Annotated in this window: 48 protein-coding genes (2 of these 48 cut by a window edge); 10 read left to right on the top strand and 38 right to left on the bottom strand. The window is 50.0% G+C overall.

Going from position 1 to position 57,671, the window contains the following annotated elements; translation table 11 throughout:
* The 9 genes from ftsH to pth form a co-directional block, all read right to left on the bottom strand.
* Positions 1–710 carry the start of an ATP-dependent zinc metalloprotease FtsH gene (gene ftsH / locus JUF22_RS12750; protein WP_203646868.1) on the bottom strand. It extends 1,396 nt beyond the left edge of the window, so only the first 710 of its 2,106 coding nucleotides appear in the window; its start codon is at positions 708–710; the stop codon falls past the left edge of the window.
* A gap of 107 nt (positions 711–817) precedes the next feature.
* Positions 818–1,360: a hypoxanthine phosphoribosyltransferase gene (gene hpt, locus JUF22_RS12745; protein WP_125765517.1), complete on the bottom strand. Its 543-nt coding sequence runs from the start codon at positions 1,358–1,360 to the stop codon at positions 818–820.
* 16 nt (positions 1,361–1,376) lie between these two features.
* Positions 1,377–2,744, bottom strand: a complete 1,368-nt coding sequence (gene tilS, locus JUF22_RS12740; RefSeq protein WP_203646862.1) for a tRNA lysidine(34) synthetase TilS — start codon at positions 2,742–2,744, stop codon at positions 1,377–1,379.
* A 72-nt stretch (positions 2,745–2,816) separates the two neighbouring features.
* A complete protein-coding gene (locus JUF22_RS12735; protein ID WP_203646856.1) occupies positions 2,817–3,383 on the bottom strand; it encodes a S1 domain-containing RNA-binding protein in 567 nt (188 codons plus the stop codon).
* 225 nt (positions 3,384–3,608) lie between these two features.
* Positions 3,609–4,016, bottom strand: a complete 408-nt coding sequence (locus tag JUF22_RS12730; protein WP_203646855.1) for an FtsB family cell division protein — start codon at positions 4,014–4,016, stop codon at positions 3,609–3,611.
* Positions 4,017–4,253: 237 nt separating this feature from the next.
* A complete protein-coding gene (locus JUF22_RS12725; RefSeq protein ID WP_125584007.1) occupies positions 4,254–4,526 on the bottom strand; it encodes an RNA-binding S4 domain-containing protein in 273 nt (90 codons plus the stop codon).
* 1 nt (position 4,527) lies between these two features.
* Complete coding sequence (locus JUF22_RS12720; protein ID WP_203646853.1) at positions 4,528–6,108, bottom strand: polysaccharide biosynthesis protein; 1,581 nt, start codon at positions 6,106–6,108, stop codon at positions 4,528–4,530.
* 30 nt (positions 6,109–6,138) lie between these two features.
* A complete protein-coding gene (mfd, locus tag JUF22_RS12715) occupies positions 6,139–9,690 on the bottom strand; it encodes a transcription-repair coupling factor (RefSeq protein ID WP_203646851.1) in 3,552 nt (1,183 codons plus the stop codon).
* 16 nt (positions 9,691–9,706) lie between these two features.
* On the bottom strand, positions 9,707–10,264 hold the full coding sequence (gene pth, locus JUF22_RS12710; protein ID WP_125765511.1) for an aminoacyl-tRNA hydrolase: 558 nt from the start codon (positions 10,262–10,264) through the stop codon (positions 9,707–9,709).
* 828 nt (positions 10,265–11,092) lie between these two features.
* On the opposite strand from pth, the gene JUF22_RS12705 reads away from it, so the two are divergent.
* The 3 genes from JUF22_RS12705 (at position 11,093) to cbpA (ending at position 14,962) form a co-directional block, all read left to right on the top strand.
* Complete coding sequence (locus JUF22_RS12705) at positions 11,093–12,058, top strand: L-lactate dehydrogenase (protein ID WP_125765510.1); 966 nt, start codon at positions 11,093–11,095, stop codon at positions 12,056–12,058.
* A 562-nt stretch (positions 12,059–12,620) separates the two neighbouring features.
* The gene (locus JUF22_RS12700) at positions 12,621–14,009 is read left to right on the top strand and encodes a L,D-transpeptidase family protein (RefSeq protein ID WP_203646849.1); all 1,389 of its coding nucleotides are present in this window, start codon (positions 12,621–12,623) and stop codon (positions 14,007–14,009) included.
* 311 nt (positions 14,010–14,320) lie between these two features.
* Positions 14,321–14,962, top strand: a complete 642-nt coding sequence (cbpA, locus tag JUF22_RS12695) for a cyclic di-AMP binding protein CbpA (protein WP_048732552.1) — start codon at positions 14,321–14,323, stop codon at positions 14,960–14,962.
* 110 nt (positions 14,963–15,072) lie between these two features.
* Here the strand turns inward: cbpA and JUF22_RS12690 are convergent, their stop codons facing one another.
* The 10 genes from JUF22_RS12690 to JUF22_RS12645 all read right to left on the bottom strand — a co-directional run bounded on the left by JUF22_RS12690 (position 15,073) and on the right by JUF22_RS12645 (position 24,902).
* The gene (locus tag JUF22_RS12690) at positions 15,073–15,465 is read right to left on the bottom strand and encodes a type II toxin-antitoxin system PemK/MazF family toxin (protein WP_203646847.1); all 393 of its coding nucleotides are present in this window, start codon (positions 15,463–15,465) and stop codon (positions 15,073–15,075) included.
* 35 nt (positions 15,466–15,500) lie between these two features.
* A complete protein-coding gene (locus tag JUF22_RS12685; protein WP_125765507.1) occupies positions 15,501–15,734 on the bottom strand; it encodes a hypothetical protein in 234 nt (77 codons plus the stop codon).
* Positions 15,735–15,816: 82 nt separating this feature from the next.
* Positions 15,817–16,938: an alanine racemase gene (gene alr, locus JUF22_RS12680; RefSeq protein ID WP_203646845.1), complete on the bottom strand. Its 1,122-nt coding sequence runs from the start codon at positions 16,936–16,938 to the stop codon at positions 15,817–15,819.
* 2 nt (positions 16,939–16,940) lie between these two features.
* On the bottom strand, positions 16,941–17,300 hold the full coding sequence (acpS, locus tag JUF22_RS12675) for a holo-ACP synthase (RefSeq protein WP_203646843.1): 360 nt from the start codon (positions 17,298–17,300) through the stop codon (positions 16,941–16,943).
* Between the two features lie 183 nt (positions 17,301–17,483).
* Positions 17,484–18,626, bottom strand: a complete 1,143-nt coding sequence (locus tag JUF22_RS12670) for a baeRF6 domain-containing protein (protein WP_203646841.1) — start codon at positions 18,624–18,626, stop codon at positions 17,484–17,486.
* A gap of 557 nt (positions 18,627–19,183) precedes the next feature.
* The gene (cshA, locus tag JUF22_RS12665) at positions 19,184–20,773 is read right to left on the bottom strand and encodes a degradosome RNA helicase CshA (RefSeq protein ID WP_203646839.1); all 1,590 of its coding nucleotides are present in this window, start codon (positions 20,771–20,773) and stop codon (positions 19,184–19,186) included.
* Between the two features lie 192 nt (positions 20,774–20,965).
* A complete protein-coding gene (locus tag JUF22_RS12660; protein ID WP_203646837.1) occupies positions 20,966–22,351 on the bottom strand; it encodes a UDP-N-acetylmuramoyl-tripeptide--D-alanyl-D-alanine ligase in 1,386 nt (461 codons plus the stop codon).
* 216 nt (positions 22,352–22,567) lie between these two features.
* Positions 22,568–23,353, bottom strand: coding sequence for a hypothetical protein (locus JUF22_RS12655; RefSeq protein ID WP_203646835.1), 786 nt, complete (start codon positions 23,351–23,353; stop codon positions 22,568–22,570).
* A gap of 74 nt (positions 23,354–23,427) precedes the next feature.
* The gene (gene htpX, locus JUF22_RS12650; protein WP_203646833.1) at positions 23,428–24,318 is read right to left on the bottom strand and encodes a zinc metalloprotease HtpX; all 891 of its coding nucleotides are present in this window, start codon (positions 24,316–24,318) and stop codon (positions 23,428–23,430) included.
* An 8-nt stretch (positions 24,319–24,326) separates the two neighbouring features.
* Positions 24,327–24,902, bottom strand: a complete 576-nt coding sequence (locus tag JUF22_RS12645; protein ID WP_203646831.1) for a LemA family protein — start codon at positions 24,900–24,902, stop codon at positions 24,327–24,329.
* Positions 24,903–25,005: 103 nt separating this feature from the next.
* Between JUF22_RS12645 and JUF22_RS12640 the strand changes: the two genes are divergently transcribed.
* Positions 25,006–25,467 (top strand): low molecular weight protein-tyrosine-phosphatase, encoded by a 462-nt coding sequence (locus tag JUF22_RS12640; protein WP_203646829.1) that lies wholly within the window; start codon positions 25,006–25,008, stop codon positions 25,465–25,467.
* Between the two features lie 63 nt (positions 25,468–25,530).
* On the opposite strand, the gene JUF22_RS12635 is transcribed toward JUF22_RS12640, so the two are convergent.
* From JUF22_RS12635 to JUF22_RS12575, 13 genes are all read right to left on the bottom strand, one after another.
* Positions 25,531–27,804 carry an L-type lectin family protein gene (locus tag JUF22_RS12635; protein ID WP_203646828.1) on the bottom strand — a complete coding sequence of 758 codons (2,274 nt, stop codon included), beginning with the start codon at positions 27,802–27,804 and terminating at the stop codon, positions 25,531–25,533.
* A 379-nt stretch (positions 27,805–28,183) separates the two neighbouring features.
* Positions 28,184–30,400 carry an L-type lectin family protein gene (locus tag JUF22_RS12630; protein WP_203646826.1) on the bottom strand — a complete coding sequence of 739 codons (2,217 nt, stop codon included), beginning with the start codon at positions 30,398–30,400 and terminating at the stop codon, positions 28,184–28,186.
* Positions 30,401–30,808: 408 nt separating this feature from the next.
* Positions 30,809–33,115, bottom strand: a complete 2,307-nt coding sequence (locus tag JUF22_RS12625; RefSeq protein ID WP_203646824.1) for a lectin-like domain-containing protein — start codon at positions 33,113–33,115, stop codon at positions 30,809–30,811.
* A gap of 523 nt (positions 33,116–33,638) precedes the next feature.
* On the bottom strand, positions 33,639–35,858 hold the full coding sequence (locus JUF22_RS12620; RefSeq protein ID WP_203646822.1) for a hypothetical protein: 2,220 nt from the start codon (positions 35,856–35,858) through the stop codon (positions 33,639–33,641).
* Positions 35,859–36,210: 352 nt separating this feature from the next.
* Entirely contained in the window at positions 36,211–37,272 is a 1,062-nt protein-coding gene (locus tag JUF22_RS12615; protein ID WP_236000781.1) for a WxLIP family cell surface protein, read from the bottom strand.
* A gap of 93 nt (positions 37,273–37,365) precedes the next feature.
* Positions 37,366–38,085 carry a WxL domain-containing protein gene (locus JUF22_RS12610; RefSeq protein ID WP_203646819.1) on the bottom strand — a complete coding sequence of 240 codons (720 nt, stop codon included), beginning with the start codon at positions 38,083–38,085 and terminating at the stop codon, positions 37,366–37,368.
* A gap of 37 nt (positions 38,086–38,122) precedes the next feature.
* On the bottom strand, positions 38,123–38,824 hold the full coding sequence (locus tag JUF22_RS12605; protein WP_203646817.1) for a WxL domain-containing protein: 702 nt from the start codon (positions 38,822–38,824) through the stop codon (positions 38,123–38,125).
* An 18-nt stretch (positions 38,825–38,842) separates the two neighbouring features.
* Positions 38,843–39,289 (bottom strand): LPXTG cell wall anchor domain-containing protein, encoded by a 447-nt coding sequence (locus JUF22_RS12600; RefSeq protein WP_203646815.1) that lies wholly within the window; start codon positions 39,287–39,289, stop codon positions 38,843–38,845.
* Positions 39,290–39,868: 579 nt separating this feature from the next.
* On the bottom strand, positions 39,869–40,534 hold the full coding sequence (locus JUF22_RS12595) for a WxL domain-containing protein (RefSeq protein WP_203646813.1): 666 nt from the start codon (positions 40,532–40,534) through the stop codon (positions 39,869–39,871).
* A gap of 557 nt (positions 40,535–41,091) precedes the next feature.
* Positions 41,092–41,802, bottom strand: a complete 711-nt coding sequence (locus tag JUF22_RS12590; RefSeq protein WP_203646806.1) for a class A sortase — start codon at positions 41,800–41,802, stop codon at positions 41,092–41,094.
* A gap of 885 nt (positions 41,803–42,687) precedes the next feature.
* Positions 42,688–42,939, bottom strand: a complete 252-nt coding sequence (locus tag JUF22_RS12585; RefSeq protein WP_125765486.1) for a type B 50S ribosomal protein L31 — start codon at positions 42,937–42,939, stop codon at positions 42,688–42,690.
* 101 nt (positions 42,940–43,040) lie between these two features.
* On the bottom strand, positions 43,041–44,327 hold the full coding sequence (murA, locus tag JUF22_RS12580) for a UDP-N-acetylglucosamine 1-carboxyvinyltransferase (protein WP_203639484.1): 1,287 nt from the start codon (positions 44,325–44,327) through the stop codon (positions 43,041–43,043).
* Positions 44,328–44,453: 126 nt separating this feature from the next.
* Positions 44,454–44,990, bottom strand: coding sequence for a TetR/AcrR family transcriptional regulator (locus tag JUF22_RS12575; RefSeq protein ID WP_203646804.1), 537 nt, complete (start codon positions 44,988–44,990; stop codon positions 44,454–44,456).
* A gap of 320 nt (positions 44,991–45,310) precedes the next feature.
* On the opposite strand from JUF22_RS12575, the gene JUF22_RS12570 reads away from it, so the two are divergent.
* Positions 45,311–47,641 carry an ABC transporter ATP-binding protein/permease gene (locus JUF22_RS12570; RefSeq protein WP_203646802.1) on the top strand — a complete coding sequence of 777 codons (2,331 nt, stop codon included), beginning with the start codon at positions 45,311–45,313 and terminating at the stop codon, positions 47,639–47,641.
* Positions 47,642–48,153: 512 nt separating this feature from the next.
* Here the strand turns inward: JUF22_RS12570 and pyrG are convergent.
* The 3 genes from pyrG to JUF22_RS12555 all read right to left on the bottom strand — a co-directional run bounded on the left by pyrG (position 48,154) and on the right by JUF22_RS12555 (position 51,062).
* Positions 48,154–49,761 carry a CTP synthase gene (gene pyrG, locus JUF22_RS12565; RefSeq protein ID WP_203646800.1) on the bottom strand — a complete coding sequence of 536 codons (1,608 nt, stop codon included), beginning with the start codon at positions 49,759–49,761 and terminating at the stop codon, positions 48,154–48,156.
* Between the two features lie 165 nt (positions 49,762–49,926).
* Positions 49,927–50,577 (bottom strand): DNA-directed RNA polymerase subunit delta, encoded by a 651-nt coding sequence (gene rpoE, locus JUF22_RS12560; protein WP_203646798.1) that lies wholly within the window; start codon positions 50,575–50,577, stop codon positions 49,927–49,929.
* Between the two features lie 44 nt (positions 50,578–50,621).
* Entirely contained in the window at positions 50,622–51,062 is a 441-nt protein-coding gene (locus JUF22_RS12555; protein ID WP_203646796.1) for a YwiB family protein, read from the bottom strand.
* A gap of 212 nt (positions 51,063–51,274) precedes the next feature.
* On the opposite strand from JUF22_RS12555, the gene JUF22_RS12550 reads away from it, so the two are divergent.
* From JUF22_RS12550 to JUF22_RS12530, 5 genes are all read left to right on the top strand, one after another.
* Positions 51,275–52,108 (top strand): lipoate--protein ligase family protein, encoded by an 834-nt coding sequence (locus tag JUF22_RS12550; protein WP_203646794.1) that lies wholly within the window; start codon positions 51,275–51,277, stop codon positions 52,106–52,108.
* Positions 52,109–52,123: 15 nt separating this feature from the next.
* A complete protein-coding gene (locus JUF22_RS12545; RefSeq protein WP_308439820.1) occupies positions 52,124–53,488 on the top strand; it encodes an HD domain-containing protein in 1,365 nt (454 codons plus the stop codon).
* A gap of 2 nt (positions 53,489–53,490) precedes the next feature.
* A complete protein-coding gene (locus JUF22_RS12540) occupies positions 53,491–54,303 on the top strand; it encodes a Cof-type HAD-IIB family hydrolase (RefSeq protein WP_203646792.1) in 813 nt (270 codons plus the stop codon).
* A 21-nt stretch (positions 54,304–54,324) separates the two neighbouring features.
* Positions 54,325–55,134, top strand: coding sequence for a sugar-phosphatase (yidA, locus tag JUF22_RS12535; protein ID WP_203646790.1), 810 nt, complete (start codon positions 54,325–54,327; stop codon positions 55,132–55,134).
* 160 nt (positions 55,135–55,294) lie between these two features.
* Complete coding sequence (locus tag JUF22_RS12530) at positions 55,295–55,711, top strand: MerR family transcriptional regulator (protein ID WP_203646788.1); 417 nt, start codon at positions 55,295–55,297, stop codon at positions 55,709–55,711.
* 101 nt (positions 55,712–55,812) lie between these two features.
* On the opposite strand, the gene JUF22_RS12525 is transcribed toward JUF22_RS12530, so the two are convergent.
* The 3 genes from JUF22_RS12525 to vprA form a co-directional block, all read right to left on the bottom strand.
* Complete coding sequence (locus tag JUF22_RS12525; RefSeq protein WP_203646786.1) at positions 55,813–56,097, bottom strand: helix-turn-helix transcriptional regulator; 285 nt, start codon at positions 56,095–56,097, stop codon at positions 55,813–55,815.
* 200 nt (positions 56,098–56,297) lie between these two features.
* A complete protein-coding gene (locus tag JUF22_RS12520) occupies positions 56,298–56,855 on the bottom strand; it encodes an NADPH-dependent FMN reductase (RefSeq protein WP_203646784.1) in 558 nt (185 codons plus the stop codon).
* Positions 56,855–57,671 carry the 3' portion of a vinyl phenol reductase gene (gene vprA, locus JUF22_RS12515; protein WP_203646782.1) on the bottom strand. 662 nt of this gene lie beyond the right edge of the window, so 817 of the gene's 1,479 nt are visible here — the last part of the coding sequence; its start codon lies off the right edge, out of view; the stop codon is at positions 56,855–56,857. Before vprA ends, JUF22_RS12520 begins: the two co-directional genes overlap by 1 nt.

Raw genomic sequence — 57,671 nt, 5'->3', positions numbered from 1 at the left:
AGCAACGTCTTACCAGTACCAGGAGGACCCTCCAGCAAGACACCAGATGGTATCCGGGCACCTAATGAAACAAACTTACGTGGATTCTTCAAGAACTCAACAACTTCGACAAGTTCTTGCTTTTCCTCCTCCTCACCAGCAACGTCAGCGAAGCGAACCTTGTTCTCTTTGCTATCGGCTGGTTTGGCCTTACTCTTACCAAAGTTCATGACTCGGCCATTGCCGCCGCCTTGGCCGGCTTGACCCATCATCATGTAGAAGAAGAAGATGAAGATAACCAGTGGTGCTGCATAGACTAACAAGTTAATCCAGAAACCACTCGACTCTTCTGCTTTGGTGTTGACCTTTACGTTGTGATTCTTGGCGGTCTTGTCAATCTCGGAAACCGTCGAGTTATTCGTTAAGACTTGCGTGGTGAAGCCCGTCACAGCGGTGCTCTGAGAACCGCCAAGACTGAAGCCGGTATTGGTCGAGCGCTTTTGCGCGTTCCGATACTCACCGGTAATCTTGTAAACTCCTCCGGAAGGTTGAATGGAGAAATTCTTGATCTTATTCGCATTTAAATCTTTAACGAACTGACTCGATTGGATTTCTTGGGATTGTGAGCTGTTGTTGTTACCGTTGAATAGGTAAACAACACCAATGACCAACAAGAAGATCACAATGTAAAATAGACTATTACGAAACAGCCCATTTCGTCGATTATTCATGTCGTGCCTCCTTACTCACAGTTCCCAGCATTAAGATAGGAACGAAATTTAGGGCTCATGCCCTTTTACTAAATAAGATGTTATCACAATTGACTATCATTGACTAATTATTTATCTGAATAAACTGAGGGCTTCAAAACACCCACGTACGGAAGGTTCCGGTACTTTTCTTCGTAGTCCAAACCATAGCCAACCACGAACTCGCTCGGAACGTTAAACCCAACGTAATCCGCCTTCGCTTCAACCACGCGACCACTAGGCTTATCCATCAACGTGCAGACCTTGATAGACTTGGCGTTCCGGTCCTTCAACAGGTCTTCCAAGTACTTCAGCGTCCGCCCCGTATCGATAATGTCTTCAACTAACAAAATGTCGCGCCCAGAGACGTCGGTATCCAGGTCCTTGAGTAACTTGATGGTCCCAGAAGAGGCTGTGCCCCCGTTGTAACTGGAAACATCGATAAAATCAATGGTCGCGTAAATATCCATGTCGCGAATCACATCGGTCATGAACAAGATAGCCCCCTTTAACACACAGATGATCAAGGGCGTCTTGTCTTTGTAATCCTCGGAGAGTTGGGTGCCCAACCGTTTGCAGGCTGCGGCAATGTCTTCTTCACTATATAGGACCTTCAAAATATCGTTATTCATGCTGTTCCCCTTTCGCCTATTCATGCTTCCAAACAATATGATAGTTTTTTGTGTGCGGTCGTGGTGGCCAAACCGACCACTTCACGCCAAGCACCGCCAGGAGATCTCCCGTTGCCGTGACCAAGACCTGTTGCGCAGGTCGCTGGTCGCGGGGCACCTTTGCATTGATCAAAACGCGCCGGACTGATTGGTGATGACCGGTTGCGAGTCGCACCTGATCATCAGCCTGCCAGGGTCGGACCATTAACGGTAACTGGTCCGCCGTCAATGCCACGGTGGTATGGGGAGTGTGTTCCTGAAGGCGGTTTGCCGTGAAGCAACCGAGTTGCCAGCCGTTACCAACTGGCCGCCATTGGTTTAAGTCTACCATAAATCTAAAATGTTCCACGGATTTTTGCTGTAAATTTTTTATTGGTAAAAATTGAAACCTTTCATAGTCTTTATAAAAGGCCCAACCACCCGCAAAGGACACCGTTCCCGTCGGCCGCTGGGGGTTGGCTAACAGCTGTAAACACTGGGTGACGCGCGACTCACTGGTCGATGCTGCTGGTGCGACCTGCTTGATGAACCGACTGAGTAACAGGTGTTGTTCAGCAACCGGCCGGGCCAACAATTTATCCCCATCCCCGGTCAAGGGCACTGACGTCACCACAATCTCCTGAAGTGTCGCCGTCAAAGCCTGTTCCGCCACCGCCAGCGTCGCCTGCAGCTGCTCAGCGTACGCCAACAAATGCGAAACGACCTGGGGATTCTCCCGCTTGAGTTGCGGTAAAATCTCGTGACGCACCCGATTACGGCTAGCCACCAGTTCCTGGTTCGTCTGGTCCTCATACCAGGGAATCTGCTGTTGACGCGCGTACGCCACCAACTGCGCCTTGGTAAATGGCAGTAGCGGATGAATCACCTGTCCCGATGCCAAAGGTCTGCTGGGAGCCATCCCCGTCAATTGGGTCAGGTCCCCGCCCCGAATGAGCTTCAGCAGCAGGGTTTCCGCCTGCTCATCGGCCTGATGGGCCGTGGCGACCCAAGCAGCGCCCTGTTGCTGCATCTGTTCCGCAAAGAAGTGGTAGCGAAACTGCCGCGCCGCCGCTTCGATGCCGTGTGTCGGGTGCTGATCACGTGGCCAGTCCGTCTTGACGAGCGGCACGTGATGCGCCACACACCAGCGTTCCAGGAAGGCAGCTTCCGTTTGACTTTGCGCTCGCAAGTGATGGTTGACGTGAACCACGGTCAATTTGGGCCGCTGGTCTGCGGGCAAGCTTAGTAGGAGGCCCAATAGAACCATGGAATCAACTCCGGTCGACACGGCTACCAGCCCCCGTTTCTGGGGGTCAGCCCATCCCTGCGCTTGAAAATTCCGCTGAAAATCCGCTGCCAGTGTCACTGTCTCGCCCCCGTCTCACTTTACCTTTGTTAAGAAAAAGGGCCGCACGAATGCGGTCCTGATTAAAGACATTTAGCTACGACGGCCACCACGACCGCCCCGCTTGCCTTCAGTATTACGTTTAATCGTTGCCAAGCGGTCCTCACTTTGCTTCAAGAACCCTGACATCAAGTCGTCGAAGCTTTCTTCATGTTTAGCCGAGTGATGACCCGAGAAGCGGCCATTAGCTGAACTGTGATGTGGCCGGGGACCGTTATTTTCAAAGCGACGGCCGTGGCCGTTGCTTTCCCCGCCGTGATTACCACCGTTGCCGTGGAACTCATGGTTGCCGCCACGATTATTGTTATCGTGATGACTTTCATGATGGTCATTGTGGCTGTGATGTGGCCGCTCTGACTCTGGATGATCCGTGGCTTTACGAATCGACAAACCAATCTTGCCGTCATCGCCCACGGTCAATACCTTAACCGTTACTTCGTCACCAACGGATAAGACGTCATGGATGTCCTTAACGTACCCGTCAGAAATTTCACTAATGTGCACCAGCCCGGTCTTGTGGTCACCTAAATCAACAAATGCACCAAAGTTCGTAATTCCGGAGACCTTTCCGGTAACTTTAGCTCCAACCTCGATTGCCATAAACAAGAAGTTCCTCCTTAAAATAAGTGCTTTCAGTATAACACAATTCTTCCCAATCCCACACGCCGAGATGAAAAAAATAAAGTCCCTTGACCAACTCATGAGCCCCGGTCAAAGCCTGTTAAATTAACTTTCAAGCTAATTAGTCGGTCGCGCGAATGATTTCCGCGACTAGCCAAAAAATCCGACGGTGCTCATGCAAGCCAATCGTCGGATTTGAACTGATTATTTAGCTGTCACATCACTAGCGTGGTCGCCAGGCAAACTATAAATCGTTTCGCCCGACTTAGAATAGTAGTACTTAGACCGAATCAACTGGGCCAAATAGTCTTTATCGTTCAACTGTTTGATCTCTTGCTTGAGGTCTGCGTTCTTGGCCTTTGTCTTGGTCAAGGTCCGCTCACTCGTCGCCACCTGCTGATTGACCTGATGCAGACTCGCGTGAGTCCGAATCAATTGGACCCCCAAAATAATCGCGAAGACTGCGAAAACCACTAGAATCCGAGTGGCCCGCCGCACGCGCCGATGACCCAGCCAGCGGGTATGATGCTGCACCGCCTGCTGATGCTGAATCTTTCGCGTATAGTCATTGTCTAGCCGTTTAATTTTTGCCGTCGGTTTCGCGTCAGCCATGCCACTCACTCCTCCATGTTTACCAGATAGCTTAACTTGAGTATAGCAAGTTTCAAATTAGACGTCTAGCTAGTTAAGCACATTGTAAAACATTCGTCACATTAGTCGCTTGGATTGGCGGTGTTGCCCCGAAGAAAGCGCCTGCTGATTGCCTTTGCCAGTTCCGTGCCAATCCGAGGTCTGGTAAGTCAGCGACCTAACCTAATCCACCACAACGAACACCTTTGCGGTCGCTAATTATTCTTGACGAAAGTCCTGGGCGTACTCTTCCTTCACGATGGTGTACATCCGTTCGGCGTCGTCCTTCTTCGTGGTCTCTAACAACTCGTCAACTTGGACGGTCAACGTCTTGTTTCCAAACTTAATGACCAATTCATCCTTAGGGGCCACTTCAGTTGAAGACTTGGCAACCTTACCGTTGATTTCGATTCGGCCCTTGTCAGCAATTTCCTTAGCCACTGACCGCCGCTTGATGATTCGAGAAACTTTCAAATATTTATCTAATCGCATCTTATTTTCCTCCGTGTTGGCTAAGTTTCTGCCATAATCGTAAAACTGTTTCTGCGTGCGGAATCGCTAACCATTCCCGCACACTGAGTAACTGCCAACTGAGCGCCAGGCCCAAGAAGATGGCCACGCCAATGGGAATAGTGATCAAGAGGCCCACGCCAGCCGCTAACCGCCCCGTCGCCAAGGCCGGCCACCAGTGTTCCAGGATGACCACCGCGGCTTTCACCCCGGCAACCATCAGAATAGTACAGCCCAACAGGGTGCGAATGTAGCTGCGCGTCCAGATACCGGTTCGCAACGTGACGTCCGACCCGTACCAGATCACTAGGAACGTCACGCCCAGGCTAATGACCGTCAGCCAACTGGCACCGCTCGCGCCAAAGTTGACCACGGCCCAGTGATTGGCCACGGCCTTCACTACCAGACCCGCAACCAGCGCCACGACCGTTAGTCGATAGCTGTTCTGACTCTGTAGCACACTGTTGTAGGTCTGAATCAGGGTAGCCAGGATAATGCTCAGCATGTAGACGCCGAGCATCCAACTCCCCGTGATATTACCAAAGAGAAGCCGGTTGATCCACGGCATCAGACTGATCAGCCCCGCGGTCGCCGCCGTCGCAATCATCAAGGCAATCCGCATCATGGTCGTCGTCAGGCGTTTGAAGGCCTTGGGCCGCTGCTGATGTTGCGCCTCGCTAAGGGCCGGCAACAGTGACGTAGCAAAGGCCACCGCCACGACCAGGCCCAATTGAACTAGCGGTTGGGCCCGGTCGTAAACCCCTTTGAGACTTTTAGCGGCTGCATCGGCCATTCCCCCAGCTACCAGACCATTTTTAACCGTAAATGAATCGACCAGTTGTAACAGGACCATCATGGCCGTGAGGAGACAGAGCGTCCCCCCTTCGATCAGCAAGCGCCGCCCCAAGTGTGGCAGACGCCAACTGGTCCGGACCTCGGGTTGCCGCCACCGCGGGAGCACAACCAGTGCCGCCACGGCCGCAATCGTGCCCCCGCTCAGCGCCCACATGCCCATCCGGTAAACGGACCAGTCATGGGTGACTGCCCAGCCGGCGGCCACCAGAATCACGACGACTCGGACCAGTTGCTCGACGACCTGCGAGCGGGCGGTGGGGAGCATTCGAAACTGTCCTTGGTGGTACCCCCGACCAACTGAAAGCTCTGGCATCAAGAGGAACATCCAGGCCACCATCCGAATCAGTGGCGCTAGCTGGACATCCCCCATTGCCCGAGCGATGCCGGGGGCGCCCACCATCAGGCCACCGAAGAGCACCAGGGCCAGCGCCCAGACCCAGCGATAGACTTGCCGGGCCACGGCCTGCTGACTGGGTAGGTCGGGCGCCTCCGCAATTAATTTGGAAATAAAGACCGGCAATCCACTCAGGGCAAAGGTCATGCCAATGCCATACAGGGGATAAACCTGTTGATACACGTAGAACCCGGTGTTGCCGACCATGTTTTGAAAGGGAACCCGGTAGACCGCACTCAGCAGCTTCGCAATGAACGCCGCTACCGAGAGAATCAGGGCTCCCTGCAAGGTGGTATTTACGTTGCGTTTGCCCATGGTTCCTCCTCCTGCCCAAAGACAGACGTCCTAAGCCTGTTCCTTGGGTTGTTTATCATCTGTCTTTGGTTTCGTGGTGACTTCCACAATATCTCTGAGCGCCGCCATAAATTGTTGGACCTGAGGGAGCCAGTCATTGACCGTCATCTTCGGTTGAATGACCAGTTTCACGTGAAGGCGGTCATCGGTAATGCCGACCGTCGCCTTCAGATCCGTGGCTGCTAAGGCCTTGAAGACATCCTCGCCACCCAGGATATTGGTGCCGCGCTTAGAAATCGTGACAAAGACATCCCCGTTGACTCGGCGAATCTTATCGACTAAGGCTAAGTCCGCCGCCAATTTCAATTGCCCAATCGTCAGCAGTTGGCTGACGGCATCCGGGTATTCCCCGAACCGGTCGATGAGGTCCGCTTGAATCTCACTGACCTCATCGTCATTTTCCAATTGGCGAATGCGTTTGTACATTTCAATCTTTTGTTGTTCGTCTTCGATATAGTCGCTTGGCAGGTAAGCTTCAACGCCCAGTTCGACCGTGGTATCGGTCTTCGGTTGCGTTTGCTTCCCGCGCTTCTTGGCAACGGCTTCACTTAACATTTGCGTGTATAAGTCATACCCGACGGAATTAATGAACCCGTGTTGTTGCTTACCAAGCAAATTACCAGCACCCCGAATGGATAAGTCCCGCATCGCAATCTTGAAGCCGGAACCCAGTTCGGTGAAGTCCTTGATGGCCTCCAGCCGCTTTTCACTGACCTCGGTCAAGACCTTGTTCGGCTTATACGTGAAGTAGGCGTAAGCCACCCGGTTGCTTCGGCCGATTCGGCCCCGCAACTGGTACAGCTGTGACAGACCCATCCGGTCCGCATTTTCAACGAATAACGTGTTGGCATTGGGAATGTCAATCCCGGTTTCGATGATGGTCGTCGTGACCAGCACGTCGTACTCCCCGCGCAGGAAATCAAAGAGCACCCCTTCAAGCTGGGCCTCCGTCATCTTCCCGTGAATGTAGCCGACCCGGGCTTCTGGCACCAGGGACTGCACCTGACCGACCGTCTTTTCGATGTCATCCACCCGGTTGTGCAGGTAGAAGACTTGACCGCCCCGTTGCATTTCCCGGCGAATCCCGTCCTGAATGGCGCCAGCATTTTGTTCCATGACGTAAGTCTGAATAGGGAACCGGTTGGCCGGTGGCGTTTCAATTACTGACAGATCCCGCACACCCAGCATGGACATGTGGAGCGTCCGGGGGATGGGGGTCGCCGTCAGCGTCAAGACGTCCACGTTGGCCTTTAATTCCTTCAACCGTTCCTTATGTTTGACCCCAAATCGCTGTTCCTCATCGACCAGGACCAGGCCTAAATTCTTAAACTTCACGTCCTGTGAGAGCAACCGGTGGGTGCCCACCACGATATCCAGCTGACCGCTTTCCAAATCCTTGATGGACTGGTGAATTTGCTTGGTCGTCCGGAACCGCGAAAACATTTCGACATTAATGGGATAACCCTCAAATCGACTAACCATGGTGTCGTAATGTTGTTGCGCCAAAATGGTCGTTGGGACCAGGAAGGCCACTTGTTTACCCGCCTCGACCGCCTTAAAGGCTGCCCGCAAGGCGACTTCGGTCTTCCCGTAACCCACGTCACCGACCAGCAAACGGTCCATTGGCCGGGGCTTTTCCATGTCGTGCTTGACCTCTTCGACGGTTCGGAGTTGGTCAGGTGTTTCAGCATACGGAAAGTCATTTTCAAAGTCCGTCTGTAGACTGTCATCGACTGGGAAGGCAAACCCCTTTTCGGCCGCCCGCTTGGCATAGAGGTCGACCAGTTCGTCCGCGATGTCTTCAATCTTAGCCGCGACTTTTCGCTTGGTCTTGGCCCACTCGGACCCACCCAGCTTGTTGATGCGGGGCTTCTTGTCTTCTGAGGAAACGTATTTTTGAATCAGATTTAACTGGGTGACCGGGATAAACAACTGTGCGTTGTCTTGGTAATCGATGGTCATGTAGTCCTGATGGACCCCATCGACCGTCAGCGTCTGCATCCCGATGAACTTCCCAATCCCGTGATTGACGTGCACCACGTAATCGCCGGGCTTCAAGTCGGTATAACTCTTCAACCGTTCGGCGTTCGCCATGGTCTGCCGCCGGGCCCGCTTCTTCGTGATTTTCTGGAACATTTCGGCTTCCGTAATGATCACGAGGTTGGCCTCGGGCAATTCAAACCCGGTCCGCAACCGTTCGGGGACCAGCTGGGTCAGATTAGGTTGGAGGTTGGCGGATTTGGTCAAGACGACCTTAATTTCAAAATCATCTAACGTTTGCTCAATCTTTTCCAGCCGTTCCTCATCTTGAACCAGGAGCACGACCGTCTGGTTTTGCTTCTGCCAGCGGTCGATTTCCGTCTTCATCACGGGGAGTTGCCCGAAGAACTGTTGCATGGCGCGTGTCGTGATGTTAGTGATGGCTTGGAACCGTAAGCTCCCCATCCCCTTCTGGAACAGGGCTAGCATCAGCTGCGCGTGCTTGTCTTCCTTCACGATGGGCCGCAGTTCACCGCCAAAAATTTGGTGTGCAAAAATCTGGTGATGACTCAACTTATCGGTGGCCCAATTGGCTTCATCTTCTAATAATTGCCGTTCGGCGTCTTGTAAACGCGAATAGTCCCCGAACAACGCCAATCCATCAGCCGGTAAGTAGTCCAGCAATTGATTGTGTTCTGGGAATAAGTAATCCGCAAACTCCATTAGCTGGGGATCGACGGACCCTTTTTTCAGGCCATCGATCAGCGGTTGGACCTGATCCGTCAGATTCGTGGCCGCATCGGCCGCCAATTTACCAGCCTGCTTAGTCAGTTCAGCCGTCAGAGCTGCCGCACCCGCCGTCCGTTCCGCCGCCGTTAAAATGAAATCGGTGGCAGGCAGGACTTCAACCGTCTCAGCGTTTTCAATGCTGCGTTGGGTTGCCGGGTCAAAGTAGCGCAGTGAATCGACCTCGGTGTCAAAGAAGTCCAGCCGAACCGGATAGTCGGCCGCCAGCGGGTAAATGTCCACGATGGACCCCCGCACGGCGAAGTCCCCGGGGCCAGCCACCAATTTCTGATGCGCATAGCCCATGGCAAACAGCCGCTGCTGCAAGTCTTCCAGGTCAAAGTCGTCGCCGACCTTAACGGTAAACCGGGCCGCCGCGAAGTTAGCCGGTGCCGGTAAAAACCGCCGCAGGCCAGACAGCGCCGTCACAATCACGACGGGATGGTCGCTCTGCAAGGCCCGTAAGGCATCAATCCGCGATGATCGGTACTCAGGTGAGCTAGTCGCCACTTCCGCCGCCAATAACTCTTCCACTGGAAATTCAAATAACTCGTCGTCCCTGAGCAAGTTCGCCAGGTCATCGACGAGTTGGCCCGCGTGATAGAGCGTATCCGTCACGTAGACGATTGATCGTTGTTGATCATGGAGCAGGCTGGCGATGAATAAAGTCTCGGCAGAACCATTGAGTCCGGTCACCAGTTGGCGTTGGCCGGGCGCTAACGTCCGCTTGATGTCTTTAAACTGCGTCGTCTGCGTCATAAATGCTTCTAAATTCACGCGATAACTTCCTATCCTAGTTGTACAGGTTCATCAACTGAGTAAATTCGGTTCCCTTTAACCAGTCATCCAGAGCAGCAACAGCCTTATCCGTGGCCTGGTTGAAGAGCGGTTGTTGGTCCTTGGTAAATTTCCCCAAGACGTAATCGACCACGGTGTGTTGTTCGGGGTGGGCAATACCGACCCGTAACCGGGCAAATTTTTCAGTCGAGACGTGAGCGATGATGCTCTTGATCCCGTTATGACCCCCAGCAGAGCCGTGATCCCGTAACCGGATTCGGCCCAGTGGGAGATCCATGTCGTCGTGAACCACGATGATGTCTGCCACGTCGATCTTAAAGTAGTTCATGATGGGATGAACGGCCCGGCCGGATTCGTTCATAAACGTCGTGGGCTTGACGACTAAGACCTTTTCGCCGTTGACCATGCCGCTGCCGTACTTGGCATCCATCTTCCGCGTCGTCAGGTCAATGCCGTGTTCCTTGGCAAAGGCATCAACGACCATGAAACCGGTGTTGTGCCGCGTACCATCATACTGGGGACCAATGTTTCCTAAACCAACAATCATTTTCATTTTTTAAAATTTCTCCCTTAAAGCTGTGTATTCCGAGCTAGAGACAAAAGAGCTGGACGGGAGCCATTGCTCCCCGTTCAGCCGCTCAGGTTATCTTTTTTGTCAAATTTACCACCTGTCAGTATAGCATAGTCCCCCTTGAACTTCACGCATCCAGCCCGGTTTCGCAACGGTTTACCACGCCACGCCTGACGAGACTGCCAGTGATCGATTGTCTTGTTCACGAAAAGTGGCCACTCCCCCGTTAACCTTGCTTTCTCTGATCTCTCAATGACCGGCGCGTTCATCCGAAAATGCCCCGACACAATCACTGCCGCTAGGTCCGATGAAACACCAACCGACTCGTCCCCGTTTTGACAAACTTTCACATTTATTTTTCTCCATTAAAGTGCGCGGAATTCCAGTGCGACCGTTTTTACCCGTTTTCCATGTGAAAATTTTCAGGCGCTTTCACGATTCACGCCCTCGCCATTTTAACGAGCTTGTGAAAGTTTTTCGCTGCCACCGGCGGTAGACCGGCTATTCTTTAACCTATTGGTCGAGTGGTTGATTGCGTTATTCACGTAAGGCTTGCTCAGTCAAACAAACGTGATCCATTCTGAATACAAATATCTCTATGTCGGGTTTTACCAGTACTTTACAGTGATTAGGTGTCACCTGTTCACGGCTAAATTCACGAGTGATTTTCCACTAATTGGTCAGTCTCTGAAAAAATAAATGATATTTTTCACAAAATTTTAGCCCACGCAATGGCTTTCATCCTTTTAACATGGTATACTAACTCACGGGTATTATTGCGTACCTTGATGTCAAAATACTTATTTGGAGATGAAGAATTTGACTACTAAGACTCATCAAAAAGTTGTTTTAGTTGGGGACGGTGCTGTTGGTTCAGCATTCGCCTACTCAATGGTAAACCAAGGATTAGCAGAAGAATTAGCTATTGTGGACGTTGTTAAGGAACGGACTGAAGGGGACGCTCTTGATCTTGAAGATGCACAAGTCTTCACCGCACCTAAGAACGTATACTCTGGTAGCTACGACGATTGCAAAGATGCTGACGTTGTTGTTATCACTGCCGGTGCCGCACAAAAGCCAGGCGAAACTCGTTTGGACTTGGTTAACAAGAACCTTAAGATCATCAAGGCTGTTGTTAAGCCAGTTGTTGATTCCGGCTTCGACGGGATCTTCATCATCGCTGCTAACCCAGTTGACATTTTAACTTACGCTACTTGGAAGTTCTCTGGTTTCCCTAAGGAAAAGATCATCGGTTCCGGGACTTCATTGGACACTTCTCGTCTGCGCGTTGCTCTGGCTAACAAGCTGGATGTTGACCCACGGAACGTTGAAGCTTACATCATGGGTGAACATGGTGACTCCGAATTCGCCGCTTACGACGAAGCTACTATCGGTTCAAAGCCATTGAAGACCATTGCTAAGGAACACGGCATCTCTGATGACGACTTAGCTAAGATCGAAGACGACACTCGTAACAAAGCTTACGAAATCATCAACCGTAAGGGCGCAACCTTCTATGGTGTTGCTACCTGCTTGATGCGGATCACTAAGGCTGTTCTGCGTGACGAAAACGCCGTATTGCCTGTTGGTGCCCCATTGAACGGTGAATATGGTTTGGACGATATCTTCATCGGTACTCCTGCAATCATCAACGCTAAGGGTATTGAAAAGGTTATCGAAGTCCCACTTTCAGACAAAGAAAAAGACTTGATGGCTAAGTCAGCTGCTACCTTGAAGAAGGTTACTGCTGATGGTTTAGCTGCTCTTGAAGGCTAAGCTTTAGCTTAAATTTTCGAATCGTCGTTCCCTTGCGGAGCGGCGATTTTTTTGTCCCATTTTTTACGGAGCCACCCATGCTGGCAAAAGCTGAGATAGACTTAACGCGTTCTGCCGTGGCTTTTGCATAAGCATATACGAGTGGCATAATTAGGTTAAATTAATGGTCTACTGGTTCATTGACGATTTACTCACTGACTATTTTAACCAATCACGAAGAGGAAGCCCGTCAAATCAGCGTTTACCTAGTGTTCAAGACTAGATGTACACAATTAAGTTAGCTGCAATGAACTCACCCCATTTTATTTAGGGCACCCTTACCTTTAAAAATCGTCAATCTATGTCTGCGGTCTATTAATCAATTAATGGTCAACCCGCCGGAATACCCACGCCTGAAATTTTTTTAATTCTTTTAGATGCTGATATGAAAGTAATGTAACCGTTAACATTAATGCTTCTACGTTGCGATTTAAGGTAGTTTGAAGTAAGCTTGGGGTATGCTATTGGTGATAGTTAAGCATGACGACTTTTCCTCCACTGGCTATTTTAGGAGGTCACACCTATGAAAAAGAAAAACGCCTTCGTGATTGGCATCGTTACCGCTGCTGTAGCGGTCGGTGCCATTTACGTGGGACAAGCCTTACACTATTCTTCAGCTCAGGTCTTCTTCAAGGACACTGAGATTGCCGGCGTCAACGTCGGTGGGAGCACGGCGAGCCAAGCGGCCACCAAGTTAAAAGCGGCTCTGAAGGATCAGCAGTACACGTTAAAGGACGGCAGCAAGACCGTCACCACGATCAAAACGAACCAAGTCGACTTGAAGGTCACTTCACAGTCGGCCCTTAAGCAACTCATCAGTAAACAAAACGTTTGGAGTTGGCCCGTTCACGTGACGACCGCCACGGCAGATAGCATTGCGCTCAACGCCAGTGACGAGAATCAAGAAAGCGTTCAAACTTTGGCCACCAAGATTGCGACCAAAGCGAACAAGACGCGGACGGCTGCTAAGGACGCCACGTTCAGTTACCAGGATGGTTCTTGGGCTGTGACCAAGGAACAAAAGGGTAATCAACTGGACACTGACAAGTTAGCCAAGTCCATCACGACGGCCATTGAACAGGGATCAACGACGATCAACGTTGCCGGCGATTACATTCAGCCTAAGGTCACGACCACCTCTGCATCATTTAAGGCCGCTAAGACCAAGGCTACGGCCATCACCCAACAAACTTACGTCTACAAGCTCAGTGGTCACAAGATCACGGTTCCTAGCGAAACGTTAGCTAGCTGGGTTACCTTTAAGGGCGGTCAGTTGGCAACGGATGACGCTGCCATCAAGACTTACCTGACTAAGTTAAGTACAAAATATGGCACCGTTCATAAGACACGGACGTTCAAGTCCACCAAGCGCGGAACGGTTAAAGTTCCTGCCGGTCTGTATGGCTGGAGCATCAAGGTGAAAACCGAGACGCCAGCGCTTAGCAAACTGGTTCTGGCCGGTAAAGGCATGGATCGCACCCCTGCTATTCAAGGGAGCGGCTACCACAATAACGGCACAGATATTGGCAAGTCTTACGTTGAAGTTGATAAAGTCAATCAGCACATGTGGGTTTATAAAAATGGAAAAGTCGTCGTTTCTACTGACGTTGTAACTGGATTACCAACCACGGCACACCATACGCCTGCCGGAGTTTGGGTCATCTGGAGTAAGCAACGGAACACCACATTAAGAGGTCAAAACGATAACGGTTCCAGCTACGCATCCAAGGTTAAGTACTGGATGCCAATCGATGATACCGGTGTCGGGATTCACGATTCGCCATGGCAACCCCAATACGGTGGGACCTGGTACAAGGCACATGGCTCACACGGCTGTGTGAACACACCACCTTCCAAGATTGCGTCCGTCTTTGCGAACGTGAAGGTCGGGACCCCCGTCATTGTCTTCTAATGGAAATCTAAAAAAGTTGCGTCCACCTTTAACGGTGACGCAACTTTTTATTTGGTCGTTTAGAAAATCATACCGATTGCCAACAAGACTAAGATTGCCACGAAGGCCGCTAGGGTCCAGTAAAGCCACTTCTTCGTGATAATTGGCTTGTTATCGGGATCATCTGTATTCTTCACGAGTCCACCCTCCTTAACCACGCTTTCTTTTATTTTACCACGAAATTCCCCGAAAATTGCTACCCGTTGGCGGGTGAAATATGGTATTATTAGAAGAGATTATTAGAAGTTTCTAATTTTAGGAGGTCATCTGCTATGCTGCTTAAATCCCTAGTGAAACCGAAGGAACGCTTAGTTACGGTTCGCGAGGACGTCACCTTGGAACAAGCCTTAAAGGTCTTGGAAGACTCGGGCTATCGATGTGTGCCGATTCTAGATGAAACGGGGCAAATTTTCCGGGGGAACATCTACAAAATGCATATCTATCGCCACAAGTCTCGCGGCGGCGACATGCAGCTCCCAGTGACATCACTGCTGAAAAATGCCACGAAGTTTATTTCCGTTAACGCGGCCTTCTTCAACGTGTTCTTCTCCATCAAGGACTTGCCTTACATCGCCGTGTTAGACGACAAGAATGCCTTCTATGGTATCTTGACGCATACCCGGTTGATGGACATGCTGTCACAATCCTGGAACGTGAACATTGGAAGTTACGTGATCACCGTCGTTTCAGCCGGTGAACGTGGTGACCTGGCTGGGATGGCCAAAATCATCACCAAGTACACGTCGATTGCCAGTGTCATCAGTCTGGATGCCCAGGAAGGCGAACTGGTTCACCGGACCATGTTCACCCTCCCCGCAGAAGTTGACGAAGAAAAGCTTGATCGGATCGTCAAGGCACTGGAACGCAAAGAATTCCACGTTCCTGAAATTGAAGATCTGCGTCACGAAAACTAACCGTAACCTTTTAGACCCCCAGCATTTGCCGGTGGGTCTATTTTTTTCACACTAAAAAACGGTCACCCACAAACCAACTGTGCGTGACCGTTTTTTGACGTGCATGACTGCTATGTACTAAATCTACTTCGCTTTTTCTTACGCGCCTTGTCCACCAAGCCGATACTCGTTGCAAGGGCAGCATCTACCGCTGCCATGGTCTTGACATCCAAATGGGTCACCTGGTCTTTCAACCGTTGTTTATCAATTGTCCGAATTTGCTCAAGCAAAATGACGGAATCCCGCTCAATTCCGGTTCGTTCAGCCGAGATGCCCACGTGTGTTGGCATCTTTGGTTTCTCGATCCGAGCGGTGATTGCCGCCACGATTACGGTCGGACTATAGTGGTTCCCCACGTTGTTTTGGATGATTAACACGGGGCGCATGCCACCTTGCTCCGAACCAACGACTGGTGATAGGTCGGCGAAGAAAACGTCACCGCGTTTGACTTCAACACGGGCCATGGGCCGCCATCCCCTATCTGATTAGATTTTAGTTCTTAATTCTTGATCTCGGTTCTACGAAACTGGGTTAACCGCCGTTCGGCTTCCTCTTCACAGGGTGTGAAGGCCCGGGCTAAATCCCGGTTGATCAGAGCCATCGCTTGGTATCCAACAATCAAAGCTAACTTGCGTGCAGCCGCCGAATGCAGTGGAATCAATGCTTCATGCCGCGCATTGCGGGTAATGTGGAGCCGTAACTGTGGTTGATTTAATTGTTGTGACTGAGCCATGAATTGCCCCTCCTCAAGTTAATCACTTCGTCTCATCTAGTTTACCACGAATCGGCAATTCAGGACACAATAACACCGTAAATTAATGACGGTAACACCGCGGCAACCGGCTCGTGAAACCACAAGCAATTTCGTAATGAATCGTCCCACAATAGTCCGCCACGTCTTGGAGACTAATGGTCTCGTCACCATCACGACCGACCAGTGTGACTTGGGTTCCGCGTTGATATTCTGCGGGTAAGCGCACCATTAGTTGGTCCATGCAGACCCGGCCAATAATTTCACAAGGTTGACCATCAACTAAGACATGAAAGCCTTGTAACCGGCGTTCGTAGCCATCGGCATACCCAATCGGTACGGTACCGACCCATTCGGCTTGGCTGGCCGTGTAGGTCGCACCGTAGCCCACAGACTCACCCGCCGCAACCTTTTTTACGTGGACCAGTTCACTGGTTAAACTCATCGCTGGGTGTAAGGTATATGGCAGTTTAACAGCGGTTCCTGAAGGATTCAAACCGTAGCCAGCCACCCCAAACCGAACCATGTTGGCATTGCATTCCGCATGCCACAGGCTCGTTGCCGAGTTTGATACGTGCACGTAGCGGGGCAATTGGTCCAAGGCCCCCGTCAGTGTTTTCCAGGTTGTGACTTGTTGCTTAAAGTAGCGGTCATCTGCACTATCGGCCGTCGAGAAATGCGTGAATATTCCTTCAAAATCAAGGGTATCGTTGTCATTTAGATAAGCTACCGCTGATTGTAAGGCGGCTGGGGTCTTGAACCCAATCCGTCCCATCCCGGTATCCAAGCCTAAGTGGACCCGTAATGGTTGGGCCGCGTGGGCCAACGTCAGGTATTCGTTGGCTTCAACCAGCCAATCTTGAGCGGCGACGGTCGCCGAGATTCGTTGCGTCGCCATCAATGGCGCATCAGCGGGATCACTGACCCCTAACACCAGAATTGGCTCGTTGAACCCAGCAGCCCGTAGCTCTAACGCTTCATCTAAAATGGCCACACAAAAGCCCGTGGCTCCCGCATCCTTAGCCGCTTGCGCCACTTGAACTGCCCCGTGACCGTAGCCATTGGCCTTAACGACCATGAACAAGGCACAACCATCCGCTAACCGTGAAACCGCTGCGTGAATATTTTCTCTTAAAGCCTGCCGATCAATCACTAACTGCGTCGGCCGATGAACCCCAACTACCATGACTAGTTCCCTCTTTCTAAGATGACCTGAGTCATCACTAGCGTGGCCGTATGTGAAATGGACACGTGAGCGACTCCCCCGAATGGGTGACGGACCACGATTGGTTGCCCAGCAGCGTTGTCCAGGATTTCAACGTCTTGGAACCCCACAGCAGCCCCGATTCCGGTCCCCATGGCCTTACTGTAAGACTCCTTAGCTGACCACCGACCGGCAATGTATTCTACCGCTCGTTGACCACTCAACCGTTGATACGCTTGTAACTCGCCAGCCGTTAAGACCTTGTTCAAAAATAACGGCTGTCGCGCGACCACGTCTTTGACCCGGGCTAAGTCCGTAATATCAATGCCGGTTCCGTAAATCATGGCGTCACCTCTCCTATAATGTCTACGTTATATTTTAGCACAGCACCCCCTCATTGACCCCCACAACTTAACCGGTTAAGCCGAATCTTAACTTAATTGCAGAAACATTTCGCCCCTAACTATGTAAAAAAGGAAAGCGTCTCTCTGTCCGCTCTCCCTGATGGAACTATGTTATGTCGTCTTTTAGTGTAACACCGCCGCACGTAACCGCAGTTGCGCAGCTACGGGGCTCAGGGTCGGCATGGCATCTGCCGGGAGGACCTCTACTTTGCCGCCTAAACGGCTAACCAAGAGGGCTAAATCGTTGTACAGGTTATTCTGCCGGCTCAGGGCGGTCGTGGTTAAGACCTCACCCTTTTCCGTCAGGTGCCCAGGTTGACTGGCATCTTCGCGTAACCATAGCCGGAGCACTTGCCCCTGAACCGTGGCGGTCGCGAGGGCCCCCAAGTCTTGCACGACCTGTTCGCCTTGCCGTGCTTGTTGGTAAGCATCGTGGCGAATCTGGGTGGCCTGTACGTGCCGTTGCTCAGTCACGCCGAGGGTCAATGCCGCTAAGGTCTGGTTCGCCGCCGCTAAATTGGGATTTTGCACCAACCGGACCGCGGGATCCAGATAAGCATTTTGCGAAATTTTCCGGAAGTTCCCCTGATCACTGGCACTCGCCACTAAGATCAACGGCACCTGATCCAGATTGGAATAATGTTGGCTCACGTAGCTGTCAACCATCATATAGTAATTCCGTTGGTCCGCGGCCTTGGCCGTATCGAGGGAGCCCGTCCCACTGTAATGGGTGTGCTCACCTGCGGACCGTTGCCAACGACCCCGCCCACGTTGTTCAGTCCCTAAGGCGTGGTCCATGGTCGCTGGTGCATCAACGGGAAGATTGACCAATTCCGGTCGCCCACTCCGTACCTGTGCCAGTTCAAAGGACTTCTGTCCCAAGAGGAGCAGGTCGTAGTCACTGGTCTTGTCACGTGCCTGTAAAATCGGTAGGACGTTCGGCTGGTAAGTCACCGTGACCGTCGCCGACACCGGTGAGTGGAGCCAATAATGATAACTATCCGTGGCTCCCGCCATGATCAGCAGGCCACTCGCACTCCCGTTAGTCAACGGACCGTGGTCAAAGGGTTCAAACGCATCCGCGTAAGCCGACCACGTTCTGTCAGGTACAACGGCGAGCAACCGTTCCTTCCCCTGTTTAAGCAAACTCTTGAATTGGGTGCGGTCAGTGGCCGGAACCCCGGTAACCGGTAGAGTCATGGTAACGAATGGCCCGGGCTGAGTGGCGAGCGTCAGTGCAGCGTGTAAGTCAAAGTGATTTGCCATGTAATTAACCTCCGTGGTTATTGTCATAAGTTTTGTCGTATCAATTCGATAAGGAAACTATATCATGTTCGATTTTAAATTGCAACTAATGTTTTTGATTAAAATACATTTATAGTGTGAATTTATTGCATGAACGTTGATTTACCGGCTTTTGTTTTGGGTGAATTTTTTTGAAAAATTTTTCAGATTTAGTCCGATTTAAGTATTTTTTTAGAGATTATCTGGTTAAAATCGTGGAATTCAGCAGATTGGTGCACGAACTTTCTTATTGTCGATTCTCCAGGTGATGGTTCAGTCAATTCGTTTTCACTTACCAGTCTATCTCAGGTCATTAGATTTTCTTCTAATTGTATATCCCAGTCCTGGCAGCTTCCGAAACGCGTTCCACAGGGCAACTGGTTCCGCTTAACACCGAAAAGCAAAAGTCCCAGGATCAGGGACTTTCACTTTTCGCCGTTAATGCTCGCCAGTTAACCGCCCTGCTCCACGCTCTCTATACAAAAAAATCCCCACCAGTATGCGACTGGTGAGGACCCCTCTAATCAATTTAAATGAAACTAGTCTTTCTTACGAATGGTGAAGCCGCGGCTTCCACCTTCGTTACGCCGACCACTGTTGCCACCGTTGCTACGGTGACTCCGGTTGTCGCCATGGCTCCGTGAATCATGGGAGTCATGGTTGCGAGAATCATGGCCGCGTGAACCGCCACGACTGCCGCCGCGTGAATCATTGTTCCGATGGCCACGGTAGCCACCGCCGCCGTTACCGCCACGACGATGATTACCACCATGATGGTAACCGCCACCGCCATGACCCTTGCCACCGCGCTTAGGCAATGGACGTTCTGGCGTGATCTTAACAGGAACCTGACTGCTGTCCTTGGTTAAGTCGTTTAAGAGCGCTGCAACCAAGTCTTCAGCATCGTATTGGCTTAAGAGGCTTTCAGCCGTCTTAGCATACTTTTCAGTGTCCGTCTTGCTAACTAAAGCGTCAACTTCTTCTTTAGCAGCGCCCAGTTGGCTAACCAGGGCTTCTTCATCCGAAGGTGGCTTCAAAGGCAGCATACGCACCTTCGTCAGCTTTTCGATTTCACGCAAGTAATCCATTTCGTTAGGCGTCACGAAAGTCATGGAAACACCATGCTTCCCGGCACGACCGGTACGGCCGACACGGTGAACGTAACTATCTGGATCTTGTGGAATATCGTAGTTGTAAACGTGGGTCACGTCATTGATATCGATACCACGAGCAGCCACATCGGTTGCCACTAAGATATCTAACTTACCATGACGGAATTCGTTCATGATTTGGGTCCGGCGCTTTTGCGTCAAATCACCATGAATCCCAGCAGCGTTATAACCACGAGCTTGCAAACCGCTTGAGATTTCATCAACCCGGCGCTTAGTCCGCGTGAAGACAATCGTCAAGTCTGGTGATTGCACGTCGAAGAACCGTGTCATCACATCAAACTTTTCGAAATCACGTGAACGGACGTAGAATTGATCGATCAAGTCGGTCGTTAATTCCTTAGCCTTAATCTTCACGTGCTTAGGGTCTTGCATGAATTGGACACCAACCCGTTTGATTTCGGGAGGCATAGTTGCGGAGAAGAGCATCGTTTGACGCTTTTCTGGCAATTGCTTGATGATGTCTTCAATGTCATCCAAGAAACCCATGTTTAACATTTCATCGGCTTCATCCAAGACCAGCATTTGCACGTGGTCCAGCTTCAGCGTATGACGACGAATGTGGTCTAATAAACGACCCGGGGTCCCAACAACCACTTGCGGGTGGTTCTTTAAGGATTTGATTTGGCGACGAATGTCAGCCCCACCGTAAACGACTTGGACGTTAGCCCGCTCGTTACGGCCTAATTTATAAATTTCTTCTTGGGTTTGGATAGCAAGTTCACGTGTTGGAGAAACAACCAACGCTTGAACGTTTTCGTTGCTCTTATCGATCTTTTCCAAGATTGGTAAAGCGAAGGCCGCAGTCTTCCCTGTCCCGGTTTGGGCTTGTCCAATCACATCTTGACCAGCCAAAACCATGGGGATTGTCTCGGCTTGAATTGGGGTCGCTTCCTCGTAACCTGCTGTCGTAACTGCGTTCAGTAGGTCTTCGGAAAGACCCAGTTCTTTAAACTTCAAAAATAATTTCCTCCTAAATGGGTACGTCGCCATAGTGCCTCAGGGTTCTTGGAAAAAATCCGTTTTCCGTGGTGCGGACTGTGATTGGCTATGGCGGGATAAGTTCGTTTCATAAATACAACTAAGCCATCATACAACGCTGAAACAAAATAAGCAACTCCCACGACTTGTGGAAGTTGCTTATTTTTCAGTTTAATTTTCAGTAGAATCCTGTAATGCCGCCAACACTTGCTCCAAATGAATGCCGTGAGATCCCTTTAATAAAATCTGATCATCGGCAGTTAATTGCGCCTGCAAATCGGCTGAAAGCGTTGCCAGGTCGGCACTTTCGTAATGTGACACCGGCAATGTTGGCGCCTGTTTAGCGAGCGCAGTTTGAAGTGCGGCCATGTGGGGGCCAACCAGGTACACGTGACTGATGGCCGCTGGATCAATGGCACTGGCCAGACCCGCATGCATGGCATCCGCCTGGTCGCCCAGTTCCAGCATGTCACCCAATACCACGTACCGCTTACCCGTGACCGGGGTCTTCGAGAAGGCTGCTAAGACTTCCTTGACGGCCGTGGGATTTGAGTTGTAAACGTCACTCAGGATAGCGGCGCCACTGGTACTCTGCACCCACTCAGCCCGGTTCTCGGTCAGGCTGACCGTCTTCAACGCCCGCTGCATGTTCTCGGGCCGAATCCGGTAAACGTTCCCCACCGTTAACGCAGCCAAGGCGTTGTTGACGTTATAGGTCCCAATCATGGGAATCGTGAACGTCAGGTCTGGCCATTGGTTCGTGGTAAATTGGGTCTCGGTGGACGTCCCATCCACACTCGTGGCGTTGATGGTGTCCGTCGCGGTTTGACCAAAGGTAAATTGGCGCTGGGTCAATTCGGCTGCCCGCTCCTGCAGTAAGGGTTCGTCGCCATTGTAGACGAAGATGCCGTCATCACTTAAACCATGGGTAATCTCCAGCTTGGCGTCCGCAATCTTGTCGCGGGTCCCGAAGAACTCGATGTGGGCTTCACCAATCATGGTGATCACTGCTAAATCAGGTGACACCAGTTTGCTCAAGAAATCGAGCTGGCCTGGTCGGTCCATCCCCATTTCAACGACTAACATTTCCGTATTAGGCTCCATGGAGAGCACAGTCATGGGAACCCCAATCTCGTTGTTGAAGTTGGCGTGGGTCTTAGTCACGTTGAACTGCGTGCTCAGGACGGCGGCAATCATATCCTTCGTCGTCGTTTTCCCGTTACTCCCGGTAATGGCAACGACCCGGGGATTAATTTTAGATAGGTAATATTGCGCGAGCGCTTGCAGCGCCTTTAATGAATCAGCGACTTGAATCACTGGAAAATCGGCTGGCGCAGTTGCGAGGTCGCGGGCCCAGAGAGTTGCCACGGCACCGTGGTCGATGGCCGACTGAATAAATTGATGACCGTCTTGTTCACCAGTCAATGGAATAAAGAGGCCACCCGGTTGCAGGTGACGACTATCAAAAGCCACGCTCGTTACACTAACACTACGCCATTGTTCGAAATCATTGATTGCTCCAACCGCATGAGCAATTTCAGCAAGCTGCATCTTCATGTTTTCTACTCCTAATTAACGAAACGATCCCCTCGACCGCCCCGGTTTCAAATTACTAGCCAGACGGCAGCGTGGCCGTCCGGTTTGTTCCGCATTAGATTCTGAGTCACATTATACCATGGATTGCCATCGGCTAACTTAAAAGTCCTGCAAATAATTCCCGGTCGTGGACGCAAAAAAGGAGCCAGACACTAGTCCAGCTCCCCTTGACACGTCTTAAATTAAATCGCCAACGTCACTAAAAACTTGGTTATCGTGAATGCTTAACGCCCATTCACGCGTGGCTAGATCGTACCGCAGACTCGCCACTTCACGAGAGTCCGCATAGACCTCTTCTTGTGAGTACCAGGTATTTTGTCGTTCCGGATGGGTAATGGCCCGTACCGGGATCACATAGATGCGGTGCCGCTCAACCAACTGATCAAAGGCCACAATCATGCCGTCGAGCAACCCCTGAATCAATTGCAGTAAAATCTCGTGTGGCACATCCGAGATGGCTAATGGCCGGGCAAAGACCCACCGGTTATTGTGCATCGACCGCAAGTGGCGTTTGATGCTAACCTCGAGCACGTGGTCAAAGTCTGACAAGTGCCGGTAGTAAGTCTTGTAAAACCCGTCTCGCAACGTCAGATACGCATACTCATTTTGAAGTTTGGCGTAAAATGGGGTTCGCAGGTGCGTTTCCATGTGCGCTAGGTAAAGGAGCTCAGCGATTTCACTGGGCAATAGAAAGTCCAAGTCATCGCCGTGCGCGTAATCCAGCCACTTCACATCGTGCTCGTGTTTGGCTAACAGATAGCGCCGAATCTGCGCTTGCCCCGTCACAGTCTGCAACCGGGTGTGCGGATTAATTTCCACATCGTTACCCGATTCTTCGTTCAGCAAGAGCAGTTGGTTGGGGATGGCTGGCACCCCATTCAAAAAATCAGCTGGTGAAATGCCCAACGAATAGATCATATTCGTAACGGGTTCTAGACTCAAATAAATAAAATTTCCGCGCATGGTCGCACACTCTTTCCCCTAGTTTCAATCACATCTAATTGTACTACGAAACCGGGCACAACCGCTCACTATTTTTACATTTTTTCCAACCGGGCAATCCGGTCAGCCATTGGTGGGTGGGTCGCAAACAGATCCGCAAACTTTTGCTTGTGTTTGAAGGGGTCACTGATGTAAAGAGCCGCGCTATTCGGGTCAGCCTCTTTCATCGGTGCACTATCGTCAATCTTCTCTAGGGCACTGATTAAGCCTTGTGGATTCCGCGTCAGTTCAACGCTAGACGCATCGGCTAGGTACTCACGGTTACGGGACAGCGCCATCTGGGCAATGCTAGCCGCAAGCGGCGCTAGGATAATGAGGAAGACTGAGATAACCAGTCCAATCACATTACCACCCGAGTCGCGGTCATCACGCCGCCGACTCCCACCCCACCAGAACCAGTTACTGGCAAAGTTAACCAGTAAACCGATTGCAGCAGACAGGGCCAAGGCAATGGTCTGCAAGCGAATATCATAGTTCCGGACGTGTGACATCTCATGGCCAATGACACCTTCCATTTCCTCACGATTAAGGCGTGAGAGAATGCCGCTGGTCACTGCGACTGCCGCGTGTTGCGGGTCGTTACCGGTAGCGAAGGCGTTGGGACTGGCATCGTCAATGATGAAGACCCGGGGCATGGGAACTTGAGCCACCATCGCCATGTCTTCAATCATGTGCCACAGCTGCGGTGCCTGACTGACATCCGTAATTTCACGGGCGTGGTTCATACTCATGACCACATTCGTCGACTGACTAATCATAATCAACATGTACACGACCGCGACGACCGCCGCAATCACGGTCCCGGAAAGCCAGCTATTCCAGAAAAGGTAGCCCAAGGCCGCGCCAATCGCTAGGGTCAGCACCCCGAAGCCAAACATGACGTAACCCGTTCGCCGTTTATTCATGGCAATTTGGTCATACAACATGTTATCGCCTACTTATCTTGGCCAAAGTCATCGAAGTTAACCTTCGGCGCCGTTTTTTCTTCTTCAGGAACTTGCAGGTAGTCGCTCTCTTGGAAATGGTGAACCTTAGCGACAATGTTACTTGGGAAGGATTGAATCTTCACCGTTAAACTAGCCACAGAACTGTTGTACAGCTGCCGGGAGTAAGAAATTTTGTTTTCGGTATTGGTTAATTCTTCCATTAGTTGGGTAAACTGCGTATTAGCTTTCAGGTCTGGGTAATTTTCAGACAAGGCAAATAATGACCGCAACGTCGTCGAAAGTTGGTTAGAAACTTCCATTGTTTGTTGGTGATCACCAGCTGGCACTTCGGTCAGTTGGTTCCGCAAGGCAATTACCTTTTTTAACGTCGACTGTTCGTAATTGGCGTACCCCTTGGTCGTTGAAACCAAGTTGGGAATCAAATCATTCCGCCGCTTTAACTGAACGTCAATCTGACTCCATGATTCTTGAACGTGCGTCCGGGTCCGAATCAAGCCGTTATAAGAACTAATGTACCAAACGACTAACAAGACCAGCACGATGACTAAAATAATTGCTACCATATGCGCACTCCTCCTATTTTTTCTGGTACACTCATCATAACAAACGGTCAAGGCGGACTCCAGCAACTACGCCCGTCTTTACCATTAATTAGGAGGTTACCCCATGCAACACGTTCTGTTTGTTTGCCTTGGCAATATTTGCCGTTCCCCGATGGCCGAAGCTATCTTTAATCAGCTACTGGTCGACCGCCAGCTCACCGATAAGTTTGCGACCAAGTCGGTGGCTACCAGCCCAGAAGAAGAGGGAAATCATCCCCATCCGGGTGCCTTAAAAACCATGCGTGCCCACGGACTAGATGCCAGTCAACACCGGTCACGGCCCATCACGGACGCCGACTTTGCGTGGGCGGACACCATTATTACCATGGATCACAGCAACCTGTATAACCTACAACGGTTAGCCCCCTCCGTGGAAGACCAGGCCAAGGTCAAGTTGTGCTTGGACATTCTACCCGGTCGTGAGGGTGAGGCCATCGATGACCCTTGGTACACCCATAAATTTGAACTGACTTATCAGGAACTGGCAGAAGCCTTGCCCGCCTGGTTGGACGCATTGACTAAATAGGCTACTGATACCTTAGCCCGGGCTTGAATCGTGACTTGATTCAGGTTGGGCTATTTGTGTGTATTAGAGTGCATTCTTTAATTCCCACGTGATTTGGCCTGAGTATTGGCCCGGGATAGCACTTGAATTCAAGTGTAGTAAGAGTCCACGGGGACCATCAGAATCACCTGCGATGAGGGTTTCGTTTGGAGTTTTGGTTTCGGGCTTTGTCTCCTGACTAGTGGCAATGACAATAGACTGTCTAGACAGGTCCTTCCATTGCTCAAGGCCAGACGCCACCACCCCCTGTTGTGTGGCTGGTGCAACATAGGTGAGCTTCCCGTCTAATGCCCGCTCCTCATTTTCAGTCATCAGTGTATCTGAATTCAGCGATGCGGTTAGTTGCCATCCTGGTCTTGATTCCCCGGTATCAACAACACTAACGTTAAAAGTTCCTTTGGGATAAATTTTATCCGACCGACCAGTCAGGGCATACTGACCAAACGTTAAATCAGGATCAGCAGACAATTCCAACAACCTTTGCGTAATCGTATACTCTAAAACATTGGTACTATTAATGCCATTAGCATCAGATGCGCTAACCTTCAACTGAGTCGTCTTCGCCTGCAGCTGATCACTTGGCATCTTAAGCGTAAAGTTTCCTTCCTCATCCATCTGTATCTTCGCATCTAAATTAACGTGTAACTTAATTCCGTCCAGTCCAGATAACCGAGAAACTTTTCCAGTTAGCGTAACATCTTTACCGTCACTCACCACCATGTTCCCGGTAACGCTGTCGCCTGTCCACTGCAAACTTATTGGATCATCGACCGATTTCACCTTGAATCCATTTAAGGTTGCCGTTGTCACCGCATTTTCACCAATAAATTTACTGGTAGTTGCCGGTACGGAAGCCACCTCTTTTCCTGGCAGCACCGCCTGCCCATTCAGTGACAAAGTTGCGTGCTGACTATCCTTGGGTGTTTTACTATTTTCATTGATTGATTTATACAAGTTCTGCGCCAATTTGGTCTTAATGTCCTGTCCTTTGAGATCGTTCAAACTAAGATCTTCCGTTTGACCATTGGAATATGTGATGACCCCATTCGTGAAACTCAGATTTTTGGGTAAATCGATGTTGGCCTCCACCTTTCGCCACGGTTCCCAACCACTAGCATAGCTCAAGTCGTAATCAAGTTTGACCTGATGCCCTGCTTTTATACTATCATCTGTCTTCACCACACGATTATTATCAGTCGTATCCGTCAGAACCGCCTTAGCATTCACATCTACTAAACCAGGTACTTTCTCAAAAACAACTAAATTACTTTCCCAGCTCTTTCCCGTGGAGCCTGTAAATCCCCAACGAACCTTCCCAGTGCCTTTCGGGTCAAGCTCCTGTAGATCCATATTTTTTACTGTATAGGTTTTCTGTGACTCTGGCGTATCTTTGCCAGTCTGCGGATCTTTGTCATTAAAGGTATAGGTCATACTCTTTTCTGCATGTTTCCAAGCTAACGTCACATGATGCCATTCACCATTAGCTAAAAAAGCATTACCTTCGTTAAGAACACCTTCATGCTTCATTGTGGCATATTTCCATTTATCAAATTGTTTAATTTGATATGTTGTAGACATGCCTGGGTAGCCAGAAGCAATATGGGGATATCCCTTTGCAATTGCAACGCCAAAATTATTTTTTCCTCTATTAAGGGTATCACCCACACTACCTTCGTCAAATAAAGATTGCTGGCCCGCTTTCAATTTCTCTGCTAGCCCATTTTTCCAAACCTGATTAGGATACGTATCGAATTCTAGTGCCCAACTATTCTGAATAGCCCTTCCTGCAATTGTGTCAGCATCAGGAAGCACCTTTCCGGTAGCATCTCCCCAAACACCTAACGTCTCGCCGGCAGCAGGACTATGATTCTCATCTAGTGCACTAGCGTTACTACCACGTGAATCATTCTGCATCACAAAAGCCATGCCATCTCCTGAACCCGTGCTATAACCACCTTTATCAAAGAACATCCACATGGACGCCGTTTGATCCTTATCCAAAGGCATGGCTGCCCCGTTCTTCGTCCAAATTGTTCCCAACTGATCCGGTCCATTCGTTAAATAAACCGCTTGATTTTCCCCATAATTCGTCTTGATTAAAGAAGCAGAATTTTCTGGAATGCTGCCAATTTCAAAATAACTACTGATATCAATTCCCTGTGGTGCTTTCTCAACAATTTTATCCAAACTAGCATGGCCTTGATCACTCAGGCCTTGTGCTCTAGCCTTAATCTCCCAGCCAAAGTTAATCCCAACCAGCCCCAAAATAATCCCTAACAATACGCGCTTTAACAACATGTCAATTCCCCCAATTTAAATCAATATGCCCAGCCACATAACCGGCCCAGACTACCGCACCCTATCGCTCCGGTTAACACCAGACGTCAATCTCAATTTCAATCGTTACGGTAGTTCGCCGGTCACAGCCATTAACGTTGCCCACTGATTTTCACTATCAGCGACTTATAACATTTATTATATTATCACCCGTGTAATAATAACTCCATGTACTATCTGAAATTAGTATAGCACATTCACCACCAAAGTTAAGCAAAAAAGTTGATATAACAATATTTATAAGGAGTTAAAGGATAATTTAAGAACTCACTTTTAGCTGAATAAGTCTTTTCAACGCAAGAAAAAAGAGCTTAGTCGCCCAAGCTCTCACAACGTTCTTCTATTTAACGGCGTCCACAAAACTCCAGGTCACCGTCCCTTGATAATGCCCTTCAGCGGCGCCACTGCCAACATCTAGCAACAGGCCCCGACCATTCTCCCAATCCCCCGACACGTTGGTCAGGTCGTTGCCGCTGGTCGTCGTGTGATCCATCAGGACCTGGTTCCCCGCACTCAAGTTAGCGGCAGTTGTCCCATCCTGATACATCAGACTCGCTGGCAACACCGTACCAGCACCATCCGTGCCGGTCGTAAACGCTGAAGCCGCCGCCTGTAAGGTCCAGTGGCTACCGGTTCCCCGGGTGTCACGCACATCGACATCCCAATCATCATTAGCCGCCAATTGCTGGTGCTGACCGGTCAGGATCCCACTAAACGCAATCGTCGGCGCCACTGCCAATTTCAGTGACCCCTGCGTGATGGTATAACTCACGTCGTTACTGTTATTGCCTTTGCTATCAGACGCGTACAGAATCAGTTGGTTACTCTCCGCCGTCAGTGCCGAACTGGGCACCGTGTAGCTAAAGGTTCCGCTAGCATCCGTGTTCTTCAACGTGGTCACCGGCAGCGCTTCGCCATTCAGTTCCCCGTGCAGTTTGATATTGCTGTTGGTATCCGCACTCCCGGTAACGTACGAGGCCTTCCCGGTCAACGTAACCGACTTGCCCGCAGTCACCGACGTCGCGCCGATCGTATTGCTAGCCCCGTTGGCACTGTCGCCGGTCCAAGCCAGGGTCATGGCACTGTTGACGGCCTTTACGTTAAACGCATCCACCGTCGCCGAAGTCATCGCATTATCCCCGACAAAGTTACTCGTCACGGTTTTCGTACTCGTCGTGGTTCCCGCAGCCGCAGGATTGCCCGAGCTGTCGACCGGGGCAGCCTTACCGTTCAAGGACACCGTTGCCGTCGCGTTAGTCTTAGACAAATTTTGTGTCAAAGTCGTTTTCAGACTTTGTCCACTGAGGCCGCTCAAATCGATGGTATCCTTTTGCCCATTGGCGTAAGTAACCACGCCAGACGTAAAACTCACGTCCTGAGGCAAATTTAAATTGGCAACCACGTTTTTCCAGTCTTCCCGACCACTCGCATAAGTTAGGTTGTAGTCAAGTCGCAAGCGGTCACCGGAATTAATCGTTGTGCCACTGGTTACGGCGTTACCACTGGTTGTATCCGTTAATTTGGCTATTGAGTTGGCATCGACCAGGCCAGGAACTTTTTCAAAAATGACCAAGTTCTTTTCAGCATTCCAACCGGTTGATCCGGTAAATCCCCAACGAATTTTCCCTGTATTTTGCGGATCAATTTCGGTCATATCTAGTGGTGCGGTCGTAAATGTCTTATACTTTTCGTAACTTGAATCCTGAGGTGCACCCGTTGTCTGGCTTTTATCATTAATGGTGTAAGTCATCGTCTTGGCCGTGTGATTCCAATGAAGCGTGACGTGATGCCAAAATCCGTCGGCTAGGCCACTATAATTGTTGGTTAAAATCCCCGTATGGTTCATCTTAGCGTAATGGTAACCTGTCGAGCCCACGTTAACAATCGAATACGTACTAGCTTTCCCAGGATAAGCTGAGGCAATATGAGGATAGGCTCCCGTGATATCGACGTCAAAATAGCTAGGAATGCCGCCTTTAATAGCATCCGCCATGCTTGTGTCATCCTTCTTATCAAACTTATTCACATAGGTATCAAATTCAATCGCCCAGCTGTTGTGAATGGCTGACTTGGCTAACTCTGTTGTACTCGTAAAACCGTTCCCCGTGTCATCCCCCCAAACACCTAAGGTTTCCCCACGACCTGGCTTACCACTCGTATCGACTGAACTGGCACCGAGGCCCCGGGTATCATTTTGCATGACAAAGGCCATCCCGTCACCAGACCACGATGTACTACCATCCCCAAAATACATCCACATCGCCGCTGTTTGATCCTCGTTCAAGTTCATTTCAGCCGAATCACTAGTCCAAATAGTTCCCAATTGACTTGTTTTATCAGTTAATTGAACTGCCTGGTCCTCACCGTGTTGCGTCTTGGCTAGCACAGCTGAGTTATCAGAGGTTGTGCCTGCCTGAAAATAGCTACCAATCTTAATGCCTTGTGGCGCACCGTTTAATACATTTGTTAAATCGTCAGCTTGTGCCGAGGTCTCCCACCCCAAAGTAGCCCCCGCCAAGCCAATCACAATCCCCGTTACTAACCGCTTCAACTTCATTTAAGTCACTCCTTAAGCGGAAATCCCGCCGCGCTCCGATATTTTATCGCCCTAGTCATTAATTGCACAAATAGTTTCAATTGGTGAAAGGATACTGACTTTTCTATCTAAAGAATGCCAATTTAACAGTTCTTCAAACTAATCAAAATTCAAAACACTAGTCAGTATTTTAAAGACTCCCCTAGAACAGTCTAACTATTAACTAATATGATTATATGCGGTTTACGAGAGAAACACAACCGTAAAGCAATAAATGTTTTAGTCAGCCTATTTAAACTGACAACCATTCGCGGTTTAACGGGATTCCTAAGCTACAGACAAAAAAGGGCCTCAGTTTTCACAACTGAGGTCCTCTAAATAACAACTAGTTCAATTTTTAACGAGCCGGCAACCCGCGAGATAATCGGCCTACGTTGGCGTATCACCCAATGTCCAGGTGACCGTGCTGAAGTACGTGCCCTCTAATGCATCGGAATGGACATTCAGGAACAGCCCTTGCGAATCGTTCCAATCATTCGTGATATTGACCACATCATCATCCGAAGTGGTCGTGTGACTCAGCACGTTAACCGCCCCACTCATCAGGCTACTACTGGTGCCATCGCTGGTCACGTAAGTCATGTCTGCGGAAAGGCTCCCCCGCAGCTTGGAAATAAAGGGGGTTGCACTCGCCGTCAAGGTCCATTGGTCACCAGTACCCTCGGTATCATCAACGGTCACATCCCAATTACTATCAGGCGTCAAGGTCATTTCCGACCCGGACATGCTCCGCGGATCATCACTGTTAAATGAGGACTTCGGGGAAGCCACCAAGCTCCGGGACCCCGCCGACAGATTTACCGTCTCGCTGACGTCATTGGTCGCGTGCCCCTTACTGTCCGTCGCGTACAATGTCAGGACGTTATCTTGACCGGCAACCAGTGCGCTGGCTGGAATGATGTAGGTAAAGGTCCCAGCCGCGTCGCTGTTACTCAGCGTCTGCGTCTGAAGTTCCTTACCGTTTAAGACCGGGTGAAGAGTTAGACTGCTATTCGGATCGGCGGTTCCCGTAACGTAAGAGATTTTTCCCGTCACAGCAACGTCTGCTGCCTTGGTCAGTCGCTTGCGGGCCGTTGTGCTATCTGAATTAACATCATCCCCCGTCAACGTCATGCTAACAGTAGCATCATCGTTCTTCTCAACTTTGAAGCCCGTGAGACTTGCCTGCGTAATCGCATTCGAGCCATTAAACCTGTTGTTCGTCGCGGCAACCGTGGTTTCGCTGCTATCGCCAACGACGGCCTTCCCACTCAGCGAGATGGTGGCGCCGTCGTTGTCACTGGACAGTTCCTTGCTCAAGGTCTCACTGAGGGCCTGCCCGGTACTACTCTGCGCATCCAAGTCCGTCACCGTTTGCGTGTCCCCGTTAGCATAAGTAATCGTCGCATTGCTAAAGACGATGTTACTAGGCAGATTCAGTTTCGCCTGAACGTCCTGCCAAGAATCCCGGCCGCCATTATAATTCAAATTGTAGTCAAGCTTCATCCGGTCGCCGGCATTCACCGTATCGCTCGCTGAGGTGATTTCCTTGTCACTCTGCGTGCTATCCGTCAGTTTAGCCGTCGCACTCGCGTTGACCAACCCGGGGACCTGTTCAAAGACGACCAAGTTGTTTTCAAAGTTGGACCCGGTCGACCCTGTAAATCCCCAACGAATCTTATTATCGCTACCTAGATTGAGCTTATTCTTATCCACTGTGACCGTTTGCGACAGTCCTGTCTTGGCAGCCCCAGTGTCGGGATCCTTGTCATCAAACGTGTAGGTCATTTGACTACTCGACGCATCCCATTTCAACGTTAAATGCTTCCAGGCCCCGGTTCCCAGGAGATTAAAGCCGTTGGTAATCACACCTTGGTGATTCAGTACCGCATAAGGATAATTGTACGTCGTGTTCGTTGGTGTCAGATTTAAAAATCCCCCGTACGTGGTCACCGTAATGTTCTTCCCCGACATATTATAAGACGTCTTATCTCCGGGGTAAGCCGAAGCAATATGCATACTGCTTTCATTCAAATCAAATTGGTTCGCCGAATTAGCCGAACTGGCAAAATAACTATCCCACGTCTTTTTCTGGTCCGCTGCACTGTCATCCGAATTCGTGCTTGGCAGACTTTTGTTATTATAAGTGTCAAATTCCAATGCCCAGCTGTTCTGAATTCCCGTGGCAGCTAAATCGTCAGCGCTCTTGTACTTTTCATTGATGTCATCGCCCCAGACACCCAGCGTTTCACCGGTTGCGGGCGTGGGATTTGATTCATCACTGGTATTGAGGGCACTTGCGCCGATTCCCCGTTCATCATTTTGCATGACAAAGGTCATCCCATCACCACTCGAAGTAAACGAGTCCCCCGTGTACAGCCACATTGACGCCGTCTGGTCCTCGCTTAAATCCATCGCCGCGGCATCACTGGTCCAAATCGTTCCCAGCTCATCCCCGCCGGTCGTCGCATCCGTCAGCTGAACGGCCTGATTTTTCCCCTGATCCGTATCTGAAATTTTCGCCGAATTATTGGCAATGGTTCCCGTTTCAAAGTAACTATCGATAGCAATCCCCTGCGGCGCCGTCCCCAACGCAGCGGTCACATTTTCCTTGGTCGAGGCGAGCCCAGGCACCGTCCGTAGACCGAGTAATGTTCCAACTGTTAAGATGCTTAACACGACTGCCTTTATTTTCATATTGATCCTCTCCTAGTGCTCGAAAGCCTGCCGGTACTAGTCATCCCAACAATCTTTCCCACCCTAAACACCACGTTACGGGCGTTACCGTCTTCAGTGATTTTTCTAAACGTTGTTCCCAGGAACAACCGGTTGCAATTATGATTAAATTGGAATCCACCGCAACCATCTCGTATCCGAATAAAAAAACATTATAGTCGTTTTCCTGTATTAAAGACAAACTGAACCATAAAGCTAGCTTAAAGCCTCTTTACTATGATTATTGGTTACGGACATTCACCACAACATTCAGAACAAAAAGAAGGTCCCAACGCCGCCCACCATCCCTGAGAAGCGGTCATTGGTACCCGTCTATAACTGGTTTAATTTGTTTTCACGGCCAACATCCAATCGATTTATCCACGATAACTGCCGACCATGGCGGTATTGTTCAGGTTCAGTACAACGTCGCCCAAAATAAAAATCACCACTTATCAGGCTACACGCGTTAAGTGGCCTAAAAGTGGTGACCTTAAACTTTTTCTTAGTGAACCGCATTCGACAGCGTCCAAGTCACAGTTCCAGAATACTCATCTTGTAAGGCATCACTGTGCGTCTTTAACAACAGGCCCGTGTCACGCGACCAACCATCGACCACGTTCGTTGTGGCACTACCATCGTCCTCATGCGTCAAAACGGTCGTCGCCGTTGAATTGAGCGTGGTGGCGTTATGATCAGCATCCACATACACCAGATTGCCTTTCAATTGGTTATCCGGCATGTTGGTCCCCGTAAATGGCGTGGCACTGGCCTGTAACGTCCACCCGCTGCCACTGCCCCGCGTATCGTCAATAATCAGCGACCAGTCATTGCTACGTTCAATCGTCTGCGCTTGGCCCGTCAAGGTCGTTTCCTTAAACGAACTCTTGGGCGACACCTGGCCGAATCCAAAGATGCCCACGTTAATGGTAACCGTCACGGTCGGGGAAGAATCCCCGTAGGCGTCCACGACGTACAGGTCCACCGTGTTAGCCCCATTCTGCAAATCGCTCCCCTTGACCGGCAAGCTGAAGGTTCCGCTATTACCGCTGGTCGTAAATTTACTGGTCGTTTCCGCACCACCATTGATGGCACTGTGCAGGGTAAACAACCGATCACTCGGCATCGTCCCAGTCAACGTCGCCTTCCCGGTGATGGTCGTCGACTCGCTCGGCGCCATACTGACGGTCGCGTTCGAGGTCAGGTCAAGCGCCATGGTTCCGGTCGTTTGAACGATGCTAAAGCTAGGCAGGTCGGCCGTAGCAATTGCATTACTGCCCCGGAAGGTACTGGAGCTAGCATCAACGGCCGCATTCACGTTGTCGGCCTGACCATTCAACGTGATGGTCGCGGTTTTTCCGCCACCGCCATCGCTGGTGTCCTGGTTTAACGTCTTGGCCAACGTATAATCCAACTCACGACCATTTAAGCCGTCAATCGGAATCGTTGCCGAAGTGCCATCCGCATAGGCAATATTTGCCGTGCGTAACGTCACGTTCGCGGGAACGTTCATCACGGCCTGAATGTTCTTCCAGGCGGCCCGTCCGTCATTATAAGTTAGATTGTACGTCATCTTCAGCCGGTCGCCACCGGTGATTGCCGTACCCGTCGTCAACTGTTGACCAGCCGTCACGTCCGTCATCGTTGCTGAGGCGGTCGCATCGACCAACCCGGGAATTTGTTCAAAGACGACCAGATTATTTTCATATTTATCACCAGTGGACCCCGTAAAGCCCCACATCGCTGAGGTGGCCGTGGGTTCGCCCTCGGGCGTTAACTTAGCCGGATCAACCTCATACGAGTTGCTTTGCCCCGTCTGGTTGGCGCCGGTCAGCGGGTTCTTGTCGTTAATCGTATAGGTCATAAGGCCCTTGGCATCGCTGCCGGTTGGGGCCGTATAGGCTAAGGTCACATGGTGCCATGAGCCATTAGTCAGCGTGGGTAGATTGGGCACTAAGCCTTGGTGCTTGAGGACGGTAAAGTAGGCATCCGTGGTCCCACCGTTCATCGAGGCGAACCGTTTGGCATAGGTCCCACTGACGGCCGGATAACCCGCAGCGATATGCTGCTTGGTCGTACCAGCGTCTAGCCCGGCATTCGCCGTGTAGTAATCGAAGTCGGTTGCGTTGGCCTGGTTGGTGTTGATACTTTGATTATTGATAAACGTATCAAATTCGAGCGCCCAGCTGTCCTGAATGGCCAGCGCGGAAATCTTACTCGTGTTTCCCTGGGTCAGATAGTCGTACGGATAGCCCCAAGTTCCGAGCGTTTCTCCCCGGGCCGTCGCGCCGGTATCGGTGGTCGCCGTGGCCTTGGTCCCCCGCGGATCATTTTGCATGACAAAGGCCATCCCATCACCCATTTGATTGTTCGCCGGATTATTGCCAAAATACATCCACATCGAAGCCTTTTGGTTCTTGGTCAAATCAATGTCATAATCATCCTTCGCCCAAATGGTTCCCAGTTGGTTGTGATCATAGGTCAACCGCACCGCCTGGGTCGGGTCGGTCGGACTCTTGGGGGCCGTCACCGAAGCCGAGTTCGTGCCCGTAAAGTTCCCCGGCGTGAAATACTGGTCGATGTTCAGCCCTTCTGGCATCGTGGACAATGCACTGTCGTAGTCCGCATCCGTGGTATCAGCCCGAACCGTATCCGTTTGCCAGGCGATTAACCCCCAAGTCAGTAGTAAAGTCAGCACACTAGCAATTCTAACTTTTAGCCGCATAAGCTTACTCCTTCCCCAACTTTATCCCCAAAGTTATGAAGTTCGTTTTAACACCGCAACCTATTGTTACGTTTCTGTAGTTTCGTGGTAATCAACGTATTTGAAGACTGTTAGCCAAATTGATTACCAGTTCTAATATCTAATCCTATTATACGATGTTCCAGGTGCACATTGCAGGTTCCGCGTGTTTTGGGAGCAGGTGGGTCTAGATAATTTAACCTTGCTCAGTTAAGTAAACTTACCTACGCTTCGGTCATCAAGTTAGGAAATACCCTGTTTGACTATCACGCAAAAAAACGCCATCGAACCAACAGCACAGGCTGTCAGTTCGATGACGCTTCATCTGATTTATTTATTTTGTGGTATCCGTCTTGTCAGTAGCGGCATCGTCGTCATCGTGACGGCGGTTCTTCATTAACAAGTAGATGATGATGATCAGCAACAACACGATTAAGACCCCGCCGGCCACGAACCACCAGAGGTAGCTCTTTTGTTGTGGCGTGTTGATCTTATTCTTTAATTGGTTGATTTGGGCCTGGGTGACGTTAAAGTTCTTCACGAAGTGCCAGTGGTAACCACCCTTAGCGTAAGCATCGAGGGTCAGCGTGTATTCGCCGGCCTTTAACTGCGTGCTACCCCAAGGAATGGAGTAGTTGAAGTTAGAGTTAGGCGCCATGGACATGTTGCTCTTCTCGTTGCTCAAAACCGTCTTGGTTTCATTAGCCTTGGTGACCTTGGACTTCACCTTTAACTCGCTCATCAGACCCGGACGCGGGTTTTGTAAGTTTGCTTGGATTTGGTTGTAGGAGTTGATTTGACCAGCCTTGACCGCGTTAAGCTTCATGTCGGGGGCAACGTCAACGCTGCTTTCCCGTAACCGAACCCCAATGACATAGGCGAAGGCGTTCTTGATGGTGACACCCTTCTTCGCGCTAGAACTGTCATCATTGTTCAGTTGCTTAACGTAAACGCCCCCTAAGATCATCCCGTCAATCGTCTTGGCAGGCATGGTGTAGGACACGGAGACCTTCTTGGTGCTCTTGGCAGGAACGTTGACCTTTTGGGTGCTGTCCTTGCTGAAGACGTCCTTGATACCGACCTTCAGTGAGCTATCCAGAGTTGGATTGGCCTTACTGTAGTCGATGACCCCGTTATCGTTGGTAATCGCTTGATTGACCCCAACTTGGAATCGTTTCATGGACTTACTCGTGTTGCGAATCACAATCGTCAACTTTTGCTGTTGCTTAGGCTTGACCCGCAAGGCAAAGTAAGTGACCTTCTTGTCATCCTGGTTCTTTGGCAAAATGGCGCTTACCGAATAACCCACGCTTTCGGCCTGAGCAGTCTGTTGATACCAGCCAAACGCCATCAGTAACGTCCCTAATGTTACTAAAATCTTTAGCCAACGTTTCATGTTTCTCCCAACCTCCATAAAAACTCAACTTTATGTTCATTGTAACAAAGAATGCGGTAGCTGTCGCCACCGCATTCTTAATCTTTACCATTTTTAATGTAGTGAATCAGTCAGCGTCCACGTTAACTCACCCGTATAGGTCTGTGTCTCGGAGACGTGACTGCCGTTTACTAACAATTTTGTTGGTGCAGTGGTGTCGTAGTTCAAGCGATAGATCCATGTTCCGACGCCAGTGCCACGATCAGCCTGGCCAACCTTGGCCATCTCACCCAGTGGTAATCGGGTGGTGCTGGCCGTCGTGACGTGCGGATACTGACTGACAGTGGCACCGGAAGCCAAGAATCGGGTAACGCCCATCTCAATTGAGGCGCCGTCACCATAAATCTTTTGGTTATCCGATTGCCCCGTCAAAACGCTCGGCGTCAACATTAATTGCCAACCATCACCGGTGTACCGCCGATCACTGACCTGAACAAAGGCCCGATTATTGGTAGCCGTGGCGGTAATTAAACCGTCCGCATAACTATTTTCATCAAACACAAGGTTCGACGCATAATCAATGGTCAAATCCCCGGTCGACCCGGTCCCTTTATTGTCAGGATCAAGGTTATCGCCCGGAAACTCACCGCCAGACCCGTCTGGATCTTTGGGGCTAACCGGCTTGGAGGTATCGCCACCCACTAAAGTCACTTTAGCAGTCGTCGTTTGATCTCCGCCACCGCTTTTAGCGTTAGCTTGAGCTGTCGCTGTTGCACTCATGGTGAACGTTGCGAGGGCTAACGAAGCCACTACAACCGATGTCCATCTAGTCACTGCGCAGCCCCCCTTTTCATTCTAGACTGCTAAGCGATTAAGCTTGAGGGGTGTTGTTCAAAGTCCAAGTTAAGGTTGACGTGTATGAACCCTTAACGTTACCAGCAGGTACAGTCAAGTTAGCCTTGGAGAAAGTATCGGTCCAAGTACCAACACCACTACCCTTAGCAGCGTTGTAAACCGGAACATTGTCGGTACCTTCGGTGTTCAGGGAAACCGCGTTGGCAGTTGCGTTACCTTGTAACGTAACACCTGCATCAGCCCCACTGTCCTCAGAAGCCAGTGCTGCATTAGAGAAGTTAATCTTCCCACCTTGGATCAAGGATGCGATACCCGTTTGGGTTGAGTCGTCATTGGCCATCTTGGTGTTAGAAACTTGCACCGTCCAACCACTGGCAGTACCAGGGTCAACAACAGTGACAGCTCCGGCCTTAGCATTAGTGTCATGTGACTTTGCGCCATTGGCCAGAGTCCCATTCAAATCAAGCGCCGTCTTACCATCTAAAGTCCCACCATCGAACGTAACATCGGGAGCAGAAGTGATTGCTAATGAGCCGGCAACGTTACCGCCATCGCCATCACCGTTATCGCCAGCGCCCTTGCTATCCAAGGTAACCTTGGCAGTCGTTGAAACGGAACCAGTATTACTAGTAGCATCGGCATTAGCCGTTACAGTAGTAAATCCAAGACCAGCAACCAATGCGGCAGAAGCTAATAATTGTAAAGTTTTTTTAGTCATAATAAATATCTCCCTCAACTAATTTTGTTGTTTTCTTCTTTTAAGTAGAATCCCAATCCAAGCGAGCAGTAACAGGATAATTCCTGCTAATGTGCTAAAGCCGAACCACACTTCAGATGTTTGTGGTAACCGACCTGCTAAAACATGATGTGATACCTGTGAAGCCTGCGTAACCCTACCATTCGTAGGACTAACGGTCGCCCCTTGACCACCGTTAGTATTCGTGGCGGGTGATGTTGATGAGTTCCCGGAATTGTCGTTTCCAGTCGCTGTATCGCCATCATTACCATCGATAGTGGCTCCCGCACCGCCGCCAGTCACATCAGATGTGCCTGTTGCCGGTGGCTTGGTCAACGCTACCGAATAGTGTGATTGCTGAACATCATCCGCACGAGCAGTTGTTGGTATTCCCCAACCGACGATCAGCAGGCTCAGTACCAGCAAACCTAAATCTCGTAATCGCATCGCTGTCCCATCCTCACGTCCTTGTTCCTTGTCACAACCGCAACACTTACCTAAATTATGAAACTTATATGAAACTATCTGATGAATTCATCTGATTACATAAGTTATAATAGCACCGTTTTTGACTTTTGTCCACAATTAATCATCTGTGGTAACAAATGTTTTTATAACAAGTATTGTCAGGGGTGTATAAACGATTAGTCAGCTTACCAACAGCCTATTCTGTTCCTGCTTAATCGGCCCATATCGGGTTAGCTGGTTCGTTAATTAATTCGCGGTTTGTATCCCATTTTTTTGCAATTGGTTAATTTGTTTTAGCCAATTGTTATTGTTTTACACCCATCAACTAAAGCCATATGTAAAATGGCTGCAGTTTTCTCTATTTCAGCGATCTTTTACAGTCAATTTTCAGCAAAAACCTTTCGAATGATATAACTTCATTGATCCAAGTCCTCTTCTCAATCCGACTTCAGAGACAACGATTAACTATAATCCCAGAAATCACGCAACTTCATTTGAAAACAAGCGCAAACAAAAAAGACGGCTTCTCAGCCGTCTCCTAAAACAAATTCATTTAAATTAAGCAAGTGGCGCGTTGCTTAAAGTCCAAGTCAAGGTTGATTCGTACTTACCAGCAATTGCTGAAGCAGGAATGTTCAAGACGGAATCCTTACCGAAGTTTGCACTGAAAGTCCCAATACCTTGATTAGCAACAGCGTTCATAACCGGTTGATCGCTAGTAGCAGCACCGGTATTAACTGCTAAACCATTGAAGGTATCACCAGTAACATCGTCAGTTGCAGAACTAACTGTGGCAGTCGTCTTGTTGCTGGTATCTTCCGTAACGTTGTCTGACTGAACTGCAAGAGCCTTATCTGAGGCACTCTTTAAGTCATAAGAGCCACCGCTAAGCGTGTTGTTCCCAGCAGTCATCGCAGTGCCCTTAACAGTAACGGACCAGCCAGTAGCGGCCCCGGCGTTCTTAACAACCAAGTTGTTAGCAACACCCAAAGTGGTCGTATCCTTGGACCCAGTCAAAACCTTGTCACCAAAAGTTAATGTTGGTACTTGAACCAAGCTAACACCACCGGCACCGTTAGGATCAGCAGTTAAATTAACATTAGCAGCGGTAGTCCCAGTAGTTGCGCCATCGGCAACATCCGCGTTGGCAGTCGTCGTTGAAGCTAAACCCAAACCAGTCAGTGCAGCAGCAACAGCAACGAAACCTAAAGTCTTCTTAAACATATTTATTATCCCCTTTAAGCCTTTTTGGCTAAATATAAATTTCTGTCAACATTGGCTGATCTTCGTTTAACTACCTCGCGGGATTACCCTAGTTAATCATGTGCCCCCAACGTTTGGTGGTTTTCTCTGTATCAACCTTACAAGGATATAGTACATCATTTTCGATTCTTTGTCCACTCTTAATCATCTGTGGGGAGAACAACTAATTCGATAACCCATTCATGGACGATTAATTGATTTATAACGTGTTCGTTATTACAATTATAACGCCTACGTATCAGCATTTGTAGGCACATTTGCTAGTGAAAACAGTTTACATTTTATGGCAACTTTTTCGATTTTGCTGATTATTTTGATTTTCTTTTACAGTATGTGATACTTTCGACTAATATCGGATACCCTATATACTATGTGTTCTAAGCCCTTGGTACAACTGAATTTCACGCTGATCACCCATCTGCCGCGATTCTTTTAAAAATATTTTTAAAAAATTTCAAAAAAAATAAAAAAAATCAGCGTTTCCTGCTTTTTGGACAGAAATCACTGATTTTTTAACCTTATTTGTTGTTAAAGCCACCATGGAAACCTTTTTGCACGGAACTTGGGGCATCCTTGTAGGCCATCTGCTTCACGTATTTCCCACGAATCATCAAACGGTTCGCGCCAGTCGCGTCACAGGTGATCAGAGTGACTAGCTTTTGTTTCGTCTGGGCAACCACGCCAACGTCCGTAGCTGGAATGAACTTGCGCACACTGACCTTGTAGACGAAGACGGTCTTGGCATTAGTCAGGTAGATTATCTGGCCAACCCGAGTCTTCCAATACAGGGGGCTAAATAGAATCGATTGCGAAGACATGTGGTGCCCCGCCAATGGATAATTCCCTTGGCCCATCTTCTGGTCCGGCCGCATGGTCCCCGCTGTCAGTGCTAGAACTTCATTGCTAACACCCTTGGCAATCGGCAAATGGATCTTCGACTGTGGCATCAGGATTTCCCCCACCACATGAATGTTTGCAGTGTTCCAACGGGCATTCGCCACCGTCGAGAAGTCCAGCGACTTCACCTTGCTGAAATCATACGAGGCTTTCTTCTTCTCGTTGTTCTGAACGGCCTTACGCGTGATCTTAGGTTGATAGGAAGAAATCAACCAATTTTTTATTTGTTCGTTAAAGATTAAGCCCAGCGAAATGACAATCAGGAGGACAAACAGCGTACTCCATAACCATCGCCAACGACGTTTTGGCTGCTGCTTCTTTTTGTCTGCCATAATTAGTTACTCCAATCCCCAAATAATTCGGTCTCTACGACTTTGAATTCTACCCTTTTTACTAACAAAAACAAAGTCTGAGGCTCGACAGCGTCATAAAATTAACAAATTTATTTGAAAAATGACGACCGTGTGCGGATTTATAAACGATTCTGGGCGCCACTACGCGATTCTACTAGCACTTTATAAGATTATTCATGGGAGACCACAGAACGTTGTGCTGAGCTTCTGGGTGGGTTTCAACGCATTATTAAGGATGCTGGTCAGTTTGGATAAGTTACTCAGCCATCTTCTTCCTATGGAGAATACCCGATTTTGACTGGTATTTGTTCTGTTTTGACACGCCGCTTGGTTCTGTGATGATACTTGTTCAGACCGATAGTCTGGTTCTCCACGGAACCATCCCTGTCCTGCGGCTTCCGAAACGTGTTCCGCAAGGCAGCTCCTTCCGCTTAACACCGACTAAGCAAATATCTCAGCCCCGGAATTTACGTTCAATATTATATTAGTTTAGTTCGCTAAATCAGTTCTCCACGGAACTATCCCAGTCCTGGCAGCTTCCGAAACGTGCTACGCGGGGCAACTGGTTCCGCTTAACACCCTAACGGAAACGACCCAGGCCCGGGGTTTACGTTCAATTTAGATTGCTTTAGTTCGTTAAGCTGGTTCTTCACCATTCTATCCTGGTCCTGGCAACCTCCAAAACGTGCTCCACGAGCCAGACTCCTGCGCTTAACCCGGCTAAGAAAATATCCCAAGCCCAGGGATATTCCCTTAGCCACGTTAATGCTCAGAGTCTAAGCGGCTCGTTCCGCACTCTTATACTAAAAAAACCGGCCACGGGGATAACCCCGTAACCGGTAAGACAAATCATAAATTTTATAATTAGTCGTTGGATAAACCGTACTTCTTGTTGAAACGGTCCACAGCACCATCGGCTTGAGTAAACTTTTGCTTACCCGTGTAGAATGGGTGGGAATCAGAAGTAATTTCGACACGGATCAATGGGTAGGTGTTGCCGTCTTCCCATTCAACCGTTTCGTCAGAAGTTGCCGTTGAGCCAGATAAGAACTGGAAACCAGTACTTGAATCTTGGAACACAACTTCGTGGTAATCTGGGTGAATTCCTTGCTTCATAATGTAATACGCTCCTTTGCCCTGATCCATTGACTGAATCAGAGATTGATTTTAATCGTCAACCGTTGAATTATAACATGAAAACGACATAGCGGCAATGGCTAATCTTGGCCGTTTTCCACTAAACTGTCATCAACGATTTCTACATCGGCGTTTAATGCCGTTAATTTTTCAACAATTCGGTCATAGCCCCGCAAAATATTATCTGCTTGGCTAATCTCGGTGTCACCATCGGCCATAAGCCCAGCAATCACCAGGGAGGCGCCGGCGCGGATTTCTCCGGCTTGAACGTCACTCCCAATCAGATCATCGCTCGGGTCAACCACAATGGTGCCCTCTTCAGAACGAATGTGGGCGCCCATCTTCCGCAACTCAGCGATGTGCTTGATGCGTTTCGGATAAATGGTATCGATGACCACACTACTACCGTCCGCCTTAAAGAGTAACGGCGTAATTGGCTGTTGCAGGTCGGTCGCAAACCCTGGGAATGGCATCGTCTTGACCTGAATGGGCTTCAAGTCCTCAGACCGTGGCACGTAAATGCTGTCTTCGTTGATTTCCAATGGTACACCCATTTCAATCATCTTGGCCGTGAAGGCTTCCAAATGTTCTGGAATCACGTTCTTGACCACGACACCGTCACCAACGGCCGCAGCCATCGACAGGTACGTCCCGGCTTCGATGCGGTCAGGAATAATTGTGTGCGTGTTCATGGCCCGCAACGTTGGGACCCCTTCGATCCGAATGACATCGGTCCCGGCCCCACGGACATGGGCGCCCATGTTGTTCAGGAAGGTCGCGATATCAATGATTTCTGGTTCCTTCGCCGCGTTTTCAATCACCGTGGTTCCCACGGCCTTGACCGCCGCGAGAATCGAGTTGATCGTTGCCCCAACTGAGACCATGTCCAAGAAAATCCGTGCGCCGTGTAGCCCCTCGGGACCGGTAGTGATACGCACCGTGCCATCATGCTCGTCAACCGCCGCACCCAGCGCCTTAAACGCTTTGATGTGTTGGTCGATTGGCCGTGGCCCGATGTTATCGCCGCCCGGGAAGCTCAGCGTGGCCCGTTGGAACCGCCCCAACAAGGACCCCATAAAATAATAAGACGCGCGCAAGCTCTTGATAGCCTTGCTCGGAAGTGGTGCTTCAACGATTTCCGTTGGGTCAATGGTGAGGACCCCATCTTCAAACGTGGAGTGCACGTTCATCGATTTCAAAATTAACATTAAGTTGTGCACATCAAGGATATCCGGTACCATGTCAAAACGGACCGGTGTATCAGCTAAAATCGCTGCCGGAATCAATGCCACTGTGCTATTTTTAGCGCCGCCGATTGTCACTTCTCCAGAGAGTGGTCGGCCGCCGTGAATAATCATTTTCTTCATTGTGATGTGTTCCTCACTTAATTTATCTTCCATTGTAATTCCATACAGTCAGATACCATGATAAATAATACCGGGCAAAAAGACAACTGTTTCCCGGTATTTCGGGCAAATTGTAATATTTGGCAGCTACAAAACTGCATCCCGAATCTCTGACAGGTTCTTGGCTAGTATGGTGTTGATAATAATTTGCGTTAACTGCTGGGGGGTCTCGGGCATGCCGTCCTTGACCCACTTTTTAAGGATACTTTGCAAACCAGCGCCAATATAGGCCCCCTGGTAGTCATCGATCAACGGTGGCTCCGGGCCCGTGCGCCGCATTAATTCCTGCATGCGTTCAAGCAACTTGGTTTTGCCCTCGACGAAGACGAGATTACTGAGCTTCTTATCTTCGTAAAAGGCCGTTAACAGGTGCTCCAAAGCTGCGGTCGGTGTCGACTCTTCAAACGGCTGTAGCCCCGTCACAAAGGCTTTTTCGATACTGGCCACGCAGTCATAGATGTCGGTGTAATACCGGTAGAACGTGGTTCGATTGACATCGGCCTTGGCGCAGACCTCCGTCACAGAAATGGCGTTGATCGGTTTATTTTCCAACAACCCCAGCACAGTTTCTTGAATGATCTGCTGGGTGTATTGGGCCCGCCGATTGTTTTTCACACCAGCCATGAATTCACACTCCTATTGCACAACGCGTTACTGCCGCAACGACTCACCCCATCCCCAGTCACCGTAATTTCAGGGAGACATTACGTGCCGAAAGTAGGCACTTTATGGTATGGTAAAAGCCAGCTAATTGCTGTCGTTGTCATGTATACAACATTTTCATAAATTTTGTTGTGTTCACGACAAATCCGTCGACATTGACGGTTGTCACGACCACAATTTATTTTTATGATATTAGACACGGTGTTGCATTAATGTTTATTTTATCAGAAAAATAGCCTGAGCAACAGCCGAAAGCCAAAATATGGAAGGATTATTTTAAAATGCTGGAACTAAAACATATTAAGAAATATTACTACGTGGGTGATTCCGTCACGAAGGCCCTCGACGATGTTTCCGTGGCGTTCCGTTCACAGGAGTTCGTCGCTATCCTCGGTCCCAGTGGTTCCGGGAAGACGACCATGCTGAACGGCATTGGTGGCCTGGATATTTACGACTCCGGGGATCTTGCCATTGAAGGAAAATCCACCAAGGACTTCTCTGAAGCCGATTGGGACGCCTACCGGAACAATTCCGTCGGGTTCATTTTCCAAAGCTACAACATCATCAGTCACCTGAGCATCCTGGACAACGTGGAAATGGGGATGACACTGAGTGGTGTCTCCAACGCCGAGAAGAAAGAAAAGGCGCTGAAGGCCCTCGACCGCGTCGGCCTGTCCGACCACATCAACAAGAAGCCTAACCAACTGTCTGGTGGGCAATTACAACGGGTCGCCATTGCGCGGGCCATTGCGAACGAGCCCGAAATTCTGTTGTGTGACGAACCAACCGGTGCCCTGGATACCGAGACCAGTGAAGAAATCATGCAGCTGATCAAGGAACTCTCTGCGGAACGGTTAGTTATCATGGTCACCCATAACCCTGACCTGGCCCGTCAATACGCCGACCGGATCATCGAATTTGCCGATGGGAAGATTCAACACGATTCCAACCCCTACGACGAACACACCGACGCCCAACAATTTGAATTGAAGAAGACTCGGATGACGTTCTGGACGGCCTTGAAGCTGTCATTTAACAACATTCGGACCAAGAAAGGCCGGACCGCGCTGACCGCCTTCGCCTCCAGTATCGGGATTATTGGGATTGCCATCGTCTTGGCCCTCTCCAATGGGTTCCAGGCGCAAATCAACAAGACGCAGGCAAATACGTTGGCTCAGTTCCCCGTCACCATTTCACAGACGGCCACGAGTACCACGGGACAGTCCAACGATACGGTCAAGGCGAATAACAAGAAGGTCGTCACGGCCAAGGTCAGCCAGCAAGACAAGGCGACCCACACCAATAAGCTTACCAAGAGCTACTTAAATTATGTTAAAAATCTCGATACCAAGTTGAGTAAGAACGTCACGTACACCTACTCGACTGGGATGAACCTCCTGCGCCAAGTCAACGGGGAGACGAAAACGGTATCCTTCTCCAACGTTGATAACAGCGGCTCCAGCAGTGCCAGTGCCATGCAAACGGCCATGAGTGCCTCGACCGGGGTCGGCGGTTCCGTTTACCCTAGTGCAAACGATGGCGGGACCAACTTCCTGAAGAAACACTACAAGCTGGTGTCCGGAACCTATCCGAAGAGCGCCAACGACGTCATCTTAATCGTTGACCGCGATGGCTCCACCAACATCAACGCGTTGAAGAACCTGGGGTACACAGTGAAGAACAACCAGACCTTTAACTACAACAAGATTGTCGGCACCAAGATGAAGATCGTGAACAACAACGATTACTACCAAAGCTTGCCAACCGGGAACTATCTGCCAAACAAGGCTACTAACTCCCTGTACAACAACAGCCATAACACGACCCTCAAGATTGCGGGTATTGTGAAAGTTAAGGCGAAGTCTTCCGAAAACGTCTTGGCTTCCGGGATTGCTTACAGCGATAAGTTGACCCAAAACGTCATTAAAGACAACAAAGATTCCAAAATCGTTAAGGCCCAAAAGAAGGCTAGTGATAACGTCATGACTGGCCAAACGGTTGATAGCACGACCAAGAAGTCCTTGATCAGCTACCTTGGTGGCTCCACCACCCCAGCCAGCATTCTAATCTACCCCAACACGTTCAAGAACAAGGATAAAGTGTTGACGTACTTGGACAAGTACAACAAGGGTAAGAGCAAGTCCGATAAAGTGATCTACACCGACATGGCTGGGACGGTTTCCAGCTTGACGGGTGGGCTGATGGATGCCATCACCTACGTGCTGGTCGCCTTTGCCGGGATTTCTCTGGTCACTAGTATGATCATGATTGCCATCATCACCTACACCTCCGTACTGGAACGGACCAAGGAAATCGGGATTCTGAAGGCCTTAGGGGCTCGGAAGAAAGATATCACCCGTGTCTTTGATGCCGAAACGTTCATTCTCGGTGTCGGCTCCGGTGCTCTGGGTGTCGTCATTGCTTGGCTGTTGACGTTCCCAATCAACATTGTGTTGAAGAGCATCACCGACCTGAGTAATGTGGCACACCTTAACCCCGTTCACGGGATCGTGCTGATTATCATCAGTACCGTCCTGACGATGTTGGGTGGGCACATCCCAGCTCGAATGGCGGCTAAGAAAGATGCCGCTACCGCTTTGCGTTCTGAATAAAAATAGTGATCAATTGAAAACTGCGTCACTCCCGGAGTTGGGGGTGGCGCAGTTTTTTGTTGCGGTTATGTGCGTTTGTGGACAGTTTTGGGGATAAGTGCTCGCTCTTGGGGATATTCTGCTGAGTTCAGGTAGTCTGAGGAAAGTTATTCACAGGTGGTTGTTTATAACCCTTGTCCTACCAGGCATTCGCTGGTCGAAGGGCAATTTGCTGAAGATACTGACGTAAACCGCTAACTTTGCTCTCGCTATTATGTTCGGAAACTTGCGGCCTTTGAAACACGTTACTACCGGGCAACTGGTTCCGCTTAACCCCTTTTAAGCAAACGACCCAGGCCCGGGGTCATTCACTTAAAGCCGTTAATGCTCGCCAGCTAACCGCCCTTCGTATCGCTCTTGTCCGAAACAGCCAGACTCCTGCGCTTAGCAAAAGAAAGAGCTCCTGGCCGACGTTGTCGACCAGAAGCTCTTTCTTCGCTAATGCTCAGAGTCTAAGCGGATCGCTCCGCACTCTAATCCTTAACTTCCTTACTAGCTGCCGCGATGAAGTCCCGGAATAACCCTTCCGGACGTTCTGGTCGTGACAAAAATTCTGGGTGGTATTGAGCGGCCACGAAGAATTTCTTCTTTGGTAATTCAATGACTTCTACCAGGTGGTCATCAGGTGAGGTTCCTGAGAAGACCAGGCCCTTGGCTGCCATCTCTTCACGGTATTGGTTGTTAAATTCGTACCGGTGACGGTGACGTTCCTCAACCATTGGCTGATTGTCGTAAGCTGCGGCAGCGACACTGCCTGGCTTCAGCTTGCAAGGGTACAGGCCCAACCGTTGGGTCCCACCCATTTCGTGGACGTCGGCTTGGTCGGCCATCAGATCAATGATCTTGTGCGTCGTGCTGGGGTCCATTTCAGTGGAGTTGGCATCCTTGTAGCCCAGAATATCGCGGGCAAATTCGATGCTGGCCACTTGCATTCCCAGACAAATTCCCAAGAATGGCACGTCTTGTTCCCGAGCATACTTGATGGACGTGATCATGCCTTCGATTCCTCGGTCACCGAAACCACCAGGGACAATGATACCGTCAGCGTCGCCCAACATATCTTGGACGTTGTCGTCGGTAATTTCTTCGGCATCAATCATCTTCAAATCAATGTTAGCATCCACTGGATAACCAGCATGTTGTAAAGCTTCGTCAACGGAAATGTAGGCATCATGCAACGCCACGTATTTCCCAACCAAAGCAATCTTGATAGTCCGCGTTAAGTTTTGCATGTGATCCACCATTGCGGCCCACTGGGTCATATCCGCCTTAGGGGCCTTGACTTGGAAATGATCCAAGACAATCTGGTCTAACCCTTGGTCTTGTAACCGCAAAGGAATCGAGTAGATGGTTGACACATCCATGGATTCGATGACGGATGATGGCTTCACGTCACAGAACAACGCAATCTTCCGCCGCATCTCGTCGGTGATTGGGGCTTCGGTCCGGACAACCAAAATGTTTGGTTGAATCCCGATGCTCCGCAATTCCCGAACAGAATGTTGCGTTGGCTTGGTCTTCATTTCGTGAGCCGCGTGCAGCGTTGGGACCAGTGTCGTGTGAATATAAACCACGTTCTCGTCGCCAACTTCTGCCTTCATTTGCCGAATGGCTTCCAGGAAGGGTTGTGATTCGATATCCCCAACGGTCCCACCGATTTCGGTAATGACAAAGTCTGCGCCCAGCGTCTTACCAGCGCGCATAATCTTTTCCTTGATCATCCCAGTAATGTGCGGAATGACTTGAACCGTCGCGCCTAAGTAGTCGCCGCGCCGTTCTTTTTCCAAAACTTCCGAATAAATCTTACCAGTCGTGACGTTCGAATATTTGTTCAAGTTGTTATCGATGAACCGTTCGTAATGGCCTAAGTCCAAATCTGTTTCGGTCCCATCGTCGGTGACGAAGACTTCCCCATGTTGGTAGGGGTTCATCGTACCGGGATCCACGTTAATGTAAGGATCGAATTTTTGAATGGTCACGTTTAAACCACGGTTTTTTAACAACCGTCCTAGGGAAGCGGCCACAATCCCCTTACCTAGTGATGAAACCACGCCGCCAGTCACAAAAATATATTTGGTCATGTGCAAACTCCTCGTAAGATTATTTAGGGTCGGAAAACTATAAAAAAAGCTCCCTATCCATAGCGAATAGGGAGCTTACCGTCCAGTTGTCCTCGCTACAAGTAGCAAGGAGCCCAAAAAATATAATACCTGCTTTTGGGCAGGAGGTCAAGCGAAGTTCAGAAATTATTTCTGTTCTTCGTCGTCTTCATCATCATCGTCTTCATCGTCATCGGCGGAGAAGTCGAGATTCTCGTCATCGTCGTCCGGTGCTTCCATTTGGGAAAGCTGGTCTTCGATACCGTCCGGAATTTCTTCCGTGTCATCTTCTTCATCATCGTCGTCGATGCCTAAGCCGGTCTGGAGCTTGCCCAGATCTGGCGCCGTTGAACCGGTGGTGTCATCGTCATCATCGTCACTGTAAGTGCTGGTGGTGTCGTCATCTTCCGGATCATCATCGTCGTAATCGATCACGTCATCGTCATCGGTCGTATCAGCCAAGAAGGCGTTAACCTTCTTCCGCTTCTTACGCTTAGGTTGATCTTCATCTTCCTCGGCATGAACGGTGGCTTCATCGATGGATTCAAACGGATACCAAGTTCGCAGTCCCCAAAGGTTATCACCCAGAGAAATGAAACTACCATCGACATTTAAATCCGTATAGAATTGGGACAGCCGGTCACGAATTTCTTCGTCGCTGTCGCCCAAATATGATTGGACGGCGTTAGCCAAATCGGCAAACCCCATCACGTCGCCGTGCTGAGACAAAATGGCGTGAGCAACTTCGATCATTGATAATTCCTTTTTATTCTGGCCCTCAAAGACTTTTAATTCCAAACTGGTGCACGTCCTTTCCACAGTCTACGAAATATGATACTCGTTTATGCCGTAAATTGCAATCGAATCTTGTAGTTTCCGACCAGATCATCATTTGCGTAGAGTAAATAATCAATTTTAACGTTGCCACTAAACGGTTTCTCCTTGAAACTCGTTTCCAAGTAAGGCGTGACCGTTTCAATCGGCAACATGCCATAGGGCGTGTTGTACCGGGCCGTGACCCGCTTGCCACTCACAAAGTGCAGGCGTAATTCTGCCTCGGCGTTCCGCGTCAAATGCACGTCACCTTCCGGGGTAAATTTCATGGTCACGGGTGTTTGTTCACCGGTCTCTTTGTTGGGCTCTAAGTACCGTAAATACAGGTTGTGCCCCATCTGGACTAACTGACCATCCACATCCAAGCGGTAGTCGGAAACGTCCTGGTCTTGCTTGATGTGCGTCTCCAAGTGAATCATGACGGGCACGCCCGTAGATAATTGATCCATTTGCACACTTCCTTTCCGCGAATTGTCTGGGTTAATTATAGTTCATTTTCAGCGGAAAGCCTACCAATTATCTTGATTTCCTGTTCCGGACAGTTTTCCGCCATCCGCCCCGAGATTAAGCCCCGGGTAAGAACTGGTCCGGACCATGACGGCGCAAGCGTTTTCTAGTATAATGAGAGGTTGAAGATACTGAACGAAAGAAGGCGGGCGCCATGTTTCCCTTTGACCTCCCCACAGATACGATTCAAACCGTGACCACACCGATCCCGGCGGACAATAAAAATCAAGCTTTTGGTTACACCAATGCGCTCCTAGACCTCGTTGTTGACCTTCAGGAGCCCATACTGCACTTCTGGACCATGCAGCCGACCGTTATCATGGGACTGAAGGATAAACGGCTTCCCGACCTGACAGCGGCTGTCAGTGCCGTTCAGGCTCACGACTACGATTACGTTCTTCGTAATTCTGGCGGCCTGGCCGTCGTCAGCGATGCCGGGGTGTTAAACGTCTCGCTGTTTGCCCCACTGACCACCCCACCAATTAGTGTGGAAGCCGCCTACGCGCAAATGACCACGTTGGTTGACGCCGCCTGGCCTGAACTGACCTTGAAGCACTATGAAATTACTCGGTCTTACTGCCCCGGTGACTACGACCTAAGCGTCGACGGTCATAAGATTGCGGGAATCGCCCAACGGCGGAGTCCGCATGCGCTGGTCACCATGCTGTACCTGGGTGTGAACGGTGATCAGCCCGCTCGTGGTCAACTGATTCGGGACTTTTACCAGGCTGGTCTCGGGGATGCCGAGAATAAATGGGGCTTCCCCGACGTCGACCCTGAAGTCATGACCACGACTTCAGCATTACTGCACCAAGACTTAACAGTTGCCGACGCGGAACAACGCTTTATCACCGCGGCAGAATCGGCCGGCCTGCACGTCGGTCGTGAAAAGCTTGCCACCTTGATGGCCACGCCTAAATTCACGACAGCGCTCGACCACGCCACGGCCCAAATGGCCCGCCGCCAACCACGGCTCACTTCAAACTAGCAAGGAGGAATCAGTGTGACTTATGCCCAACAACGGCTCCCCCGGGAGAAAGTTTTCCGGGATCCCGTGCACAACTACATTTACGTGCAACACCAAATTATTCTTGACCTGATCAATACCCGCGAGTTCCAGCGGCTACGTCGCATCAAGCAATTGGGAACCGCCTCACTGATCTTCCACGGGGCAGAACATTCTCGCTTCACACATTCGTTGGGCGTTTACGAAATCACCCGGCAAATCTGTGATAACTTTCAACGAAATTACCCGACCAAGACGCCCGGGGATGGCGGCTGGGACGACAATGAACGGCTGACCGCGCTATGTGCCGCGCTACTCCATGACATCGGCCATGGCCCGTACTCCCACACCTTTGAACATATTTTCCATACCAACCATGAAGCCATCACCGTTGAAATCCTGACCTCACCGGAAACCGAGGTCAACCAGGTACTCCGCCGGGTCAGTCCAACCTTCCCGGCCGAAGTTGCCAGTGTGATTCAAAAGACTTATCCAAATCCCCAGGTGGTCCAAATGATCTCCAGCCAGATTGATGCTGACCGGATGGATTATCTCTTGCGGGACGCCTACTACACGGGGACCCAATATGGAACGTTTGATCTAACCCGAATTCTGCGGGTGATGCGGCCTTACAAGGATGGCATTGCCTTTGCCATGAACGGGATGCACGCGGTTGAAGATTACATTGTCAGTCGTTTCCAAATGTATCAACAAGTCTACTTCCACCCGGTCTCTCGATCCATGGAAGTTATCTTAGACCACCTCTTAGGCCGGGCCAACGAACTGTACCAAGCCAACGAAACGGATGAGAGTTTCATCCCCCATTTGCTCCTGCCGTTCTTCAATCATGAATTTGACTTGCAAGATTATTTAAACCTCGACGACGGTGTTCTGACGACCTACTTCATTCACTGGCGCCAATCTCCAGATGAGATTCTGGCTGACTTGGCCCATCGTTTCCTCGACCGTAAGCCGCTAAAGAGTGCTGAATACTCAGAGACGACCAAGGCCCTGTTACCACAGCTGCGCCAAATGATTCGTTCCGTGGGCTTTAACACGGACTACTATACGGCCACCGATAACAGTTACGACCTGCCTTACGATGATGCCTACGATCCGAAGATGACTTACCCGTTGACCCAGATTGAGCTACAAGAACCCGATGGTACTTTACTAGAACTGTCCACGGTTTCCGACTTAGTCAACGCCATTCGTGGCAAATTCTCGGGTGACCAACGGTTCTTCTTCCCTAAAGAAATGTTGAACCCCGGCAACGATGCCCCCGAGCTCTTCCAGCCCATCTATGATGAATTCGGCACCTACATTCAGAACAACCAATTGATTCAACCCAAGGAGTCCTAAGCATGACGGTTAAACTCATTTCACTCGATATTGACGGCACCTTACTCACACCCAATAATAAATTAGCGCTCTCCACCATCGACGCCATTAAGGCAGCGACCGCTTCCGGCATCAAGGTCGTTCTCTGTAGCGGTCGCCCCCTCGCTGGGGTGCAACCCTACTTAGATATGCTCGATTTAACCGGTGACGACCAATACGTCATCACCCACGATGGTGCGTCGATTCAAACCACCAGTGGGCACCCGCTGATCACCCATTCACTTAGCTTAAATGACGCCGAACGTCTGGCCGACCTGGCTGATCACTCAGAGGTGCACTACCATTTAATTACCCCCCAAGCCATTTACACACCCAATCGGCCAGCCAGTGCCTACTCGATTCGTGAGAGTCGGTTAGTCCATTTGCCATTAAACTACCAACCGGCCGATAAGATTCCTGCTGGGGAGGATCTACTGACCTTCGTCTACATTGACGAGAAAGACGTCATCGACCACTTCGAGCAGACCTTACCACCTGCACTGCATCACCAGTTCTACGTGGTTCGGACGGACCCACATTTCATCGAGGTCCTTAACCACCACGTTAGCAAGGCCGCGGCCCTCACGGAACTCGCCGAGCGGCTAAACATTACCGCTGACGAGACCATGGCCATCGGGGATGGTGAAAATGATTTGCCAATGCTCCAGGCCGCCGGCTTAGGCGTCGCCATGGGTAACGCCACGGCAACGGTGCAAGCCGCGGCCGATGCCGTTACCGGCAGTAATGCCGAAGACGGTGTAGCAAACGCCATTTTGAAATACGCACTATCACTTTAATTACCTAAAGGAGACGCATCCATGACCATCAAATTAATTGCGATTGACATCGACGGCACACTACTCAACGAAAAAAACGAGTTGGCCCAAGAAACGATTGACGCCGTACAAGCAGCCAAAGCCCAAGGCATCAAGGTCGTTCTGTGTACCGGGCGGCCTCTGACCGGGGTCCAACCTTACCTCGACGCCATGGAAATCAGCGGTGACGACCAATACGCCATCACCTTTAATGGTTCCGTCGCCCAAACGATTTCGGGCAAGGTCCTGACCAATCATTCATTGACCTATGACGACTACATTGACCTGGAAAGTTTGTCCCGCAAACTCCAATCACATTTCCAAATCGAAACGCCCGACTACATTTACACGGCCAACAAAAACATCAGTGCCTACACCATCGCGGAAAGCTACCTGGTCCGGATGTTGATTCGGTACCGCGAAGTTAGCGAAACACCCCGTGACCTGACGATTTCTAAGGCTATGTTCGTTGACGACCCTGCTGTGATTGACCGGGTTAAGGCCAACATGCCACAGAGTTTTAAGGAGCGCTTCAGCGTGGTTCAAAGTGCGCCCTACTTTATCGAAGTCATGAACAATCACGCCAGCAAGGGGGGCACCCTGGGCGAATTGGTTACCCAGTTGGGGCTGACCGCTGACGACGTGATGACCTTAGGTGACCAAGGCAACGACCTGACCATGATTAAGTACGCCGGTTTAGGGGTCGCCATGGGCAATGCTATCGACGAGGTCAAGGAAGCGGCCCAAGCAGTCACCCTGACGAACGCCGAAAATGGTGTTGCTGCCGCCATTCGGAAGTATGCCCTACAGTAAAACTAATCTGACCCGTTATCGACTTACCCGCTAAGCGGATAAGTCGATTTTTTAATTAACTCACCGAACCTCGGTTAAAATTCCAACCTGGATAGCATTTCTTAACCCTATCATTGGCTCACGTGGTAATCTTGTCGCAATCAGAGGAGATGAATGGCTTATGAATATAAAAGAATTCGCTGAAAAGGTGGACTGTCATCCAGACACCCTGCGTTTCTACGAGAAAATGGGTATTCTTGTGCCAGGTCGTACCGACGGCAATTACCGCCAATACACGGTCGAAGACCTCACCACCTATCGCATCATCCATAGTCTCAAACGCGCGGGCCTGCCTTTGGATGAAATCCAAGACATCCTCCACCTACGCTCGGCCAACGTCTGTGCCACCTGCTGTGCCGATACTCTCCGGTTCATCACGGGAAAGCACGCGCAGTTCATTGATAACCAACATTTTTACGCCGAACTTGCCGTTTTGACCGACCAAATGGCCGAGGCCCTCACAACCTCCACCCTATCCAAGAGTGAACTAGATACCATGATCGAGGAAATTGGTGAGTTGGACGATCAAGTCGTTTAACCGGAGACCGTGGCCCGTGCCGCGCGGAGATAGCTGCTATGCTGCAACCCTGATATCGGAGTGTCCATCGGGAAGCTCCGATTTTTTGTTGGCCTATTTTTTTAAATGGGGGGCATTTCACGGCCATGCTTCTTGAAATACTGGTAGTTTTTATCCAATCGTAGCCAGAATCCCGGTTTCATTGCGATGACGGTCGCCAATTTTTCCGCAAAAGCCACCGTTACCCGTGCATCCCCGCTCAGAACCGCCGCAACATAATCGGGTGGCGTGGCAGTTCGATGGGCCAATTCGCCTGGTGAAATGCCCAAAGCTGCCAACGATTCCGCCAATATTTCTCCCGGTTTTGATACATAATCCCGATTCAAAGGGAACCCTTTTCTGCTCAATATAGAAACCTCCTTCAGCCTGCCCACAAACACTGTTATATCACTAGTTTCATCTGGTGTATGGTCTACTATATCAGAACAAGTGTTCGCTGAATAGGGGAATCGTATTGGCTATCAGGCTAGTTAAGCCCCTGGACGACCACGAAAAAGGGACACCCCCTAACTGGAAGTGTCCCGCATAGCTGATCTATTTAATTTGCCTATTCGGCTGGAACTAACTGATGCGCTTGAATAAACTGCTGGAACGTTTCAAAACACGTCGTCAAAAATTTCAGTGTCCGGTCGTCGGTTAACTGCCCCGCTTCGTTGAATTGTTGTTTTGCGAAGCCCAGCATAAATTGATTGCCTGACAGAACGTGCGCGTTCAAGCCCGGTGAATTTAAAATTTCTCGTAACTGCGTTTGGGCGAATGACGTCCCCTGTTGACCGAGTGATGCACCGACCACCATCACGGGTTTATCTGCAAAGGGGTGTGCCGCGTAGGATAACCATTCCAAACAATTCTTGAGGCTGGCTGGAATCGAGTGGTCATATTCCGGTGTCGCAATGACCACACCGTCTGCTGCCGCAATTTTTTCTGCCATGGCAATGACACATGCCGGCGTTGGCTGGGCCGTTGATTCGTTGAATAAAGGCAGCTCTTTAATTTCCTGCACCTCAATCGTCACGTCCGTCGTAAAGTGTTGGGCCATGAACTGTAGCAATAAGCGATTGTAAGAGAAGTCGGCGTTGTTCCCAACTAAACCAATAATTTTCATCAGGCCGTCTCCTCTGCCACTTTTAAATAGCTGGCAATGCTTTGCCCGGCATTCCGCCCTGAGTAGAAGGCGTAACCCACGCACGTCCCTGGCATGTTCGGACCATAGGTGTCCCCAACCAAACCAGAAGAATCATTTCCGGCCGCGTACAGACCAGGAATCACTTGGCCATCGTTATCCAGAACTTCATTTTCTGGCGTCACTTGTAGACCACCCATCGTACAGAAGGCCCCCGTGTTCAGCTTGAAGCCGTAGTAAGGTCCTTGGTTGACCGGCACCATGTAGGCCGCATCCTTCCCAAACAAGTCATCTTCGCCCTTTTCGGCTGATTGGTTGTATTGGTGAATCGTCTGGCTAAGTTGCGCAACCGGCTGTTGCATCTTCTCAGCCAACTCTTCTAACGTGTCCGCCTTGAAAATGAATGGCTTGTCGGCAGCAACGGCGGCATCAATTTCGTCTTGGAGCTTCGTCATCTTTTCACCACGCTTAACGTAAACGCCTAAGCCCATGAAGTTTCCTTCAGTTGCCATCCGGTCGATGACGCCTTGATCCAGAATACTGTAGACGGCGTTTTGGGTGTACATAGCGTTACCCGCGTAGGAGAAGTTGTAAACGACACTTTCATCAACGAAACGTTCACCCTTTTCATTGACCCACAGCAGAGGTTGTTGGCCGGCCGCTGCGTTCATTTGTGAGCCCATGAACTTGAATGAAGGTTCGTCTGGATCTTTCAAGTAACCGCCAAAGAGCATTGCAGTCCCCGTACCAGAAGGCTTAGCGCCCGCATCCCAGGCCATTTGTAACCCATCGCCGGTT

Origin of the sequence: Levilactobacillus lanxiensis (assembly GCF_016861655.1) — a bacterium.
GTDB lineage: Bacteria > Bacillota > Bacilli > Lactobacillales > Lactobacillaceae > Levilactobacillus > Levilactobacillus lanxiensis.
This window is presented reverse-complemented; position numbering and strand designations above follow the sequence as displayed.

Excerpts from the sequence above, each read along its gene's own strand:
- hpt (WP_125765517.1), bottom strand. The coding sequence starts at position 1,360 with ATGAATAACGATATTTTGAAGGTCCTATATAGTGAAGAAGACATTGCC.
- JUF22_RS12735 (WP_203646856.1), bottom strand. The coding sequence starts at position 3,383 with ATGGCAATCGAGGTTGGAGCTAAAGTTACCGGAAAGGTCTCCGGAATT.
- JUF22_RS12730 (WP_203646855.1), bottom strand. The coding sequence starts at position 4,016 with ATGGCTGACGCGAAACCGACGGCAAAAATTAAACGGCTAGACAATGAC.
- JUF22_RS12725 (WP_125584007.1), bottom strand. The coding sequence starts at position 4,526 with ATGCGATTAGATAAATATTTGAAAGTTTCTCGAATCATCAAGCGGCGG.
- JUF22_RS12720 (WP_203646853.1), bottom strand. The coding sequence starts at position 6,108 with ATGGGCAAACGCAACGTAAATACCACCTTGCAGGGAGCCCTGATTCTC.
- pth (WP_125765511.1), bottom strand. The coding sequence starts at position 10,264 with ATGAAAATGATTGTTGGTTTAGGAAACATTGGTCCCCAGTATGATGGT.
- JUF22_RS12705 (WP_125765510.1), top strand. The coding sequence starts at position 11,093 with ATGAAGAATTTGACTACTAAGACTCATCAAAAAGTTGTTTTAGTTGGG.
- JUF22_RS12700 (WP_203646849.1), top strand. The coding sequence starts at position 12,621 with ATGAAAAAGAAAAACGCCTTCGTGATTGGCATCGTTACCGCTGCTGTA.
- cbpA (WP_048732552.1), top strand. The coding sequence starts at position 14,321 with ATGCTGCTTAAATCCCTAGTGAAACCGAAGGAACGCTTAGTTACGGTT.
- JUF22_RS12690 (WP_203646847.1), bottom strand. The coding sequence starts at position 15,465 with ATGGCCCGTGTTGAAGTCAAACGCGGTGACGTTTTCTTCGCCGACCTA.
- JUF22_RS12685 (WP_125765507.1), bottom strand. The coding sequence starts at position 15,734 with ATGGCTCAGTCACAACAATTAAATCAACCACAGTTACGGCTCCACATT.
- alr (WP_203646845.1), bottom strand. The coding sequence starts at position 16,938 with ATGGTAGTTGGGGTTCATCGGCCGACGCAGTTAGTGATTGATCGGCAG.
- acpS (WP_203646843.1), bottom strand. The coding sequence starts at position 17,300 with ATGATTTACGGAACCGGCATTGATATTACGGACTTAGCCCGGGTCAAA.
- JUF22_RS12670 (WP_203646841.1), bottom strand. The coding sequence starts at position 18,626 with ATGGCAAATCACTTTGACTTACACGCTGCACTGACGCTCGCCACTCAG.
- JUF22_RS12660 (WP_203646837.1), bottom strand. The coding sequence starts at position 22,351 with ATGAAGATGCAGCTTGCTGAAATTGCTCATGCGGTTGGAGCAATCAAT.
- JUF22_RS12655 (WP_203646835.1), bottom strand. The coding sequence starts at position 23,353 with ATGCGCGGAAATTTTATTTATTTGAGTCTAGAACCCGTTACGAATATG.
- htpX (WP_203646833.1), bottom strand. The coding sequence starts at position 24,318 with ATGTTGTATGACCAAATTGCCATGAATAAACGGCGAACGGGTTACGTC.
- JUF22_RS12645 (WP_203646831.1), bottom strand. The coding sequence starts at position 24,902 with ATGGTAGCAATTATTTTAGTCATCGTGCTGGTCTTGTTAGTCGTTTGG.
- JUF22_RS12640 (WP_203646829.1), top strand. The coding sequence starts at position 25,006 with ATGCAACACGTTCTGTTTGTTTGCCTTGGCAATATTTGCCGTTCCCCG.
- JUF22_RS12635 (WP_203646828.1), bottom strand. The coding sequence starts at position 27,804 with ATGTTGTTAAAGCGCGTATTGTTAGGGATTATTTTGGGGCTGGTTGGG.
- JUF22_RS12630 (WP_203646826.1), bottom strand. The coding sequence starts at position 30,400 with ATGAAGTTGAAGCGGTTAGTAACGGGGATTGTGATTGGCTTGGCGGGG.
- JUF22_RS12625 (WP_203646824.1), bottom strand. The coding sequence starts at position 33,115 with ATGAAAATAAAGGCAGTCGTGTTAAGCATCTTAACAGTTGGAACATTA.
- JUF22_RS12620 (WP_203646822.1), bottom strand. The coding sequence starts at position 35,858 with ATGCGGCTAAAAGTTAGAATTGCTAGTGTGCTGACTTTACTACTGACT.
- JUF22_RS12615 (WP_236000781.1), bottom strand. The coding sequence starts at position 37,272 with ATGAAACGTTGGCTAAAGATTTTAGTAACATTAGGGACGTTACTGATG.
- JUF22_RS12605 (WP_203646817.1), bottom strand. The coding sequence starts at position 38,824 with ATGACTAAAAAAACTTTACAATTATTAGCTTCTGCCGCATTGGTTGCT.
- JUF22_RS12600 (WP_203646815.1), bottom strand. The coding sequence starts at position 39,289 with ATGCGATTACGAGATTTAGGTTTGCTGGTACTGAGCCTGCTGATCGTC.
- JUF22_RS12595 (WP_203646813.1), bottom strand. The coding sequence starts at position 40,534 with ATGTTTAAGAAGACTTTAGGTTTCGTTGCTGTTGCTGCTGCACTGACT.
- JUF22_RS12590 (WP_203646806.1), bottom strand. The coding sequence starts at position 41,802 with ATGGCAGACAAAAAGAAGCAGCAGCCAAAACGTCGTTGGCGATGGTTA.
- JUF22_RS12585 (WP_125765486.1), bottom strand. The coding sequence starts at position 42,939 with ATGAAGCAAGGAATTCACCCAGATTACCACGAAGTTGTGTTCCAAGAT.
- murA (WP_203639484.1), bottom strand. The coding sequence starts at position 44,327 with ATGAAGAAAATGATTATTCACGGCGGCCGACCACTCTCTGGAGAAGTG.
- JUF22_RS12575 (WP_203646804.1), bottom strand. The coding sequence starts at position 44,990 with ATGGCTGGTGTGAAAAACAATCGGCGGGCCCAATACACCCAGCAGATC.
- JUF22_RS12570 (WP_203646802.1), top strand. The coding sequence starts at position 45,311 with ATGCTGGAACTAAAACATATTAAGAAATATTACTACGTGGGTGATTCC.
- pyrG (WP_203646800.1), bottom strand. The coding sequence starts at position 49,761 with ATGACCAAATATATTTTTGTGACTGGCGGCGTGGTTTCATCACTAGGT.
- JUF22_RS12555 (WP_203646796.1), bottom strand. The coding sequence starts at position 51,062 with ATGGATCAATTATCTACGGGCGTGCCCGTCATGATTCACTTGGAGACG.
- JUF22_RS12550 (WP_203646794.1), top strand. The coding sequence starts at position 51,275 with ATGTTTCCCTTTGACCTCCCCACAGATACGATTCAAACCGTGACCACA.
- JUF22_RS12540 (WP_203646792.1), top strand. The coding sequence starts at position 53,491 with ATGACGGTTAAACTCATTTCACTCGATATTGACGGCACCTTACTCACA.
- yidA (WP_203646790.1), top strand. The coding sequence starts at position 54,325 with ATGACCATCAAATTAATTGCGATTGACATCGACGGCACACTACTCAAC.
- JUF22_RS12530 (WP_203646788.1), top strand. The coding sequence starts at position 55,295 with ATGAATATAAAAGAATTCGCTGAAAAGGTGGACTGTCATCCAGACACC.
- JUF22_RS12520 (WP_203646784.1), bottom strand. The coding sequence starts at position 56,855 with ATGAAAATTATTGGTTTAGTTGGGAACAACGCCGACTTCTCTTACAAT.